Below are 56,322 nucleotides of genomic sequence, written 5' to 3' on the forward strand. Positions count from 1 at the left end.
AAGGCCACGAACGACGCCGGGGTGCGCTCCGCCAGCGTCCGTACACGCGACTGCGCGGGATGGATGCGCTCGGTGAGCGCGTCGAAGTCGAGGTGGTCGCCGAGAGCGATCACGATCTCGCCGTCCATCACGCACCGCTCCGGCAGCCGGTCCCGCACGGCCTCCACCAGCTCGGGAAAGTAGCGGGTCAGCGGCTTGCCGGTACGGCTGTCCAGCTCGATCTCGTCCCCGTCACGGAAGACGATCGCACGGAAACCGTCCCACTTCGCCTCGTAGTGCATGCCCGGCGGGATCTTCGCCACGGGCTTGGCGAGCATCGGCAGGACGGGACGCTTCACCGGGAGGTCCATGGTTCGATTCTGCGGTCCGCGCGGGGGGTGTGCGCGGTGTCTGCGGTCTGCCGGGGTGGCGGGCTGCCCGTCCGCGGACTGTGCGGTCCGCCGGTCGGTGACGGGCAGCGTATGCGGCGTGCGGGGCACGGCCCCGGCGCCTACCGTGGCTGCCATGGGTGATGCGGTGGAGCTCGAGGTCGGGCAGCGGACGGTGCGCCTGTCCAGCCCCGGCAAGATCTTCTTCCCGGAGCGGGGCTTCACCAAGCTGGACCTGGCGCAGTACTACATCGCCGTCGCCGACGGCATCCTGCGCGCGCTGCGCGACCGCCCCACCACCCTGGAGCGCTATCCGGACGGCGTGACCGGCGAGTCCTTCTTCCAGAAGCGCGCCCCCAAGAACCTCCCCGACTGGATTCCCACCAGCCGTATCGCCTTCCCCAGCGGACGGTACGCCGACGAGATCTGCCCGACCGAGCCCGCCACCGTCGTCTGGGCGGCCCAGCTCGGCACCATCACCTTCCACCCCTGGCCGGTGCGGCGCGACGACACCGACCGTCCCGACGAACTCCGCCTCGACCTCGACCCGCAGCCCGGCACCGGCTACGCCGACGCCGTGCGCGCCGCGCACGAACTGCGCGCCGTCCTCGACGACCACGGTCTGCGCGGCTGGCCCAAGACGTCCGGCGGCCGGGGCCTGCACGTGTTCGTGCCGATCGAGCCGCGCTGGACGTTCACCGAGGCGCGGCGCGCCGCCATCGCCTGCGGCCGCGAGCTCGAGCGGCGCATGCCCGACCTGGTGACGACGGCCTGGTGGAAGGAGGAACGCGGCGAGAAGGTGTTCCTGGACTACAACCAGATGGCACGCGACCGGACCATCGCGTCCGCCTACTCGGTCCGCCCCCGCCCGAACGCGGCCGTCTCCGCACCCCTGCGCTGGGACGAGGTCGACGACGCCGTGCCGCAGGACTTCGACCTGGCCACGATGCCTGGGCGGTTCGCCGAAGTCGGGGATCTGCACGCGGACATGGACGACCACGCGTACCGCCTCGACGGGCTGCTGGAACTCGCCGACCGCATGGAGCACGAACAGGGCCTCGGCGACATGCCGTACCCGCCGGACCACCCCAAGGTGCCGGGCGAACCGAAGCGGGTGCAGCCGAGCCGGGCCAGGCGCGAGGACACGTCCTCGTAGCCGCGCCCGCCTGCCGTGCGGCCGGGCGGCGGGTGTCAGTGGGCGGTGCAAGACTCATGGAGGCAGGGCAACGGGACTGCTCATGAGGAGGGCGTCATGCTCACCACCCGTTACGTCACGGGCTCACCGAACTGGCTCGATGTCGGCACACGCGACATCGAGGGTGCCAAGGCTTTCTACGGCGGCCTCTTCGGCTGGGAGTTCCGGTCGGCAGGGCCGGAAGCCGGCGGGTACGGGATGTTCCAGCTGAACGGAGAGACCGTCGCGGGCGGCATGGCCATCCCCGAGGACCAGGGCTCACCGTCCTGGAACCTGTATTTCCAGAGCCCCGATGCCGACGCCACCGCGAAGGCCGTGGAGCAGAGCGGCGGGGCCGTACTGATGGAGCCGATGGACGTCTTCGACCAGGGCCGCGTGGCGATGTTCGCCGACCCGTCCGGTGCCGCCTTCGGCTGCTGGCAGCCGGGTGCCAACAAGGGCCTGGATGTGGCCGGCGACGAGGGCAGTCTGTGCTGGATCGAGCTCTGCACCCCGGACGTCGCCGCGGCCACCGAGTTCTACGGTTCGGTCTTCGGCTGGGGGACCTTCGACGTGCCGTTCCCGGGCGGCACATACACGACGGTCCACCCCGCCGACACGGGCGAACAGGGGATGTTCGGGGGCGTACTGCCGCTGCAGCCCGACCCGATCGAGCCCGGAGCAGGGGCGTACTGGCTGCCGTACTTCGAGGTGGCCGACGCCGACGCGAGCGCCGCCAAGGCCCGTGAGTTGGGCGGCACGGTGAGGGTCGGGCCGAGGGACATGGAGAGCGTGGGCCGTCTCGCGCAACTCACGGATCCGTACGGCGCGCGCTTCGCCGTGATCAAGAGCACGCATCCGCACGGCTGAGCCAGGCCGTCATCCGGCCGCGCTTGAGGCCGTGCGGCGGCGGCAGCCGGAGCCGCCGCCGCAGAGGCGGTCCGGCGCGCCGCCGTGCGCGACACCCGGGGACAGGGTCAGGATCCGTTCGGCGACCTCCACGACTCCTCGACCCAGAACGCGTTCCAGAACGCGTTGATAAATCATTGATCGCTTGTTTCGCCGTGTCCGGCACGATCGCCCGCATGCAGACCGACACCAGCCGACAGGACCTCGCCTGGCAGGAGCAGGCGCTCTGCGCGCAGACCGGAGGCGACTTCTTCTTTCCCGAACCCGGGAGTTCCGTACGCGAGGCGAAACGCATCTGCCGTCTGTGCGAGACCCGTGCCGAGTGTCTCGAGTACGCGCTCGACAACGACGAACGGTTCGGCGTCTGGGGCGGCCTGTCCGAGAAGGAGCGGCAGCTTCTGCGCCGAATCAGGGGCGGCGGCTGAACGCCGCTGCGGCGGCGTCCTGCGTCAGCCCGCCGCGCGTGCCGCCATCCGCGCCTTGCGGGCCGCCAGCTTCTCGTCGAACTTCAGGGCCTCCTCGTCCAGTCCGTTCATGAACAGACCGAGCTCCTCCTGGGCGCGCATGCCCTCGGGGCCGAGGCCGTCGATCTCCAGGACCTTCAGGAAGCGCAGCACGGGCTGCAGTACGTCGTCGTGGTGGATGCGGAGGTTGTAGACCTCGCCGATCGCCATCTGTGCGGCGGCGCGCTCGAAGCCGGGCATGCCGTGGCCCGGCATACGGAAGCCGACCACGACGTCGCGTACCGCCTGCATGGTGAGGTCGGGGGCGAGTTCGAAGGCGGCCTTCAACAGGTTGCGGTAGAAGACCATGTGCAGGTTCTCGTCGGTGGCGATGCGCGCCAGCATGCGGTCGCAGACCGGGTCGCCGGATTGGTGGCCGGTGTTGCGGTGCGAGATACGCGTGGCCAGCTCCTGGAACGCGACGTACGCGACGGAGTGGAGCATCGAGTGACGGTTGTCGGACTCGAAACCCTCGCTCATGTGCGCCATGCGGAACTGCTCCAGCTTGTCCGGGTCGACGGCGCGCGAGGCGAGCAGGTAGTCGCGCATCACGATGCCGTGCCGGCCCTCCTCGGCGGTCCAGCGGTGCACCCAGGTGCCCCAGGCGCCGTCGCGGCCGAAGAGCGACGCGATCTCGTGGTGGTAGCTGGGGAGGTTGTCCTCCGTCAGGAGGTTGACGACCAGCGCGATACGGCCGATCTCGGTGACCTTCGACTGCTCCTTGCCCCAGGCCTCGCCGTCCTCGAAGAAACCGGGGAAGTTGCGGGCGTCCGACCAGGGCACGTACTCGTGCGGCATCCAGTCCTTGGCCACCTGCAGGTGGCGGTTGAGTTCCTTCTCGACCACTTCCTCCAGGGCGTACAGCAACCGGGCGTCGGTCCAGGTGTCCGGGCTGCCGAGGTGAGGGGCGGTGATCGTCACGGGGGCTCCAGGGGGACGGGGGTACTGGCGGGGACGGTACCTACGGCGTCGTAGGCTACGAAACCGTAGGTTACGAACCCGTAGGTTAAGCGCTCCGTAAAGAGCGTCGGCCAGTGGGGGTACCCACATGGTCCGAGTGGGCGCCCCAAGTGCCGCCCGAGCAGCGAGTACAGGCCGCCGATTTCCGTAACCCCTCAGCGGTACAGCTCTCGAAGCCGTACCGAGAGACACGTCACACACCCTTCGAGCTTCTCGAACTCGCTGATGTCGACCGGGACCGGTTCGTATCCCAGATCCGCGAACAGCTCGGCGGTCTTCGGCGCGCTCGCCGCCATCAGCAGCTTCCCGCCGCCGAGCAGCACCACATGTGCACCCGATTCCTCCGGAACCGGAAGGAAGCACGGAAAAAGTGATGGGTTGTCCACGAGCGGCTCGTGTCCGATGACCGTGCCGTCGGGCAGCGCCGTCACGGCCGACTTGAGATGGAGCACATTGCTCACGGGTACGGCCACCACGCGCGCTCCCAGCGGCTCGAAGACCGCCCGCAACTGCTGCACACCGGCCGCGTTGGTGCGCCCGCCGCGTCCCACGTACACCGTGTCGCCGATCTTGAGGATGTCACCGCCGTCCAGCGTGCCCGGCTCCCACACCCAGTTGACCGAGCAGCCGAGCCGCGCCACCGTCTCCTCCACGCCGGCCGTCTCCGCGCGGCGCGACTCGGCGCCCGGGCGGCTGATCAGCGCGACGTTGCGGAAGACGACCACCGTGTCCTCGACGAAGACCGAGTCCGGACAGTCGTCGGCGGGCTCCACCTCGAAAGTCTCCCAGCCGTGCGCCCGCAGGGCCTCGGTGTACGCCTCCCACTGCGCCATCGCGAGCGCGGCGTCGACCGGTTCGCGCTCGATATGGGTGACGATCCCTTCGGCGAGGCGCGGGCTCGGTCGGCGGACGAGGGCCTTCTGGCTGGGCACGTGCGGTTCTCCGTATCCGATGGGCGCGCCGGGGTCGGCCGGGCTCGGGCGGGGCCCGACGCGGGGGCTGTCCGGGCACATCATGCAGCGGCTTCCCGGGCGACGACAGTCCTAATCCACCGCCGGAGCGGCGACGCCTGACCGGCCGCACCTGCCGTTCTGAACCGAACGTGCTTCCGAAGGTCAGGTGCTCCTGACAGCCCGACCTCGACCCCCGATACTCAATTCCGCGCAATCGCCGACGAGTTGGGGAGACATCATGAGACGCACGCGCAGAGGTTTTCGCAAGGCATTGGTCGCGACGGGATGCGTGGCCGCGCTGGCCGTCGGTCCGTCCACCGCGCTCGCGACCCCCGGCAGCGGGGTCTCCGGCACGATCCTGGCCATCGGGACCTCGGCGGGCACACTGAAGATCAAGCCCCCCAAGGGGCCCGCGGACGTGGTCGTCCGCACCGTCACGATCGAGCCGGGCGGATCCACCGGCTGGCACTACCATCCCGGCCAGGTCATAGCCGTCGTCAAGTCCGGCACCCTCACCCGCACCATGGACGACTGCTCCGTCGAGTCGAACCCCGCCGGGACCGCCTTCGTCGAGCCGTCCGGCCCGGACCATGTGCACATAGGCCGCAATCTCGGTACGGAGCCGGTCGTCCTCTACCTGACCTACCTGCTCCCCGAGGGCAGCCCGCTGTCGGTCGACGCGGACGCGCCGGAGTGCGCGCAGGGGAAGGCAGGGTGACCTGCGGGCGAGATCTCACCTGACGACGCACCGCAGGCCCCCCACCCGCACATCACCCGTTCTGGTCGGGACAACCAGCCTGTTCCGGATACCCCGCGGCCTCCTCCGCCGTGATCTCCCGCAGTTCACCGTCCAGCAGCAGCCGGCGTGTGATGCCGATCGACTCCAGGAACGGCAGGTCGTGACTGGCCACGATCAGCGTTCCCTCGTACGACTCCAGGGCCGTCGTCAGCTGTCGGACGCTCGCCATGTCCAGGTTGTTCGTGGGCTCGTCGAGCATGAGCAGCTGAGGTGCGGGCTCGGCCAGCATCAGCGCGGCGAGTGCCGCCCGGAATCGCTCTCCGCCCGAGAGGGTCGCCGCCCGCTGGTCGGCCCGCGCCCCCTTGAACAGGAAGCGGGCCAGACGCGCCCTGATCCGGTTGTAGGTGGCCTCGGGTGCGAAGCGGGCCACGTTCTCGGCGACGGTGAGGTCCTCGTCGAGCACGTCGAGCCGCTGGGGCAGAAAGCGCAGCGGCACGTGCGCCCTGGCCTCGCCCGCCACCGGTGCCAGCTCTCCGGCGATCGTGCGCAGCAGGGTCGTCTTGCCCGCGCCGTTGCGGCCGATGAGCGCGATCCGCTCGGGGCCGCGCAACTCGAACTCGCCGCTCACACGCGCGCCGTACCTCAGCTCCAGCTCGCGCAGCGTCAGCACGGCGCGGCCGGACGGGACCGCGGTGTACGGCAGGTCGATGCGGATCTCGTCGTCGTCCCGTACCGCCTCCACCGCCTCGTCGAGGCGCTCCTTCGCCTCGGCGAGCCGCTCCTCGTGCATGATGCGGTGCTTCCCGGCCGACTCCTGGGCGGCCCTCTTGCGCGCACCCATGACGATCTTGGGTTCGCGTTTCTGCTCCCACATCTTCTGGCCGTACCGTTTGCGGCGGGCCAACTTGACCTGCGCATCGGCGAGTTCACGCTTCTGGCGGCGCAGATCGGTCTCGGCGACCCGCACCATCCGCTCGGCCGCCTCCTGCTCGACGGAGAGCGCCTTCTCGTACGCGGAGAAGCTCCCTCCGTACCAGGAGATCTCGCCCGCGTGCAGGTCGGCGATCTGGTCGACCAGTTCGAGGAGTTCACGGTCGTGGCTGACCACGACCATGACACCGGACCAGGCCGCCACCGTGGCGTAGAGGCGTCGGCGCGCCCACAGGTCGAGATTGTTGGTGGGCTCGTCAAGGAGCAGCACGTCGGGGCGGCGCAGCAACAGGGCGGCCAGACGCAGCAGCACCGACTCGCCGCCGGACACCTCGCCGATGGTGCGGTCGAGGCCGATGTGGCCGAGGCCGAGGCCGTCGAGGGCCGCGACGGCGCGTTCCTCGACGTCCCAGTCGTCGCCGACCGCCGTGAAGTACTCCTCCCTGACGTCGCCCGCCTCGATGGCGTGCAGCGCGGCGCGCGTACCGGCGATGCCCAGGACCTCGTCGACGCGCAGTCCGGTGTCGAGCGTGACGTTCTGCGGCAGGTAGCCGACCTCACCGGCCACGCGGACGGTGCCGTCCGTCGGGGTGAGCTCGCCCGCGATCAGCTTCAGCAGGGTCGACTTCCCGGACCCGTTGAGCCCGATGAGGCCGGTCCTGCCGGGACCGAAGGCGGCCTGCAGACCGTCGAAGACGGCGGTCCCGTCGGGCCAGCCGAAGGTCAGGGACGTGCAGGTGATGGATGTGGGAGATGTGGACAAGAAGGCCTCCGCGGTTGCTGGAGCGGTGGCCGGGAAGGGCGATCGTCGTGGACTGGCCGCATACGGAGGCCGGTCGCGAACGCGGTCCCGGTCACTGGCAAGTGGTCAGGGGCAACGCGTTCGGGACACCGCGGGATGGGGCGACGACGGCGGATGATCAACCCGGAGGCGAACGCCGTCAGGCAGAGGCCGTCAGACGGAAGCCGAAGGCTCGAGGCCGGAGGTCGCGGGAAGGAAGGCCCGCGCCGGAGGACGGCTCGTACGCCGAGGTCGCACGCTGTGCACACGGCAGCAAGGGGCTGTGTGACACGGTGTCCCAGGACCTCAGACGAGCAACGTCCTTCTCCAATCGACGGCAACAGAACCGTTGTGAACGCTACGAGAGCGCCCCATCGGCGTCAAATGTATTTTCGGCGCGCAGTCCGGCGCGGGCGAGCGCTCAGCGGGTGCTTGGCTTCCGGGTGACGGCCCCGGGCGGCTGCTTCAGCAGGCACCGCCCAGCAGCTCGGCGAGGTCGTGGTCCAGGCCGAGATGGAGGTGCTCCTCGCCCGCAGGCACGATCGCGAAGGTGCGCGCAAGGAAGCGGCGCAGCTCTCCCGTGCGGACATGGACGATCGCGGTGCCCTCGCAGGCGTGGAACTCGAGGACCGTGCGGTCGTAGCCGTACGGCCGCAGCTGCACGTCGCCCTGGCCGGCTGGCCGGTCGATGCCGGTGCTGAGCAGGTCCCGTGCGAACGTCCAGCAGACCTCGACGCCGGCCAGGGTCGCCGGTGCCGGGAAGGTGATCCGCACGGCGAAGGGATCACGCCGGTCGTAGTGCAGCGTCGCGGGGATGGTCGGCATCCGCGGCACGGCCGCGACGAGGCGGGCCTCTACGGATTGTTCGATGACGGTGGACAACGCCTGCTCCCTGGTGACGGCTGATCGAAGGCTGGGCTGATGGCGCCGGCCCTTGTATAGACGGCAGAACGAGCGAATGCGTGCATGCCCCGGCCGAGTGACCTCTGTCACCCGCTTCAATCCCGTCGCTCCGTCGCGGTGACAGACGTCATGGAGGCCCGTCCGGTTCGGTTCGCCCGGCTCGTCTCCAGGGCGGCGACCTCCGGCCGTCCGTGGGCGGTGCTCCACGCGCGCGTACCCCTCGGGATGAAGGTTGACCTGGACGGCCCCCCGGCCGGCGTCCGGGCCGGGGCCATCTGCGGTGCGGCGGTGCGGAAGTCATGCTTGCCTGATTCAGGGGCCGTTGTCACAGAGTGAGGAGCACGACCATGCCACGCGGCTCTAGCCCCAAACGGGAACGCCAGTATGAGCACATCAAGGAGAGCCAGCTCGAGTGCGGTGAGAGCAAGGACCGCGCCGAGGAGATCGCCGCGAGGACGGTGAACAAGGAGCGGGCCCGGCAGGGCGAGTCGAAGACCGCGAGCCGCACCTCGACCGAGGACATCTCGTCGGGCCGCCGCGGCGGCCTCCGTTCCGGTCGGGGATCGCAGGGGCCGACGTATGACCAGCTCTACCAGGAGGCCAGGAGCCGGAACATCGAAGGCCGTTCGAAGATGAACAAGGACCAGCTGTCCCGCGCGCTGGGCCGTTGACCGCGCCCACGAAGGGCCGGGACGGTGCACCGGCCCGGCCCGGCCCTTCGCGCGTCAGCCGGGGAGCTGCTGCCGGTGGGCGGCCAGCTCGGGCGCCGTCTTCGTCGCGATGAACTCCGTGATCCGATAGGCGCACACGCCCGCCACGGCGAACGGATCGGCCGCCGTGATCTTCTCGATCTCTGCCCGGTCGTCGCCGACGGCGAGGATGACGCCGCCGTCCCGGGGGTGCTTGCGGCCCGAAGCGAGGAAAGTACCGGACGCGTAGTGCTTCTCCAGCCACTCGACATGCGCCGGCAAGGCGGCGTCGACGGCCTCGAGAGGTGCGGTGTAGGTCAGTTCCAGTACGAACATGATCGCGATCGTACCCGCGGCCCCGTACCCTCGACGGCACCATGAGAACTGTGAGCATTCCCGGGGACTGGCCCACCACCGAGGCGCAAGCCCGTGCGATCCAGGAGGAGTTGCGGACCCGGGTGGTGCTCGACGAGCCCGGGCCGGCGCCGGGGACCGGGCATGTCACGGGGGTCGACGTCGCGTACGACGACGAGCGGGACCTGGTCGCCGCCGCGGCCGTGGTCCTCGACGCGGCGACCCTGGAGGTCGTCGATGAGGCGACCGCCGTCGGCCGGATCTCCTTCCCGTACGTCCCCGGGCTGCTCGCCTTCCGTGAGATACCCACCGTGCTGGCCGCCCTCCACAGGCTCGGCGCCGACCCCGGAACGGTCGTCTGTGACGGCTACGGCCGCGCCCATCCGCGTCGCTTCGGGCTCGCGAGCCACCTCGGCGTCCTCACGGGACTGCCGTCGATCGGCGTCGCCAAGAAGCCCTTCACCTTCTCGTACGAGGAACCGGGCACACCGCGCGGTTCCTTTTCGCCCCTGGTCGACGGGGACGAGGAGGTGGGCAGAGCGGTGCGCACCCAGGACGGCGTCAAGCCGGTCTTCGTCTCCGTCGGGCACCGCGTCAGCCTGGACACCGCATGCGCTCACACGCTCCGGCTGACCCCGCGCTACCGCCTTCCGGAGTCCACACGGCGCGCGGACGCGCTGTGCCGCCGGGCACTGGGTGAGGCGGCCGCCCGGGACGAGCCGACTGAGTAGTCGAGCCGACTGAGTATCCGTACGGATGTCCGTTGTGTATCTGTGCGGATCTCGGGGGCCGCCGCGGTCGGCAGGCTGTGCCGCATTAGTTCGCACCGCGCCCCGAAGGCCGCCGCCGCACCGCTCCACCCGCTCGAGCGCACCGTGACTGCCGCTCTGGTCATGGCGGTCATCGCCGCACTCGCCTGGATCGGCGGGATGATCTACACCGTCATATCGTGGTGACTCACCTCTCGGCCGCCACCCGGAAGGTGATCCCCGCCGCGCGCAGCCGGTCCATGAGGGCGTCGCCCATCGCGACCGCGGTCGTCACCTGGCCCGCCGTCTCGGGCAGATCGTCGAGCGCGAGCGACAGCGCCGACTCGGCGAACATCTTCGCCGTCTCGCCGTAGCCGGGATCGCCGCCCGCGACCTCGGTGAACACCCGGCGGCCTCCGCCCTCGCCCACGAACCGCACCGAGAACCAGCTCCGCTCGCGCCGCTGCTCGTCCGGGCCCTCACCCGGCCTGAGACGGTTCGACAGCCAGCGTCGGGCGTGCGGAAGCTGGGCCGACGCGTACAGGGCGCCTGCGGCCGCGACGCCGCCCACGGCGAACGGCAGCCGCTTGACGGCCGCGTAGTGCCGGTACCGGAAGTCCGGTCCGTACCGCTCGAGGGACCGAGCCGACCGCTGCACGATCTGCGGATCGATCGTCGGCAGGAGCAGCGCCCAGGCGGCGACCTCCTTGGCGTACCGCGGAGAGCCTGCCGGCGCGTAGGCGCGGCGGCCCAGCAGACGCGGCTCGTGCCGTCGTCGGTCGCGCGCGGCCGCCAGCATCTGCGGACCGCGCGAGAACTGGTTCAGCGCGGATGCGAACGTGCCGCCCGAGAACATCGCATTGGACCGCACGAAGCCGTCGATGCGCAGCGGTACGCCCTCGGGCAGCTGCAGCACCGTGAAGTACGCGCCCAGGTCGTGCGGTACCGAGTCGAATCCGCAGGCGTGCACGAGGCGGGCACCTGTCTCACGCGCGCGTGCGTCGTGCCTGACGTAGGTGAGATCGACGAACTCGGGCTCGCCCGCCAGGTCGGCGTAGTCGGTGCCGGCCTCGGCGCAGGCGGCGACGAGGTCCTGCCCGTAGCTGAGATACGGACCGACCGTCGTGGCCACCACGCGCGCGTGCGCCGCCATCTCGCGCAGCGACGCCGGGTCGGACACATCGGCCCGCAGGAGGGCGGGTTCCGGGTGCCCCGGTGCGAGGGCGGCGAGCTGTTCGCGCAGCTCCTCCAGCTTGGTCGTGCTGCGGCCCGCGATCGCCCAGCGCAGCCCTTCGGGTGCATGGCCGGCCAGATACTCCGCCGTCAGCCGCCCCACGAATCCGGTCGCGCCGAAGAGTACGACGTCATACGCCCGATCGGTCCTGTTCTGCCTGCTCATGGCACCCCTCAGCCGTGCGTTGCGGGCCGCTGTCGGGGGCCGAGGCTAGCGTGGGCTCCACGGGGTTGAAGCGGCGCCCCACGCCCCTGGACCCCACAATTGGCTAAGCGCTTGCTCGCCCAGGTCTTGTGGGGCATGGAACGCGTTCTTAACATCGTTGGTGTTACAGCAATGGTGTCACGCTACTGGGGGCGCAATGGCAGATGAACAGACCAGGCCGGCGGCCCGCGGTCCGCTCGCCGGCGTGCGCGTCGTGGAGCTGGCGGGCATCGGTCCCGGGCCGTTCGCCGCCATGCTCCTCGCCGACCTCGGCGCCGATGTCGTACGCGTCGACCGCCCCGGCGGAGCCGCACTGGGCATCGCCCCCGCGTACGACGTCACCAACCGCAACAAGCGCTCGGTGCTGATCGACCTCAAGGCGGAGGACGGACCGGCCCGCGTCCTGGAGCTGGCCGAACGTGCCGACATCCTCATCGAGGGGTTCCGGCCGGGCGTCGCCGAGCGCCTCGGTATCGGCCCGGAGGCCTGCCGGGCCCGCAATCCGCGACTCGTCTACGGGCGGATGACGGGCTGGGGCCAGGACGGGCCGCTCGCCCACCGTGCCGGGCACGACATCGCGTACATCGCGCTCACCGGCACACTCGGCATGATCGGCAAGCCGGGCGAGCCGCCCACCGTCCCCGTGAACCTCGTCGGCGACTTCGCGGGCGGCTCCCTCTACCTCGTCGTCGGCGTCCTGGCGGCGCTCCAGTACGCACGGGCGACCGGCACCGGACAGGTCGTGGACGCGGCGATCGTCGACGGTGCGTCGCATCTCTCCGCGATGATCCACGGCATGCTCGCGGCGGGCGGCTGGCAGGACCGCCGGGGCGCGAACCTGCTGGACGGAGGCTGCCCGTTCTACGGCTGCTACGAGACCGCGGACGGCGGGTACATGGCGGTCGGCGCGCTGGAGCAGCAGTTCTACGACGAGTTCGCCGAGCTCCTCGGCATCCGCGATGAGGCTCCGGCCCGCTGGGACATGGCACGCTGGGGCGAACTGCGCGAGGCCGTCGCCGCCCGCTTCAAGACCCGTACGCGCGAGGAGTGGACCGCGGTCTTCGCGGACTCCGACGCATGCGTTGCGCCCGTCCTCTCGCTGAGAGAGGCACCGGCCCATCCCCATCTCGCCGCGCGCGGCACCTTCACCGACCACAGCGGCATCACCCAGCCCGCGCCCGCGCCCCGTTTCTCCGCCACGCCCACCACCGTGCGCAGCGGGCCCGCACAGCCCGGCGCCCACACCGCCGACGTGGCCCGCGACTGGGACCTCCCGAACCTGACCCCGAACAGCTCCACCCCGGCGCCGGGCGCCCCGAACCCGGCACAGCACACCACGAAGGACGGCGACTGACCGATGACCACCGAAGCGTATGTGTACGACGCCATCCGGACCCCGCGCGGGCGCGGCAAGGCGAACGGCGGCCTGCACGGCACCAAGCCCATCGACCTCGTGGTCGGTCTGATCCATGAGATCCGCGCCCGCTTCCCCGATCTCGACCCCGCCGCGATCGACGACATCGTGCTCGGCGTCGTCAGCCCGGTCGGCGACCAGGGCTCCGACATCGCGCGTACCGCCGCCATCGCCGCGGGCCTGCCCGACACGGTCGCCGGGGTGCAGGAGAACCGCTTCTGTGCCTCGGGTCTGGAGGCGGTCAACCTGGCGGCGGCCAAGGTGCGTTCGGGCTGGGAGGACCTGGTCCTCGCGGGCGGCGTCGAGTCGATGTCGCGCGTGCCCATGGCCTCGGACGGGGGCGCCTGGTTCAACGACCCGATGACCAACCTCGCCGTCAACTTCGTGCCGCAGGGCATCGGCGCCGACCTGATCGCCACGATCGAGGGCTTCTCGCGGCGCGACGTCGACGAGTACGCGGCGCTGTCTCAGGAGCGTGCCGCGGCCGCCTGGAAGGACGGCCGCTTCGACAGGTCCGTCGTACCCGTCCGCGACCGCAGCGGCCTCGTCGTACTCGACCACGACGAGCATCTGCGCCCCGGCACGACCGCCGACTCGCTCGCCGGGCTCAAGCCGTCGTTCGCCGACATCGGGGACCTGGGCGGCTTCGACGCCGTGGCGCTGCAGAAGTACCACTGGGTCGAGAAGATCGACCACGTGCACCACGCGGGCAACTCGTCCGGCATCGTCGACGGCGCCTCGCTGGTCGCCATCGGCTCGAAGGAGGTCGGCGAGCGCTATGGTCTGCGGCCGCGCGCCCGTATCGTCTCGGCCGCCGTCTCCGGCTCCGAGCCCACGATCATGCTGACCGGACCCGCGCCCGCGACCCGCAAGGCGCTCGCCAAGGCCGGGCTGACCGTCGACGACATCGACCTCGTCGAGATCAACGAGGCCTTCGCGGCCGTCGTGCTGCGTTTCGTGAAGGACATGGGCCTGTCCCTGGACAAGGTCAACGTCAACGGCGGCGCCATCGCCCTCGGCCATCCGCTCGGAGCCACCGGCGCGATGATCCTCGGCACCCTCGTCGACGAACTCGAACGCCAGGACAAGCGGTACGGCCTCGCCACGCTCTGCGTCGGCGGCGGCATGGGCATCGCCACCGTCGTCGAGCGCCTCTGAGCGTCCCGTCCCCTCCAGCCCCCAGTCTTTCCGACTCTTACGGAGCACCGCAGATGAGCACCGAGCCCACCACCATCCGCTGGGAACAGGACGAGTCCGGCGTCGTCACCCTCGTCCTCGACGACCCCAGCCAGTCCGCGAACACCATGAACAAGGCCTTCCGGGGCTCCATCGCCGCGATCGCCGACCGCGCCGAGGCCGAGAAGGACTCCATCCGCGGCATCATCTACACCTCGGCCAAGAAGACGTTCTTCGCGGGCGGCGACCTCAAGGAGATGATCGAGACCGGTCCCGAGCAGGCCCAGCATGTCTTCGACATGAGCACCGGCATCAAGGACTCCCTGCGCCGCATCGAGACCCTGGGCAAGCCGGTCGTCGCGGCGATCAACGGCGCGGCGCTCGGCGGCGGTTACGAGATCGCGCTCGCCAGCCACCACCGGATCGCGCTGGACGCACCCGGATCCAAGATCGGCCTGCCCGAGGTCACCCTGGGCCTGCTCCCGGGCGGCGGCGGCGTGACCCGCACCGTACGGCTGATGGGCATCGCGGACGCGCTGCTGAAGGTGCTGCTCCAGGGCACCCAGTACGCGCCGCAGCGCGCCCTCGAGAACGGTCTCGTCCACGAAGTGGTCTCATCGCACGAGGAGATGATGGCCAGGGCCCGCGCGTTCATCGACGCCAACCCCGAGGCCCGGCAGCCCTGGGACGTGCCGGGCTACCGGATCCCGGGCGGCACCCCGTCGAACCCGAAGTTCGCCGCCAACCTCCCCGCGTTCCCCGCCAACCTGAGGAAGCAGCTGAACGGCGCGCCCTACCCGGCGCCGCGCAACATCCTGGCGGCGGCGGTCGAGGGCTCTCAGGTCGACTTCGAGACCGCTCTCACCATCGAGGCCCGGTACTTCACCGAGCTCGTCATCGGGCAGACCGCGAAGAACATGATCCAGGCGTTCTTCTTCGACCTCCAGGCCGTGAACGCGGGCAGGAACCGGCCGACGGGCATCGAGCCGCGCCAGGTCCGCCGGGTCGCGGTGCTGGGCGCCGGGATGATGGGCGCGGGCATCGCGTACTCGTGTGCTCGCGCCGGTATCGACGTTGTCCTCAAGGACGTCTCGGTGGACGCCGCCGAGCGCGGCAAGGGCTACTCCGAGAAGCTCTGCGCCAAGGCCGTCGCCAAGGGGCGTACCAGCCAGGAGAAGGCCGACGCCCTGCTCGCCCGCATCACTCCGACCGCCGACCCCGCCGACCTGGCGGGCTGCGACGCGGTGATCGAGGCCGTCTTCGAGGACCCGGCGCTCAAGCACAAGGTGTTCCAGGAGATCCAGAACGTCGTCGACCCGGACGCGCTGCTGTGCTCCAACACCTCGACCCTGCCCATCACGCTGCTCGCCGAGGGCGTCGAGCGGCCCCAGGACTTCATCGGACTGCACTTCTTCTCGCCCGTCGACAAGATGCCGCTCGTCGAGATCATCAAGGGCGAGCGCACCGGCGACGAGACCATCGCGCGCGCCTTCGACCTGGTCCGGCAGATCCGGAAGACCCCGATCGTCGTCAACGACTCGCGCGGCTTCTTCACCTCGCGTGTCATCGGGCACTTCATCAACGAGGGCGTCGCGATGGTCGGCGAGGGCATCGAGCCCGCGTCGGTCGAGCAGGCGGCGGCCCAGGCCGGGTACCCGGCGAAGGTCCTGTCGCTGATGGACGAGCTCACCCTGACTCTGCCGCGGAAGATCCGCCGCGAGACGCAGCTCGCTGTCGAGGAGGCGGGCGGCACCTGGACCCCGCACCCCGCCGAGGCGGTCATCGACCGCATGGTCGACGAGTTCGGCCGCACCGGCAGGAGCGGCGGTGCGGGCTTCTACGAGTACGCGGACGGCAAGCGGGCCGGGCTGTGGCCCGGACTGCGCGAGCACTTCACCACGCCCGGATACGAGATCCCGTTCGAGGACATGCAGGAACGCATGCTGTTCTCGGAGGCGCTGGACACCGTCCGCCTCCTCGAGGAGGGCGTGCTGACGTCCGTCGCCGACGCCAACATCGGCTCCATCTTCGGCATCGGCTTCCCCGGCTGGACCGGCGGCGTCCTGCAGTACATCAACGGCTACGAGGGCGGTCTGCCGGGCTTCGTGGCACGCGCGCGTGAACTCGCCGAGCGCTACGGAGAACGGTTCCAGCCGCCCGCGCTGCTCGTCGAGAAGGCCGAGAGGGGAGAGAAGTTCAGCGACTGAGCGGCCGGAGGGCTGCGCAGCTGGGCCGGCCAGGGCCAGTGGAGCGGACGGGTGTGCTGGGTGGGCGGGTCGTGCCGGCGCCGCCCCCTGGCCAGGCGCCCCGCGGCCAACGGCCCGTGCTGCCCCGGCGCCCGCCGACCACCGAGTGGGCTCGGACGAGGCGGGCCGGGCGGGCCGAGTGGGCCAGGCCCGGACCAGGCAGGTCGCGTCGGCGGCATCGACCGCGTCGGGTACCAAGCGGATGGGCAGGCCCCGAGCCGACCCCTGGCGAGCCGAGCGGCTCCGGGGGAGCCGACCGCGAGCGGCTCCGGGCGAGCCGCGAACGGACCGGGTGAGCCCAGCCCGGACCGGGCGCGCCGACCGGCCGGGCTGACCTGGCCGGTCCGGCTGCCCCAGCCGGCCGACGCCGTCCGACCCCGCAGCGCCTGTATCACTCACCGGTACGACGTCCTTGCCGTTCCGGCCCGGGGACCAGACGCTGATCGGCGACCCGGTCCCGTTCCCCGGCCCGAGGAGCCCAGGATGCCGCTGCGACCCGCCCAGGCCCTGATGGCGATCCTGCGCAGCGAGGGCGTGGAGCGGGTCTTCGGCAACCCCGGCACCACAGAGCTCCCGCTGCTCGGCGCCCTCGTGGAGGACGGGCTCGACTACGTCCTCGGCGTCCACGAGGGCGCCGTCGTATCCATGGCCGACGGATACACCCGCGCCACCGGCCGCCCCGCCTTCGTCAGCCTGCACATCGCGGCGGGCCTCGCCAACGGGCTCATCGGGCTGCTCAACGCCCGCAGGTCGCGTACCCCGCTCGTCGTCATGGCGGGCCAGCAGGACCGCCGTCACCTCCAGCAGGACCCCATGCTCTCCGGTGATCTCGTCGCCATCGCCGCACCGGCCGTCAAGGCCACCACCGATGTGCAGCACGCCCGCGATCTGCCGCTCGCGTTGCGCCGCGCCTTCGCCCTGGCCGTCAGGCCGCCCGCGGGCCCCGTCTTCCTCTCCGTGCCCATGGACCTGCTCATGGAGGACACCGAGGTGGCGCTTCCCGCCCGTACCGTGCCGCCGCTCGCGGGGCCCGCCACCGGCCTCGACCGCGCAGCCGCGCTGCTCGCCGCGGCGGACCGCCCGGTGATCGTGGCCGGGGACGGCGTCGCGCGCGAAAGTGCTCTCGACGCGCTGATCCGGACCGCCGAGGCGTGCGGGGCCACCGTCCACCACCAGCCGATGGCCGACGCCCTCGACTTCCCGACGACGCACCCCCTGTACGCGGGGATGCTGCCGCCCCGGCACGACGCCATACGTGCCGCCCTGACCCCGTACGACACCGTCCTGATCGCCGGTGCGCACGCCTTCACCCCGCACCACTACGCGCCCGGCCCGCCGCTCCCGGACGGCATCACCGTCGTCCAGCTCGATTCCGACCCGAACGAGATCGGCCGCAACTTCCCCGCCGACGCCGGGCTCGTGGGCGGGCTCGCGCCGTCCCTCGACCGACTGGCAGAGCTGTTGCGACGGCAGATCCCGGCCCATGTCGCGAAGGACCGCACCCAGGAGGCGGGCGAGCGGCACGCCGCCGAGCGGGAACGCGTCGCCGCGGAAGCGCTCTCCGCGTACTCCGACGCCCCGCTCGCCCCGTGGGCCGCGGCACACGCCGTGGCTGACGGGCTGCCGGCGGGTGCCGTGGTCGTCGAGGAGGCCATCACGGTGGGACTGCTGCTGCGGCGTCTCGTACGGCTCGAGCGGCCGGGCAGCTACACGCACACCGTCGGCGGGGGGCTGGGCTGGGGCGTCGGGGCCGCCGTCGGGCGCGCGCTGGCCGAGCCCGGGCGGCCCGTCGTCGCCGTACTCGGTGACGGCTGCGCGATGTTCGGTCTGCAAGGACTGTGGAGCGCGGCCCGCCACGAGGTCCCCGTGCTGTTCGTGGTGATGAGCAACGGCGCCTACCGCACGCTCCAGGACACCTATGCGGCGCTCGGCCTGCCCGGCGCCTGCCCGGGCACCGAACTGGGGCACCTCGACTTCACCCGGGCCGCACGCTTCTTCGGGATCGACGCGGTACGGGCCACCAGCGCCGCGCACCTGCGAGCAGTCGTGGCCGAGGCGGACAGGTTGAAACGTCCGATGCTCGTCGATGTTCCTCTGCGGTGAGATCCCTTGCGGTGAGATCCCTTGCGGTGAGATCTCTGAGACGGGCCGGCCGATAGGTGCTGATGATCTGTCAACTCAAGGCTGCCGAGGCCTTGTCAACCCCGGTCCGCGGCCCGACCATCGTTCCCCATGAGCCAGCAGCCGCCGAAGTCTGTGCTCGCCCGCGGGGTCGCGCTGCTGCGCGCCTGCGGTGACGCGGGGGACGAGCTCGCGCTCACCGAGCTCGCCGAACGCACAGGCTTGCCCAAACCGACCGCCCATCGGATGCTCGGCGAACTCGTCCGGCTCGGGCTGGTGGAGCGCGTACCGGACGGCCGCTACCGGCTCGGGCTCTCCCTTTTCGTCCTCGGCCAGTCAGCGCCCGGCGCGCGCGCACTGCGCGACGCGGCACTGCCGTACCTGTCCGACCTGTACGAGGCGACGCACGAAAACGTCCATCTCGCGGTTCCCGACGGCAGCGACACACTCTTCCTGGAGAAGCTCACCGGGCGCCACGCCACCCCGATCGTCTCGCGCACGGGCGGCCGGCTGCCGGCGCACTGCACGGCCACCGGGAAGGTGTTCCTCGCCCATGAACCGCTCCCGCCGCCCGGCACGCTGGCGCGGCTGACCCCGCGCACCATGGTTCTGCCGGGGCAGCTGGCACAGGACCTCGCCCGGACGAGAGCGCGCGGGTACGGCGTCAACCGCGAGGAGGCGGAGGTCGGCATCTCCGCCGTCGCCGCGCCCGTGTACGCGGGCGGGCCCGGCTCCCGGCCCGTGGCGGCGATCTCGGTCACCGGGGGGACTCGGCGGCTCGACGTGGACCGCGTGTGCGCGGCGGTGTGCGCGGCGGCGCGTGCGCTGACGAGAGCGCTCGCCGCGTGATGCCGCCCAGAACGCCCTCCGGGTGACGCACTGCGGGTGAGGCCCGGTGCCGGGTCGATCATGGTCCGGGGCGCCGGCCTGAGGACCTGGACTGCCGAGGCGACGAGCCGGCCTGTCCCCCCGACTGGATCGCCACTGCCAGACCGTGTTCCGTCAGGCCCGGTCCGCTCAGCTCGTCCGTGATGCGGCCGTGGGCGAAGACCAGGACCCGGTCGCACACTTCCGTGAGTTCGGCGAGGTCCGTCGATGCGACGAGCACCGCCGCGCCGCCCGCCGCCAACTCGCGCACGATGCGGTGCATCTCGGCCCGTACGCCGACGTCGACACCCCGTGTCGGATCGTCCAGGACCACGATCTCCGGGTCCGTGGCCAGCCACTTCGCGAAGACGACCTTCTGCTGGTTGCCGCCCGACAGCCGACCCACCACGTCGTGGGGGCCGCCGCGCAGCCGCAGCCGTCGCGTCAGCTCTGTCGTACGGCGCACCAGTTCCGTACGCGAGGGCATCAGCCCGCCGCGGCCGAGCGCCAGCCAGCTGACAGCCGTGGTGTTCTCCCACACGGTGCGCTCGGTCATCAGCCCGTACCGCTTGCGGTCGCTGGGTACGAACGCCACGCCTGAGCGCACCGCCTCGCGCAGCGACCGGGGCCGGCCCCGGCCCGCGATGTCCACCAGGCCCGCACTGACCGCCGCCCTGCCGCACACCACCTTCAGCGCGTCCAGATGACCGGCGCCCTGCAGCCCCGCGACTCCCACCACCTCGCCTGCCCGGACGGTGAGCGTCACATCGGTGAGGCGGCCCGGCAGGCACACCCCGTCCAGGACGACGGGCGGCCGCCGCGCCGGATCCCGTCGGGCCGTGCCGCCCTCGGCCCGCTGGGGAGCCGGCGGCGCCCCGCCGAGCATCGCCGTCACCAGCGCCTCGACGCTCACCTCTTCGCGCGCCACGCCCGCCAGCGCCACGCGCCCGTCCCGCAGTACGGTCACGTGCTGCGCGAAGCGCATCACCTCCTCCAGGAAGTGGGTGACATACAGGACGGCGATGCCCCGCCGGGTGAGCGTCCGCAGGACGCTCTCCAGCCGTTCCACCGCGGCAGCGGGCAGCGCGGACGTCGGCTCGTCGAGGATCAGAACACGGGGGCGCAGCAGCAGCGCGCGGGCGATCTCCGTCAACTGCTGGTCGGCGAGCGGGAGTTCGCTCACATGCGTGCCGGGGGCGACGTCCAGTCCGAGTTCGGCCAGGACCGGCCGCGCCGCGCGGTCCATGGCGTCCCGGTCCAGCAGCCCGAAGCGGCGCGGCGGGCGGTGCGGGAAGAGGTTCTCCCGTACGGAGAGATCCGGGAAGAGGCTCAGTTCCTGGGAGACGACGGCGATGCCGCCCGTCTTCGCCGCCAGAACCGGCGTCACCGTCCCGGCATCGGCGGAGACCACCCCGGAGAGGATCTTGACCAGGGTCGACTTGCCCGCCCCGTTCTCGCCCACGAGCGCGTGCACCTCGCCGGCGCGGAGCACGATGCCGGCCCTGTCGAGGGCGGTCACACCGCCGTACGACTTGACCAGGCCGCGGGCGGTCAGCATGCCGGCCGCGGCGGTCGCGGCGTCTGCGTCGGGGGTGCCTTCCGTACCGGACCCCGTCGTCTCATCGGTCATCTCAGCGTGCGTCCTTCAGCGGCTTGAGCTGGGCGTCTTGGTCGCCGAGCAGCTTTTCGATCACCGGCTTGTACCAGTCGTACGCCGCCTTCGCCGACTTCTGGCGGGTGATGATCTCGTCGATGTTGGACGAGTCGACGACGCCACCGGGCGAGAGGAACCAGCCGTCGGGCAGCTTGCCGTCGTTGTCGCGTACCGAGTCGATGAGGATCGCCGTCGACAGATAGCCCTTGAGGAAGTGCTGCGGATCGATGGTGACGAAGTTGGAGCCGTCCTTCACCGCCTCCAGGGTCTTCGGGTCGACGTCGAAGCCGGCCGTGAGCCACTTGCCCTTGCGCTGCTTCTTGAGCTTGGCGAGGTTGTAGCTGTCGGCGTCACCGACGCCCAGGAAGGCGAGTGCGTCCGGATGCGCGCTGACCTGCGCCGACCACGAGTTGTAGTTCTGGCCGGGATCGCTGTAGGTCTGGAAGGGGCCCAGCACCTCGACCTTCGGTGCCTCCTTCTTGAACGTGTCCGCGATGCCCTTGGCCCGGTTGTCGAGCACCGGCGTACCGGGGTTGGGCACGCCGATGACGATCTCGCCCTCGGGGTCGTCACCCAGCCGCTTCAGTGCCTCCTTGGCCATGAGCTCGCCCAGTGCGTAGTTGTCGTTGCCGACGTAGAACGTGACCTTGGAGCCGTCGGTGGGGGAGGTGTCCAGGGCCACGATCGGGATGCCCCTGTCGACGGCTCGGGCCGCGGGACGGGTGAAGATCGGCGGATCGAGGTTCTCCAGGACGATGCCGTCCTTGGCGGTGGTGGTGAGGTTCTGGAACAGCTGGACCTCGGCCGGGCCGTCGGTGTTGGGCGGCCCGACCGCCTTGAAGTCGACGTTTTTGGCGTGCTCGGCGGCGCTCTCGGCTCCCAGCACCATCTCATGGGCGAAGTTGAGGCTGATGTTGGCCACCGCGATGCCCATGTCGAGTTCGCCGCCCTTGCCTCCTGAGTCGCCGCCTCCGCACCCGGCGGTCAGCAGGGCGAGCGCACCCAGCGCGGCGGACACCATACGGATTCGGCGGTGCATCGGGCCTCCATTCGGCGGTCACGTCGTCGTGGCGACGACGGCGTCTCGGGCTTGCCGGTGTCCCGGAGGTGACACCGGCGTTTCAGCGGCGTCGGTGTCCGGTGCGGCGCAGGGCGCTGTCCGACGCGACCGCGAGGAGGATCACCCCGCCGGTGGCGAACGACGTCCAGTTGATGGGCACTTCGAAGAACACGAGGCCGGAGGCGACGACGCTGAGGATCATCGCCCCGGCGACCGCGCCGACCACAGAACCGCGCCCGCCGGCCAGCGGGGTGCCGCCGATGATGCAGGCGGCGATGGCCTGCAGCTCGTAGCCCTGGCCGAGCGTCGGATCCCCGGCCCCGTAGAAGGCGAGGGCGAGCGCCGCCGCGCAGGCCGTGGTCAGACCCGACAGGGCGAGCGCCTGGATCCGCGTACGGGCGACCGGCAGGCCGCTGAACGCGGCGGCGTCGGGGTTGGACCCGATGGCCCGCACGCGGGCCCCGAACCGGGTGCGGGTCAGCACCACGGTGAGGACGGCGATGACGGCGGCCAGCACCCACAGGGCGAACGGCACGCCCGCGAGATCACCGCCCGCCAGCGTGAAGTAGGAGTCCTCCAGCGGCAGATCGGTGATCTGCTTGCCGTCGGCCAGCGCGAGCCCGATCCCGCGGTAGAGCATCAGCGTGCCCAGCGTGACGATGAACGACGGCAGGGCGAGGAGCGTCGTGACGACACCGTTGAAGACGCCGAGCACGATCCCCGTGAGCAGCACGACGGGCAGCGCCAGCCAGGGCTCCGTGCCCTCGCGGATCAGCAGCGCACCCACGACCAGGCACATGGCGTAGCTGCCGCCGACCGACAGATCGACCTCGCGCATGGCCAGCGCGAAGACCATGCCGCACGCCATCAGCGAGATGTAGACCGAGTTCTGCGCCGTGGAGAGCAAATTGTCGCTGTCGAAGAAGTCCGGATACGGAATGCCGATCGCGGCGAGCAGCAGAGCGAGTACCAGCAGTACGCCGAACTCGTCGCGCAGCAGCCGGCGCGGCCGGAACCGCCGCACGAGGTCGGCCGGTTCGCGGGCACTCGAGGCGTCCAGGGCGCGGTCGGTGTCGGTCATGGCACGCGGCTCCAGTGGGGCTCGACGGATGCCCCGCAGCGTCGGGCCGCCGGTCAGCCGCGGCAAGGCGGCCGTTCCGGCGAGTGGAACACCTCTTTTGCCAATGCCCCGGCCACTCCTCACACTCGCCCCATGGAGACCCGTACCGCTTTGGTGACCGGGGCCGCCCAGGGGCTGGGCCAGGAGTTCGCGAGGGCGCTCGCGGCGCGCGGTTACCGGGTGGCGGGCCTCGACGTGCAGAAGCAGCCGGAGACCGCCGGGCACATCGCCGACTATCTGGAATTGGTCGCCGACGTCACGGACGACGCGCAGGTCGAGGCCGCGCTGGCGCGGGTCGTCGACCGGTTCGGGACGCTCCACATCCTCGTCAACAACGCCGGTGTCTACCCGCACTGCGCCTTCGAGGACACCACGCTCGAGCAGTGGCGGCGGGTCATGCGCATCAACCTGGAAGGCCCGTTCCTGATGACGCGCGCCGCCCTGCCGTATCTCAAGGCGGCGGGCTGGGGCCGGATCGTCAACATCGCATCGGCCGCCGTCTTCACGGCGCCGCCGACCATGGTCGCCTACACCGCGTCCAAGTCCGGGCTCATCGGCTTCACCCGGGCCCTGGCCGCGGCGCTCGGCCCGTACGGCATCACCGTCAACGCCATTGCGCCGGGCATGACCCGCACCGACACCGCCGAGCGCACCGTCGGCGCGGACGGCGGCTTCGAACAGGTCCGGGCGAGGCAGATCGTCCAGCGGACCGAGGAACCGCGCGACCTCGTGTCCACGCTGCTCTACGTGGTCGACGAGGGAAGCGGGTTCCTCACCGGGCAGACGCTCAATGTCGGCGGAGGGTCCGCGTACATCTAGGCGGCCGCCAGTCGTAGTGCTCCGCGACCTGCCGGCTCGTCAGGGTTCCAGGTCAGCGCCCTTAAAACGCGTCCCTCAGCTCGTCCCGGAGCGACCGCTGGAAAGCGGTCACCAGCGCCTGCACCACGATCGGCTGCATATCGGCCGAGAGCGATTTCATCGCCGCGACATGGTTCGGGTCCGACCGCCGCTCGCGCCCCGCGTCCCACACCTCGTCGCGGAACAACTGCGCCAGCTCGTGAGCCACGGAACGGGCATGCTCCAGCAGCACCGTCCGGGCGGCGAGGATCGTCTCGTGCGCGATCGGTACGTCCAGCAACTGGACGCCCAGTCGCAGCAGGCTCGGGTCGACGCGGTAGGCGCCCTGCGCACCCTCGGAGATCACGCCCATCGCCGCCAGCCGGTCCATGTCCTCGTCGGCGAGTCTCCGCCCGGCCCTGCGCTCCAGCTCGGCGCGGGTGGCATGATCCGCGGGGCCGGGTGCCCAGGTGGCCACGACGGCCCGGTGGATGGCGAGCTCCTGGGCACTCAGACCGGCGGGCAGCTGCTCGAGGTAGCGCTCGATCGCCGCCAGTGTCATGCCCTGCCGCTGCAGCTCCTCGATGAGCCCCAGCCGGGACAGGTGCTCCGGTCCGTAGTGCCCCACGCGACGCGGGCCGAGCACCGGGGGCGGCAGCAGGCCCTTCGAGCCGTAGAAGCGGATCGTGCGGACGGTGACGCCCGCGCGAGCGGCCAGCTCGTCGACCGTCAGTGCCTGCTCGGCGGTGTCCGTCTGCATCGGATCCCCTCGCTTCCCGGGCGGCGCGGATATGGCGGCGCAGATGGTGCAGCACCCCGGTGCAACAGTATTGCTGTCTCACCACTCCTGTGAAAGTGCTGCCGCACCCGTGATCGCCCGCAGCCCCCGGACACCCGTCGAAGCTGGTCAGCAGCACGATCGCGTCGCCTTGTACACCCCCTGACCAGCATGTGAGAAGTCCCGCTCTGTGGCCTGGGTCACCGCGGGGACGCCGATCCGTGGGAGAAAGTGATGAATCGGCCCGTGTTGCCCTACAGGGAAACGCGCGGTCCGCAGCACATCCACACCGGACACCATCCGGAGCACGACCAGATCCACACCGGACGACACCCGGCGCTCGAAGACGACACCGGACCACATCCGGGGCACGAGAAGGCGGAACCACTTGTGAGCAAGGACGCCGTAGACACGGCCGCGGCCGTATCCCCCGCGGACGCCGCCCGGACCCCCGCCGACGCGGGCGACGCCGGATACAGCAAGGACCTCAAGGCGCGCCACGTCAACATGATCGCCATCGGCGGCGCGATCGGGACCGGACTCTTCCTCGGTGCCGGCGGCCGCCTGCACTCCGCGGGTCCCGCACTGGCCATCGCCTACCTCGTGTGCGGCATCTTCGCCTTCTTCGTCGTCCGCGCTCTCGGCGAGCTCGTCCTCTACCGGCCCTCGTCCGGATCCTTCGTCTCGTACGCGCGTGAGTTCCTCGGTGAGAAGGGCGCCTACGTCGCCGGCTGGATGTACTTCCTCAACTGGTCGACGACCGGCATCGCCGACATCACCGCGATCGCGCTCTACACGCACTACTGGAGCTTCTTCACCGACATCCCGCAATGGGTGCTGGCGCTGATCGCGCTCGCTGTCGTCCTCGTGGTGAACCTGATCTCGGTGAAGATCTTCGGCGAGATGGAGTTCTGGTTCGCGATCATCAAGGTCGCGGCGCTGGTCGCCTTCATGTTCATCGGCATCTTCCTGCTCGTCACGCAAGCCGACGTGGGCGGCCAGACCCCGGGCCTGAGCGTCATCACCGACAACGGCGGCTTCATGCCGCACGGTCTGATGCCCGTCGTGATCGTCATGCAGGGTGTCGTCTTCGCGTACGCCTCGCTGGAGCTGGTCGGCGTCGCCGCGGGCGAGACCGCCGAGCCGCACAAGGTCGTGCCGCGCGCGGTGAACTCGATCATGTGGCGCGTGGGTCTCTTCTACGTCGGCTCGGTCGTCCTGCTGGCGCTGCTGCTGCCCGGCGCGGTGTACTCCGCGGACCAGAGCCCGTTCGTGACGGTGCTGTCCAAGATCGGCGTTCCGGCGGCCGGTGACGTGATGAACCTGGTCGTGCTGACCGCCGCCATGTCCAGCCTCAACTCCGGTCTCTACTCCACGGGCCGCATCCTGCGCTCCATGGCGATGGCCGGATCCGCGCCCCGGTTCACGGCGAAGATGAACCGCAATCAGGTCCCGTACGGCGGCATCATGCTCACCGCCGCGATGTGCGTGCTCGGCGTCGGCCTGAACTTCATGCTGCCGAGCCAGGCCTTCGAGATCGTCCTCAACGTCGCGTCGCTCGGCATCATCAGCACCTGGGTGATCATCATGATCTGCCACCTGGCGTTCGTCCGCCGCGCCAAGCAGGGCCTGCTCACCCGCCCGACGTTCCGCCTTCCCGGCAGCCCGGTCACCGAGATCGTCACCATCGTCTTCCTGCTGGCCGTGCTCGGCCTGATGTGGAAGGACCCCGAGATCGGCCGCAAGACGCTCTACCTCATCCCGATCGTCGCGCTCGCGCTCGTCGGGGGCTGGTACGGGGCGCGGCGGCGCATCTCCCGGACGGTCGACCAGGAGATGGGCGAGATCGCCAAGTAGCCGCTGTCCCGGGGGTGATGGCCTCCCATGGGAGGTGCGTTTCGGCCAACTCTGGCGCAGACGCGCGTTGTTTCGCACGGATGAGCGGGTAGGTCGTGGTTATGTATCTCGTTCCCATGGACATAGGCCCGCTCAATCCGAAGGTCGAGGAACTCGCGGTCGCGCTCCCGCTGTTCGCCGCGGTGTTCTTCCTCATCGCGCGCGTGCTGCCGCGGATCAACCGCGTCATCGCCGCGCGTGAGGACGCGATCGAGGGTGCCGCCGAGCGTGCGGAGGCGGTGCGCCTCCGAGCGGAGAGCGAGCGCGCCAGGACGGAGCAGGTACTGGCCGAAGCGCGCCATGAGGCGGCACGCATCCGGCAGCGGGCCGCCGAGGAAGGTGCTGCGCTGATCGCCGCCGCCCGCCAGGACGGGCTGCGCGAACGCGACGCGATCGTCAAGACCGGGCACGCCAGGATCGAGGCCCAGCGCGCCGCCGCCGAGGCGGAACTCCGCATCAGCGTCTCCGAGCTGGCCTCCGACCTGGCGAGCCGCATCGTGGGTGAGACCCTCCCTGCCCGGACGGCGGCGGACCCGCGCAGCTGAACCCGCCTGTCCGGATGCAGGGCGTCCGGCGGCCCCCGGCGTGAGGCCGAGGGTTTCCGGCTTCGGCCACAGCGCGCTCTCGACGCGGTGATCGCATACTGGATGCGTAGGAGCAGGCCGGACACGGAGCCTGTGCCGGAAGCCGCGCCGCGGGGACCTCCCCGCGCCCCGGCCCCCGGCCCGCCTCCCCGGCCGCCTCGCCAGCCCCTGCACCGCGGGGCCCGGCAGAGGGGCGCATCGCATGGCCGAAGAACTTCGGGCCGTGAACCGGGGGAGAGGGGACCGGCTGCGCGGGGGCCACGGGGCCGGTCCGGTGGATACCCCCGAGCCGTCCCCACCCGCTGATATCCCGCCGCCCCCGCCAGGCGGCCTTCTCTGGGACGTCACCGGGGAGATCCGCACGCTGCTCACTCTGCCGCCCGCGCTCACCCTGCAGGTGGCGCACCCCGCCGTCGCCGCGGGCGTCGACGATCACTCGGTGTTCCGCACCGATCCGTGGGGACGCGGCGAGCGGTCGCTGCGCTCCCTGCAGTTGTGGGTCTACGGAGGACCGGCCGCCACCGAGGAAGGACGGCGGCTGCGGCGGCTGCACCGCACGATCCGGGGAACGGACGCACACGGCCGCTCGTATCACGCCCTCATGCCCGAGGCCTACGCATGGGTGCACGCCACCGGGTTCCCGGTCATGCGGCACGCCCGGCAGTACCTCCACCGGCGCCCGTACACCGACGCCGAGGAGCGGCAGCTGTACGCCGAGTGGCTCCAGGTCGGCCGGGTCCTGGGCATCCCCGAGCGGGACATGCCAGGGACCGTCGAGGAGTTCTGGCCGTACTACCGCGCGATGCTCGCCGAGAAACTGGAGCTGACGGCGGTCGCGGAAGAACTGGTCTCCGTGGACCCTCCCATTCCGCCTCCGGACCTCGGCCCGTTCGCGCTACGCCTCGCCCTGCGCGTGCTGTGGCCCGTACTTCTGCCGCAGTTCGTCCGCTTCCGGCGCTTCGTCACCATCGGGCTGATGCCGCCGGGTGCCCGTGAGGCGATCGGCCTGCCGTGGACGCCGGTTCAGGAGCGCCGCCTGCGCCGCCTCGGCCGCGTGGTCCGTACGGTCGTCCCGCTGCTGCCGGAGCGTCTGCGCTACTTCCCGCCGGCCCGACGGGCACGGGCCGCCCACCGGGCTGCTTCTGCCGCCACTCGAACAAGGCGCTGATCAACCAAGGACGGCGAGAGAGCCCGGCGGCCGTACGCCGCCGGGCTCCACAGCAACCCACACCGTCGCGGGCCGGTACTTCAGCCGCAGTAGTAGGGGGCGCCTCGTCCGACCCCGTTCAGGCCCACTCTCCCGGTGGTGTCGACGGCCGCACATGTCACACGATTGCCATTCCGCCGACATGAGCCAATCAGCCTCAAGGACCTTTCACCGACCCTACTGCCCACTTTTGCAAGGGAGTTGACCCGGGTAGCTTCCGCCCCATGCCGATAACTGAGAGACGCGACCTCAGTAGCCCGTTGAACCCCCGCAGCCCGATGAAGCCTCGCAACCGCGTCCTTGCCCTGGCCGTGACCGCCGCCGCCGTCACCGGGACCCTCGCGACGGCACCGGCGCAGGCGGCGAGCGCCCCGCCGCGTACCGGATTCGAGCAGTCCGACGGCGCACGCTGGACCGGCCAGGACGAGGAGCAGGACTTCCTCGCCGCGGTCGACAAGGCGACAGACAGGGTCTCCGTGGCCCGGATCGGCACCACCGAGCAGGGCCGCCCGCTCCAGCTCGTCCGGATCGGCGAACACCCCACCGCCAACACCGTGCTGCTGGTCTGCAGCCAGCACGGCAACGAGCCGTCGGGGCGCGAGGCCTGCCTGACGACTGTCCGCGACCTCGCCTACGCCAAGGACGCGCGCACCCAGCGCTTCCTGTCGCGCACCACCCTCCTCGTCGTGCCCACCGCCAACCCCGACGGCCGGGCCGCCGACACGCGCGGCAACTCCGACGGCATCGACATCAACCGCGACCACATCGCCCTCAAGACCGCGGAGGCACGGGCCATGGCCGCCGTGATCCGCGACCGCAAACCCGACGTCATCTACGACCTGCACGAGTACGGAGCGACCCCGCAGTACTACGACAAGGACCTGTTCGACCTGTGGCCGCGCAACCTCAACACGTACGACGCGGTGCACGACGAGGCGCAGACCCTGTCGCAGTCCTATGTCCGGCCCGCTGCCGGCGCCGCCGGGTACTCGACCGGGACGTACGGCATCTGGACCGACCCCGTCACCGGCGACCCGGTCAAACAGACGGCCGGTGACGGACAGGAACGCATCCTGCGCAACACCTCGGGCATCAAGCACGCGGTCGGACTGCTCATCGAGAGCCGGGTCGACCCGCTGACCGACGCGGAGAAGGCCGACGACGCGCTGAACAACAGGCGCCGCGTCACCTCCCAACTCGCCGCGCTGGGCGGCCTGTTCACGTTCACCGGAGAACGGCTCGGCCGGATCGAGGCCGCCACGGACGCGGCCCGGGCCGCCGGATACCGCGACGGCGGCCCGATCTACCTCGGCGGTGCGGACAACGACCCCGCGGAGCCGGCGGAGATCATCCAGGACCCGCCCTGCGGCTACCGGCTCACGGCCGAGCAGTACGCGGAGGTCGTGGACGAACTCGCCCTCCACGGAGTGCAGTTGCGAAAGGAGCCGGACGAGGGCGCGTACGTCCCGCTCCGGCAGTCCCTGCGAGCACTCGTCCCCTTGCTGCTCGACGAGCGGGCGCCGTACCACCTGACGGCGGGGGAGCCGGACACGGCCTGCTGAGCGGTGTGTGGCTGGCGGCGTCAAAGGCAGTGGTCAAGCCTTTGACGCCGGCGCCGCACCACGATCTCCTCCCCGTTCCTGAACCAACCGTTAGCGGAATGGGTGATGCCGTGCTCACATCAGGTTCCAGGTGGGGATACTCACGACATGTGTGCCGAGTACGCGACCTTCGGTCTGGCCCCGGCTGTCCGTGCCGGCGGGGTCCTTGCCAATGGTGACTACCAGTTGCACCGGGATTTCGTCGACTTCATCGTCGACGGGAGCCCGCTGCTCTTCCAGCTCTCCGACCTCGACGCGGTGTCGCCGCTCGCCTCCGACATCCCGCCCGCCATCTTCACCGCCCAGGTACGTGCCCTGCTGCTGGAGGCGGAAGCCCCGCTGCCGGACGGGCGGTACGTCATCTACGGCTGCCCCGAGTGCGAGGGAATCGAGTGCGGCGCGGTCACCGCGGCGATCGACAAAGCCGACGACGGCAGCGACGACTTCGTCTGGCGGGACTTCGCCTGGCAGACCGACGAGCACGCGGATCTCGAACTCAACGGCTACCACGGCATAGGGCCGTTCCGCTTCCGCGGCGCCGAGTACCGCAGCGCTCTGCAGAGCCTGCTCGACCGGCACGAACCGGCGTCACGCCGCGTTTTGCTGATCGGCGCCCGGGTGGCCGTCCTCGCCAAGCTCGCCGCGGCCCTGCGCACCATCGGCATCGGCGCGGAGATCACGACGGACGCGGCGGACGTCCCCGCCGACGAACTGCGCACCTATGGGGCGGTCGCCTTCGGCCGAGCCGTGAGTGAAGAGCAACGCGCCGCCGTACGGGACGCGTTCGAGCGTGCCGGTGTGGACGTCGCCCACGTCGACGGGCTGGCGCCGATCATCCCGCTGCTCGTCGCCCAGATCGAGCACGCCCTGGACCGCGGTCCGCAGGAACAGCGGCGGCTCACCCGCCTTGTCGCCGCCGACGGCGAGGCCGGGGTCGAGGTCAGCTCCACCTGCCGCGTCAGGCTCACCGCGTATCGCCTGGACCGGCTGTACCGCACCCACACCCACGAGGTGTTCGACGGCATCCTCGACGCCGGCGGGCACCGAATTGCACTGGACGCGAAGGCGACCAAGGGGGAATCCTTCATCGTGGCGCGCACGACGGACAGCGTGCTGGTCGTGCCGATGGCGCGATGACCACCGACGATGATCCACCGACCGGCCCGGGCGAGCCGCACGTCGCCCTGACGACGATGACTTCTGCGAAGAGCTGGAGGGACGCCTCCGTGGGGCGATGAGCGCCCGGAGGGGCGGACCGTCGATCCGTACGCGTACGCCCGGCGAACTGCGCCGCGTGCGCCGCCCGCGCACCCACTCCTGCTGGGACCACCTCTATGTGGCACCCCTATGGCCGCTCCACGGCGCGAACCTCGGCACCCTCGCCCGTACCTGCGACGCGACCGGGGCGTGCCTGACCGTGCCGCGCTTCCCGTGGGTGCCGGAGGCGCTGGCCCGCGGGAACACCCTCCGCAAGCCCCCGTGCGTGCACTGGACGGGCGATCCGGTGGGCTGGCTGGAGCGGCAGCGCGAGCGCGGGACGCGGATCGTCGGCGTGGAACTGGCCGACGAGGCGATCCGGCTCGCCGACCTTCCGCCCGCCCGGGAGCGGACGGTGATCCTGCTCGGGCACGAGCAGCAGGGCATACCGCCCGAGGCGCTGGATCTGCTGGACGTGTGCGTGGAGATCCCGATGGTCGGGACGGGTGCGAGCCTGAACGTGGCCGTTGCGGGATCACTGGTGCTGTACAAGCTGGCGGGGCTGCTGTGACAGTCTGCGGCAGCGATACGGGGTCGCCGCCCCCGCCTGATGCCTGTTTCCCCTGAGTCCCTCGTTAGGATCTACGGCCTGATGACTGCCACTCTCGTCGCCAAGAACCTCGCCGCCGGCCACGGCGACCGCTCCCTGTTCTCCGGGCTCGACCTCGTCGTCGCTCCGGGGGACGTGATCGGGCTCGTCGGTGCCAACGGCGCGGGGAAGTCCACGCTGCTGCGCCTGCTCGCCGGGCTCGTCACCCCCGAGGAGGGTGAGCTGCGCCTGTCGCCGCCCACCGCGACCGTGGGGCATCTGCCGCAGGAGCCCGAACGACGCCCCGGCGAGACCGTACGGGAGTTCCTCGCCCGCCGCACCGGCGTCGCCGAGGCGCAGCGGATCATGGACGCGGCCACGCAGGCGCTCGTCGACGGCGCGCCGGGGGCCGACGACGCCTACGCGAACAGCCTGGAGCGGTGGCTCGGCCTCGGCGGTGCCGATCTGGACGAGCGGGCCGAGGAGGTCGCCGACTCGCTCGGGCTGCGCATCGGGCTCGACCAGCCCATGACGTCGCTGTCGGGCGGGCAGGCCGCACGTGCCGGGCTGGCCTCGCTGCTGCTGTCCCGCTACGACGTGTTCCTGCTGGACGAGCCGACCAACGACCTGGACCTGGACGGACTGGAACGGCTGGAGCGGTTCGTCACCGGCCTGCGCGCCGGGACCGTCGTCGTCAGCCACGACCGCGAGTTCCTCGCCCGCACCGTGACCAAGGTCCTCGAACTCGACCTCGCCCAGCGGCAGATCAATCTCTACGGCGGCGGATACGAGGCGTATCTGGAGGAGCGCGACACCGCGCGCCGGCACGCCCGCGAGGACTACGAGGAGTACGCCGACAAGAAGGCCGCCCTCCAGGACCGCGCGCAGATGCAGCGGTCGTGGATGGACAAGGGCGTGAAGAACGCCCGGCGCAAGGCGGGCAATGACAACGACAAGATCGGCCGGAAGTTCCGCAGCGAGGCCAGCGAGAAGCAGGCCGCCAAGGCCCGGCAGACCCAGCGCATGATCGAGCGCCTGGAGGTCGTCGATGAGCCCCGCAAGGAGTGGGAGCTGCGGATGGAGATCGCCGCGGCACCGCGCTCGGGCGCGGTCGTCGCCTCCCTGCGCGACGCGGAAGTGCGGCGCGACGGCTTCGTACTGGGGCCGGTGACCCTGCAGATCGACTGGGCCGACCGGGTCGCCGTCACCGGCGCCAACGGCGCGGGCAAGTCCACGCTCCTTGCCGCCCTGCTGGGCCGCGCGCCGCTCGACGCGGGCCACGCGGCGCTCGGATCGGGCGTCGTCGTCGGCGAGGTCGACCAGGCCCGGGCGTTGTTCCATGGTCCCGAGTCGCTGCTGGAGGCGTTCTGCGCGGCCGTCCCCGACACCGAGCCGGTCGAGGTCCGCACCCTGCTGGCCAAGTTCGGGCTCAAGTCCGACCATGTGCTGCGCCCGGCGGCGACCCTCTCCCCGGGCGAACGTACCCGTGCGGCCCTGGCACTCCTCCAGGGCCGGGGCGTGAACCTCCTCGTCCTCGACGAGCCGACCAACCACCTCGACCTGCCCGCCATCGAACAACTCGAGTCAGCCCTCGACTCGTACGAGGGCACCCTGCTCCTCGTCACCCACGACCGCCGCATGCTGGACGCGGTACACACGACGCGCCGCTTGGAGGTAGCGGACGGCAAGGTGACGGAGCGCTGAGCGGGCGGCGCGGCGCCTCACGTTGTGGGGGCGCCGCGCCGCACCGCTGTTTTCTCAGCCCCGACCCCGCCCGGGGTCGACCAACCCCGCGCGCCGAAGCGCATCAGCCATCGCACTGTTGGCCGGCGGCGGAGCAGCCTGCCGAGACCCAGCACCCCCGCCACGCCCCTGCCGCTGCTGCCCCCGCTGCTGAGGCGGCCGACCGCCACGCTGAGGGCGCCCACCGTCGGCGGCCGACGCAGGCGCGGCCTCGTCGTCCAGCCGCAGCGTCAGCGAGATCCGCTTACGCGGAATGTCGACGTCCAGCACCTTCACCTTGACGATGTCGCCCGGCTTCACCACATCCCGCGGGTCCTTGACGAACGTCTTCGACATCGCGGAGACGTGCACAAGACCGTCCTGGTGGACACCGACGTCCACGAACGCGCCGAACGCGGCGACATTCGTGACCACGCCCTCCAGCACCATCCCGGACGACAGGTCGGAGATCTTCTCGACGCCCTCCTTGAACGTGGCCGTCTTGAACGCCGGACGCGGATCCCGCCCCGGCTTCTCCAGCTCGCGCAGGATGTCCGTCACGGTCGGCAGACCGAAGGTCTCGTCCACGAAGTGGTCGGCGCGCAGCGAACGCAGCACCCCCGTGTTGCCGATCAGTGACGCCACATCGCCGCCCGAGGTCTTCACCATGCGGCGCACCACCGGATACGCCTCGGGGTGCACGCTGGAGGCGTCCAGCGGGTCGTCGCCGCCGCGGATCCGCAGGAAGCCCGCACACTGCTCGTACGCCTTCGGACCAAGCCGCGCCACGTCCTTGAGCGCCTGCCGCGAGCGGAACGGGCCGTTCGAGTCCCGGTGGGCCACGATGTTCTCGGCGAGGCCGCTGCTGATGCCGGAGACCCGGGCGAGCAGCGGCGCGGAGGCCGTGTTGACGTCCACGCCCACGCCGTTCACACAGTCCTCGACGACCGCGTCGAGCGAGCGCGACAGCTTCACCTCGGAGAGGTCGTGCTGGTACTGGCCGACACCGATCGACTTCGGGTCGATCTTGACCAGCTCGGCGAGCGGGTCCTGCAGACGGCGGGCGATGGAGACGGCGCCGCGCAGCGACACGTCCATGCCCGGCAGCTCCTGCGAGGCGAAGGCCGAGGCCGAGTACACCGAGGCGCCGGCCTCGGACACCATGACCTTGGTCAGCTTCAACTCGGGGTGCTTGGTGATCAGTTCACCGGCCAGCTTGTCCGTCTCGCGGGACGCCGTGCCGTTGCCGATGGCGATCAGCTCGACCGCGTGCTCCTTGGCGAGCCGGGCGAGCTTGGCGATGGCCTCGTCCCACTTGTTCTGCGGGACGTGCGGGTAGATCACGTCCGTCGCGACGACCTTGCCGGTCGCGTCGACCACCGCCACCTTCACGCCCGTACGGAAACCGGGGTCGAGACCCAGCGTCGCGCGCGTGCCCGCCGGGGCGGCCAGCAGCAGGTCGCGCAGGTTCGCGGCGAAGACCTGCACCGCCTCGTCCTCCGCTGCCGTACGCAGCCGCAGCCTCAGGTCGATGCCGAGGTGCACCAGGATGCGCGTGCGCCAGGCCCAGCGGACCGTGTCCACCAGCCACTTGTCGGCGGGACGGCCACGCTCGGCCACCCCGAAGCGGCCGGCGACGATCGCCTCGTACGAGGAGGGGCCGGGCTCGTCCGCGGGCTCCTCGGGCTCCAGGACGAGGTCGAGGACCTCCTCCTTCTCGCCGCGCAGCATGGCGAGGATGCGGTGCGAGGGCAGCTCGGTGAAGGGCTCGGCGAAGTCGAAGTAGTCGGCGAACTTGGCGCCCGCCTCCTCCTTGCCGTCCCGCACCTTGGCGGCCAGCCGCCCGCGCGTCCACATGCGCTCGCGCAGCTCGCCGATGAGGTCGGCGTCCTCCGAGAAGCGCTCGGTGAGGATGGCGCGGGCGCCGTCCAGCGCCGCCTGCGGGTCGGCGACGCCCTTGTCGGCGTCCACGAAGGCCGCGGCGGCGGCCAGCGGCTCGACCGACGGGTCGCAGAGCAGTCCCTCGGCGAGCGGCTCGAGACCCGCCTCGCGCGCGATCTGCGCCTTCGTGCGCCGCTTCGGCTTGAACGGCAGGTAGATGTCCTCGAGCCGGGCCTTGGTCTCGGCGCCGCGGATCTGCGCCTCCAGCTCGTTGGTGAGCTTGCCCTGCTCGCGCACCGAGTCGAGGATCGCCGTCCGCCGCTCCTCCAGCTCACGCAGATAGCGCAGCCGCTCCTCGAGCGTGCGCAGCTGCGCGTCGTCGAGCATCTCGGTCGCTTCCTTGCGGTAGCGGGCGATGAAGGGCACCGTCGAACCGCCGTCGAGCAGCTCCACGGCAGCCTTGACCTGCCGCTCCCGTACGCCGAGCTCCTCGGCGATCCTGCCTTCGATGGACCCTACGAGGGGTGTCGTCACGATCCCGTACCGCCTTCTCCACTGAGGTTGCGCCGCAATTGTGGCAGGCCCCACCGACAACCGGGCACGTGGGCGCGCGGGCGACTACCGGCCGGTGGCCGGTCCAGCCCCGTCCCGTTGTGGGCAGTCGTTCCTCCCCCATTGCCTTAAGGGCCTGGGAGGTACCCCCAGGGCGGAACGGGTGGGCACAACCGACGACGGCGGGTGCATCGAGTCTTCGGGCAGTAACGGGGTCAGCCCTTGCCGAGCATCCCGGCCGGAAAGGCCCCCGCAGCCACGGCCACGTGGAAAAAGCCCGTCGCGAGCTCCGTGAGCCGTTCGACGCCCGCCGCGCCGAGGTGTTCGTACGGCGCGCGGTCGAGCCGGTCCGTCTCCGTCTCGAGATCGCGCCGCAGCGCCGTCCCGGCGTCCGTCAGCTCCCCGTCGCCGTCGAGGAGACCACGCGCGCGCAGCCGTTCCGTCGCCGCGTCCCAGTCCTGCCGGGACCATCCGCGCGTGCCCAGGACCCACTTCGGAGCCATGCCCTTGCCGGTGGCGGTGTGCGTCACCAGGGCTTCCAGCGGATCGAGTTCCGCGTCCAACAGCACAGCGAGGTGCCCGTCACCGCGGTGCTCGCGCAGGAGCGTCGCGGCGTGCCAGTACGCGAGGTGCGGCTCCTCTGGTACTGGCAGGTCGGCGTGCGCGGCGTACAGCGGGCGCGCCGTCCGGCTGCAAGCCTCGGTGGCGCGCAGGGCGAGGCCGGCCGCCTCGGCCATCTCCTGTGAGGCGAGCGCCTCCTTGCCGAGCAGCCGGAGCAGCGTCGCGTCGACGGCACGCGCGCGTGCCGCGAGGACCGTCTCCGGAGAGGCGATCCGCCACACCGCGGGGACGTGCCGCGCGACGAGCTCGTGGTTGAAGTTGTAGAACGTGGCCGTCACCGTGCCCGCCCCGACCGCGCCCATGGCCGCCGCCCGGACGCCGAAGTACGCGGCGTTGCGGTCCTCGATGCCGATCCCCGCCATCTCCGTTCCGAGGTCCGGCGAGAAGTAGTGGGCGGAGTGCAGCGGATTGATCGCGTTGTGGCATCGGCGCGCGGCGCGCTCCGGCAGGGATGAGTTCATGCGCCGCAGATTACTGACTGGTTGGTATGCCGGGAAGGTGAACCCGGTGATACGGAGGGCGATGGCAGAATAGGTGGGGGATTCGTCATTGCGGCCATCGCCGCCGGGTCCAAGAATCGGGTCATGGCCCAGCAGCGAGCCGCCCAGCACCGAACCGTCCTCGTCGCCCTCTTCGACGACGTCCAGAGCCTCGACGTCACAGGGCCCGTGGAGGTGTTCGCGGGCGCCGCCGTCTCCTCGGGGGACCCGGACACGTACCGGATCCGCACCGCATCCCTCGACGGCGGGCCCGTCCGCACCTCCAGCGGGCTCACCCTCGTCCCGGACGGCGCCCTCGGCGACGAAGGGGCCCCGCACACCCTCGTCGTCCCCGGAGGCCAGGGCACCAGACGCCCCGATCCACGGCTGGTCGACTGGCTGCGCGAGAGGGCCCCGAGGGCCGAGCGCCTGGTCTCCGTGTGCAGCGGGGCCCTGCTGCTGGCCGCGGCCGGGCTGCTGGACGGCCGCCGGGCCACCACCCACTGGAACGTGTGCGACCGGCTCGCCCGCGACCACCCGGCCGTCGAGGTCGACTCGGACCCGATCTTCGTACGCGACGGGAACGTGGCGACGTCCGCCGGGGTCACCTCCGGTATCGACCTGGCCCTCGCGCTCGTCGAGGAGGACCTGGGCCGCGAGACGGCGCTCTCGGTCGCGCGGCACCTCGTCGTCTTCCTTCGCCGGCCCGGCAACCAGGCCCAGTTCAGCGCCCAGCTCGCCGCGCAGACCGCGCAGCGCGAACCGTTGCGCGACGTCCAGCAGTGGATTACCGAACACCCCGGCGGCGACCTGTCCGTCGAGTCGCTCGCCGCGCGCGCCAGGCTCTCCCCGCGCCACTTCGCCCGCGCCTTCCAGGCCGAGACCGGCATGACACCCGGCCGGTACGTGGAACGCGTCCGCATCGAACACGCGCGCAGACTCCTGGAGGACACCTCCGACGGGATCGAGGAGATCTCCCGCGCCTGCGGCTACGGCACACCCGAGGCGATGCGTCGGGCCTTCCTCAAGGCACTCGGCTCTCCACCCGCCGAGTACCGCCGCCGCTTCCACGCCCCCGTTGCTCGCTGAGCCCGCACATCCCGTAGGTCCCGTACATCACCGAAAGGCAGGCCCATGCAGATCGCCATCGTCCTCTTCGACCGCTTCACCGCCCTCGACGCGGTCGGCCCGTACGAGACACTCGGCCGCCTCCCCGACGCCGAGCTGGTGTTCGTCGCCGAGCAGACGGGACCCGTCCGCACCGACACGGGAGCACTCGCGATCACCGCGGACAAGACCCTCGCCGAGGTCACAAGCCCCGACATCGTCGTGGTCCCCGGCGGCCCCGGCCAGACCCCGCAGATGGACAACGAGACGCTGCTGGAGTGGCTGCGGACCGTCGACGCGACCAGCACGTGGACAACGTCCGTGTGTACCGGCTCGCTGCTGCTGGCGGCCGCGGGCCTGCTCGAGGGCCGTCGCGCCACCTCCCACTGGCTGGCCCTCGACTTCATGAAGCAGTTCGGCGTCGAGCCGACCGGCGAGCGCGTGGTGGTCGACGGCAAGTACGTGACCGCGGCCGGTGTCTCATCCGGCATCGACATGGGGCTCACCCTCGTCGGCATGATCGCGGGCGACGAGCACGCCCAGGCCGTGCAGCTGCTGACCGAGTACGACCCTCAGCCGCCGTACGACGCCGGAGCACCGCACAAGGCCCCGGCGCACCTCGTGGAGGAATTCCGCAGCAACAGCCGCTTCACGCTGACGTAGTCCAGGTGAACCGCGGCCGCCTGCCCTCCAGGAACGCGGCCACCCCCTCCGCCATGTCACCGCTGCCGCGCGCCTGTTCCGCCCAGTGCGCGGCCCGGTCCACGCGTCCGTCGGCGAACTCCTTGGCCGCCCCCTGCGTCAGCTGCGAGCGCGAGGCCAGTACGCGCGTGAACTCCGCGACGCGCTTGCCGAGTTCACCGGCGGGCAGCACCTCGTCGACCAGCCCGGTGCGCAGCGCACGGCCGGAGTCGATCAACTCGCCCGAGAACAGGAGGTACTTCGCGGTGGCCGGTCCCACCAGCGACACCAGCCGCTGCGTGGACGATGCCGGATAGACGATCCCCAGCTTCGCCGGCGTCACCCCGAACAGCGCCTCCTCGTCGGCGAAGCGCAGATCGCAGGCGGCCGCGAGCTGGCACCCGCCGCCCACGCAGTGACCTCGCACCGCCGCGAGTGTCGGCTTGGGAAACGCCGCCAGAGCCTCCTCGGCCGCCACGGCCAGAGCCTGCGCCCCGCCGGAGCCGTCCGCCGAGGGTTCCCGCAGCGACGAGATGTCCGCGCCCGCGCAGAACGTCTCGCCCTCGCCCGTCAGCACCAGGGTCCGTACGGCCGGATCTTCCGCCAGGGTCTTCAGCAGCGGCGGCAGTGACCGCCACATGTCGGCGGTCATGGCGTTCCGTTTCGCCGGGTGGTGGATGACGACGGTGGCGACGCCGTCGGCGACGGTGTGCAGCAGCTGCGGCTCCATGAGCGGGATGCTATCCACCGGCCCTGAACGTGTGATCAAGAAGGGGTCGGCAGCGAGGTGGCCGGAGTGGACAAGCCGGGCAATTCGCAGCCTCATCGCATACAACCCGAAGAGGCTCGGAAGGCGTTACGACAAGGGCAGGAGCAGTCAAACAACTGACGCTGTCATACGCCAACGATCAGAAGCCGTCGATATTTGCCGACTTTGCGTCAGTGGTCCGGCATGGACCAGTACATTCCCAACACTCTTTGCGTGGCGACAATCGAGCGTAAAGGTGGCGACCGGACCATGGACGACATCGGGTGGGGGTCCGGCTCCCACCCACCGGCCGGCGGGGGCGCCGAGCGAGGTCCCGCCGTAGCTCCCCCCGACCCCGTGCAGGGGTACCCCCAGCCGTATGAGGGTGTCTGGCGGTTCACCGCCACCGCCGTGGACGCGTCGGTGCCCCAGGCGCGGCACGCGGTCCGCGATCTGCTCGCCCGACAGGGCGTGCCCGCCCCGGACGAGCTGGTCCAGGGGCTGCTGGTGATCGTCTCCGAGCTCGTCACGAACGCGGTACGGCACGCCGCCCTGCTCTCGCCCATGCTCTCGGTGGAGGTGGCCGTCGGATCCGAATGGGTCCGCGTCTCCGTCGAGGACAACCATCCCTACCGCCCGACGGCCCTCGAGGCCGACTACGGCCAGACCGGTGGCCGCGGTCTGCTGCTCGTGCGCGAGATCACCCGGGAGGCGGGCGGGGTGTGCAACGTCGAGCACACCGCCGGCGGGGGCAAGGTCATCTGGGCGGCCCTGCCCCTGAAGCCGGGCCTCGTGTAGGCGTCGGTCGCTCTACGGCACCGGCCCGGGGCTCGGGAGCTCCGGGCCGCGAGCCCCAGGAACCCCGCCGGCAGCGTCACCAGCCGGCCGCAGCCCCCGTGAGCTCCCTGATCGCGGGCCGCGCCGCATCCAGCACCGTCATGAACCACGCCGAGAACGGATCCCTCGCGTGCCGTTCCATCAGCTCGCCGGTGGTCACGAACGCGGTCTGGCCGACCTCCGTCGGGTCCGGCCGCACCGGGGCCTGCACCATCCCGACGAAGAGATGGTTGTACTCCTGCTCCACCAGGCCCGACTGCGGGTCCGGGTGGTTGTAGCGGACCGTGCCGGCCTCGGCGAGCAGCGAGGGCGAGACACCCAGCTCCTCGTACGTCCGGCGGGCCGCGGCGGCGAACGGCGCCTCGCCCGGGTAGGGGTGTCCGCAGCATGTGTTCGACCACACACCGGGGGAGTGGTACTTGCCGAGGGCCCGCTGCTGCAGCAGCAGCCGCCCCTGCTCGTCGAAGAGGAAGACGGAGAAGGCCCGGTGCAGCTGCCCCGGTGGCTGGTGGGCGGCCAGCTTCTCCGCCGTGCCGATCGTGTTGCCGTCCTCGTCGACCAGTTCCAGCAAGATCGCTTCTGTGGTGCGGTTCGATGAACTGTGCCCCGCGGTGGCAGGTGTGATCGGCATGCGCATCCTTCGTATCGGTCTTCGAACCTCAAGTCTGCCGTACGCGTCCGGCAGTCCCGGGACCCGGCGCCCCCGCATGTCCCGCTCCCCCGCTGGGCGGCGGGACATGCATCACGCACGTGTGATCAGCGGATATCCGCCGAATGAAGTACCACGGAACCTGCAGGGCCGTGGTCGTCGCCGTGCTCGCGGTGCAGCACCCGGCGCGGCCTCAGTGGCAGAGCTTCGCCTCGTGCTCCGCGTGCCCGCCGGGCTCCAGCTGGAACGTGCAGTGCTCGACGTCGAAGTGATCACCGAGGCATGCCTGCAGTTCGTGCAGCACCTTCTCGTTGCCGATGGTGTTGAGTACGTCGGAGCTCACGACCACGTGCGCGGAGAGCACCGGCAGGCCCGAGGTGATCGTCCAGGCGTGCAGGTCGTGCACGTCCTCGACACTCGGCAGAGCCAGGATGTGCGCCCGTACGTCGGCCATGTCGACGTTCTTCGGGGCCGCCTCCAGCAGGACGTTCAGCGTCTCGCGCAGCAGTTTCACCGTCCGCGGCACGATCATGAGGGCGATGACGAGCGACGCGATCGGGTCGGCGGCCTGCCAGCCGGTGGTGAGGACGACGGCGGCGGACACGATCACCGCCAGAGAGCCCAGCGCGTCCGCCATCACCTCCAGGAAGGCGCCTCGCACATTGAGGCTCTCCTTCTGGCCGCGCATCAGCAGGACCAGCGAGACCGTGTTCGCCGCCAGGCCGACGAGACCGAAGACGATCATGAGCCCGCCCCGGGTGTCGGCGGGAGTGAAGAACCGCCCGATCGCCTCGAACAGCACATAGCCGCCCACACCGAGCAGCAGCACGCAGTTGGCGAGCGCGGCGAGGATCTCGGCGCGCGCGAACCCGAAGGTGCGGTTGGCGGTCGCGGGGCGGTTCGCGAAATGGATCGCGAGCAGCGCCATGCCGAGCCCGAGGGCGTCCGTGGCCATGTGCGCCGCGTCCGCGATCAGGGCGAGCGAGTCCGCCGCGATGCCTCCCACGATCTCGACCGCCATCACGCTGAGCGTGATCGCCAGCGCGATACGCAGCCGCCCGCGGTACGCGCCCGTCGCGGTGCCCGTCGCAGGTGCGCCGTGCGTATGCCCGTGGTGGTGCCCAGCTCCCATGGAAGCCCGCCCTCCGTATCGCCGTGCCACCCGTCGCGGCGTATCCGCCGCACTGACCGTCGCGGCCCAGTGAACTACGGGTGGGGGGTATCGGGCAACACGGCACTGAACACGGTTGTCATCTGCTCTGACCTGCGGAAACGATGCGCAGGTCAGAGCGGTGACAAGATCACTTACGGGCTCGGTTACGGGCTGCCTCGGGGTGTCGCAGACACCAGCCCCGCCACGCCGACTCGACCATCTCGCGAACCCCGTACCGGGCCGTCCAGCCCAGCTCCTTCGTCGCCCGGTCGGCGGAGGCGACCGCGCGCGGAGCGTCGCCGGGCCGGCGCGCCTCCACGACCGGCGGCCGGTGGTCCCCGGTCACCTCGGCGATCGTCGTGATCAGTTCCCGTACGGAGACGCCCTCGCCGCGGCCGATGTTCACCGTCAGATCCCCCGACGCGTCGCCGGCCGAGAGCCGGCGAGCGGCCGCAAGGTGTGCCTCGGCGAGGTCGTCGACGTGGATGTAGTCGCGGATGCAGGTGCCGTCCGGCGTCGGGTAGTCGTCGCCGAAGATCCGCGGGGCCTCGTCGCGGGTGAGCCGGTCGAAGACCATGGGGACGATGTTGAACACGCCCGTGTCCGCGAGCTCCGGCGCCGCGGCGCCCGCCACGTTGAAGTAGCGCAGGCACACCGTCGCGATGCCGTGTGCCCGGCCCGCCGCCCGCACCAGCCACTCCCCGGTGAGCTTCGTCTCGCCGTAGGGGTTGAGCGGGGCGCAGGGCGTGTCCTCGGTGATCAGACTCACATCCGGGTTGCCGTAGACGGCCGCGGACGAGGAGAAGAGGAACCGTGTGATCCCGGCCTCGGCCACCGCCTCGAGCAGCACCGCCAGGCCGCCGACGTTCTCCCGGTAGTAGCGCGTCGGCCGGTCGACCGACTCACCCACCTGCTTGAGGGCCGCCAGGTGCACCACACCCGTCACCGCGTGCTCCGTGAGCACCCGCTTCAGCAGCGCGGCGTCGTGCGCCGAGCCCTGGACGAGGGGGACCTGAGGCGGGAGCCGGTCGGGGACGCCGGCCGAGATGTCGTCGAGCACGACCACACGTTCCCCGGCGTCCGCCATGGCCCGCGCCACGTGTGCCCCTATATATCCAGCTCCACCTGTGATCAGCCATGTCATGGATGCCAACCCTAAGCCGGACCGGCGGCGAGGGCATGCCCGCTCCGGGCCCGTTGCCGCTTGTCCGGGCCTTCGGGGCTTGTGCGGGCATACGCGGTGACGGGGTATCCGCGGTTACGGTATGCGGGCATCCGGGACCACGGTTTGTGGGCCGGGGTGCTCATCCACGATGATGATCGTCAGGGCTGCGGCCACGCAGATCGCGCTTATCGGGCCGTAAACGGGCGGTGAACGCCCGCTTCTGTTCATCCGATAACCTCAGCCGATGCGCCGCCCGGCCGCCTGGCCAGGGGCGCCCCACCATGCGCATGCCCGGCGCCGCGGTGCACCGGCAACCAAGGAGTGAGTTCGTCTGTCGACCGCCATCCTCATCGGCCAGCCGGCCCCCGGATCGTCCCTCGAGGGCGATCTGCGGTCGCTGGGCTTCGACGTGCGGATCGCCACGGATGCCGCCGACGTCGGGTCGCTGCTCGCGGTGGTTCCCGGCGATGAGCGGGTCGCACTCGTCGACGCCCGGTTCGTGGGACATGTCCACGCCCTGCGGCTCGGCCTCACCGACCCCCGCTTCGACGCCTCCGCCGTTCCCGGTGCCGTAGCGGCCCGCCCGCCCGCCCGCCCGGCGCTGGCCCTCGCCGTACGCAGAACCGCTGACGACACCGCACGCGGCGCCGTCGCCGTCGGCAGGATCGCCGACACCGTGGCCGAGGCTCTCGAGGACACCGACGTCGCCGTGCACCGGCCCGAGCTCGGCTCCCTCGTCGCCGCCGTCCCCGCCGACCCCCAGGCCGGCAACGAAGCCCGGCAGGCCGTCGCCGCCGTCGACGAAGAGGCCATACGCCTGCGGAGCGCCGTGAAGTCCCGGGACGGCTTCTTCACGACGTTCTGCATCAGCCCGTACTCGCGCTACATCGCCCGCTGGTGCGCCCGCCGCGGCCTGACCCCCAATCAGGTCACGACCGCGTCCCTGCTCACCGCGCTGATCGCGGCCGCCTGTGCCGCCACCGGCACGCGCGGCGGCTTCGTCGCGGCCGGCGCTCTGCTCCTCTTCTCCTTCGTACTGGACTGCACCGACGGGCAGCTCGCCCGTTACTCCCTGCAGTACTCGACGCTCGGCGCCTGGCTCGACGCCACCTTCGACCGGGCCAAGGAGTACGCCTACTACGCGGGCCTCGCTCTCGGCGCGGCCCGCGGCGGCGACGACGTATGGGCGCTCGCCCTCGGCGCGATGGTGCTGCAGACCTGCCGCCACGTCGTGGACTTCTCCTTCAACGAGGCGAACCACGACGCGACCGCCAACACGAGCCCCACCGCGGCCCTTTCCGACAAGCTCGACAGCGTCGGCTGGACGGTGTGGCTGCGCCGGATGATCGTGCTGCCGATCGGCGAGCGCTGGGCGATGATCGCCGTGCTCACGGCGGCGACCACACCTCGCATCACCTTCTACGCACTGCTCATCGGGTGCGCGATAGCTGCGACCTACACCACAGCGGGCCGCGTACTGAGGTCGCTGACCCGCAAGGCCCGCAGGACCGACCGGGCCGCGCGGGCGCTGTTCGACCTCGCCGACTCCGGTCCCATTGCGCAGGTGTTCGCCCGGTCGCTCAAGAGCGCCGCGCGGCTTCTGCCCGCGCCCGTCTACGCGTTCGTCGGCGGCGTGGCCGTCGTCACTGTGAGCGCTCTCACGGACTTCGGCGGACCGTGGCCCGTCGTCGCCGCGCTCGTGTACTGCGTCACATCCGGGATCGCGGTCTCCCGGCCCCTCAAAGGCGCCCTGGACTGGCTTGTTCCGCCCTTCTTCCGGGCCGCGGAGTACGGCACGTTCCTGGTACTGGCCGCCAACTCCGGTGTGAACGGGGCCTTGCCAGCGGCTTTCGGACTGGTGGCCGCAGTCGCCTACCATCACTACGACACGGTGTACCGCATCCGCGGCAACACCGGCGCGCCCCCGCACTGGCTCGTGCGGGCGATCGGCGGACACGAAGGCAGAGTCTTGGTGGTCACCGTGGTCGCGGCTCTGCTCAACAACACAGATTTCACCGTCGCGCTCACGGTCCTCGCCGTGGCCGTGGCACTCGTGGTGCTCGTCGAGAGCATCCGCTTCTGGGTGTCCTCCGGAGCACCCGCCGTACACGATGAAGGAGAACCCGCATGATCGGCCTCGTGCTGGCGGCCGGCGCCGGACGGCGTCTGCGCCCCTACACCGACACCCTGCCCAAGGCGCTGGTGCCGGTGGGTCCCGAAGGCAACGAGGACAGCCTCACCGTCCTGGACCTGACCCTCGGCAACTTCGCCGAGATCGGTCTGACGGAGGTCGCGATCATCGTGGGCTACCGCAAGGAGGCCGTGTACGAGCGCCGCGAGGCGCTGGAGGCCAAGTACGGGCTCAAGATCACCCTCATCGACAACGACAAGGCCGAGGAGTGGAACAACGCCTACTCCCTGTGGTGCGGCCGTGACGCGATCAAGCACAGCGTGATCCTCGCCAACGGCGACACCGTGCACCCGGTCTCCGTCGAGAAGACGCTGCTCGCAGCCCGTGGCGGCGACAAGAAGATCATCCTCGCCCTCGACACGGTGAAGTCCCTCGCCGACGAGGAGATGAAGGTCGTCGTGGACCCCGAGAAGGGCATGACGAAGATCACCAAGCTCATGGACCCGGCCGAGGCCACCGGTGAGTACATCGGCGTCACCCTCATCGAGGGCGAGGCGGCCGACGAGCTCGCCGACGCGCTGAAGACCGTTTTCGAGACGGACCCGCAGCAGTTCTACGAGCACGGCTACCAGGAGCTCGTCAACCGCGGCTTCCGGATCGACGTTGCGCCCATCGGCGACGTCAAGTGGGTCGAGATCGACAACCACGACGACCTCGCCAAGGGACGTGAGATCGCGTGCCAGTACTGACGCGACTCATTCCGTCGCCGGTCGTCGTGGACATCCGTCCCGGCGCCCTCGACGATCTGGCGGGGATCCTCTCCGACCAGCGCATCGCGCCGTCCGGCCGGATGGCCTTCGCCATCAGCGGGGGATCCGGCCAGGCGCTGCGCGAGCGCTTCGCACCGGCGCTGCCCCACGCGGACTGGTTCGACGACGCCGACGGCACCATCGACGGTGCCGTCCGCCTCGCCGACTCGATCAAGAAGGGCGGCCACTACGACGCGGTGATCGGCCTCGGCGGCGGCAAGGTCATCGACTGCGCGAAGTACGCCGCAGCGCGCGTGGGCCTGCCGCTGGTCGCGGTGGCGACGAACCTCGCCAACGACGGTCTGTGCTCGCCCGTGGCCACGCTCGACAACGACGCGGGCCGCGGCTCGTACGGCGTGCCCAACCCGATCGGGATCGTCATCGACCTCGATGTGATCCGCGAGGCACCGGTGCGCTACGTGCGAGCCGGCATCGGCGACGTGATCTGCAAGATCTCCGCCGTGGCCGACTGGGAGCTGTCGCACCGGGAGACCGGTGAGCAGGTCGACGGCCTCGCCGCCGCGATGGCCCGCCAGGCCGCCGAGGCCGTGCTGCGCCATCCCAGTGGCATCGGGGACGACGAGTTCCTGACGACGCTGTCGGAGTCCCTGGTCCTGTGCGGCATCTCCATGTCCGTGGCCGGTGACAGCCGCCCCGCGTCCGGAGCCTGCCACGAGATCAGCCACGCGTTCGACCTGCAGTTCCCCAAGCGCAACGCCCTCCACGGAGAGCAGTGCGGCATGGGAGGCGCGTTCGCCACGTACCTGCGCGGCGACCGCGACATGGCCGGACAGATGGCCGACGTGCTGTACCGCCACGGACTGCCCGTTCTCCCCGAGGAGATCGGCTTCACGGCGGACGAGTTCGTCCAGGTCGTGCAGTTCGCCCCGAAAACCCGCCCCGGTCGTTACACGATTCTGGAACACCTCGACCTGACCCCCGAACAGATCAAGGACGCATACGCCGACTATGCCAAGGCCATCGGTAGCTGAACTCCGCCCGGTCGTTCACCCCCCGGGTGTGAAGGACAGGCGGAGCGGCGAGCACTGGGCCGGCCGGCTCTACATGCGCGAGCTCTCCCTGCGCGTGGACCGGTACCTGGTGAACACACGGGTCACGCCCAACCAGCTGACCTATCTCATGACCGTCTTCGGCGTCCTCGCCGCCCCGGCCCTGCTGGTGCCGGGGATCGCGGGTGCCGTGCTCGGCGTGCTGATGGTGCAGCTCTACCTGCTGCTCGACTGCGTCGACGGCGAGATCGCCCGCTGGAAGAAGCAGTTCTCGCTCGGCGGGGTGTACCTGGACCGGGTCGGCGCCTACCTGTGCGACGCCGCGGTGCTGGTCGGGTTCGGTCTGCGCGCCGCCGATCTGTGGGGCTCCGGGCGGATCGACTGGCTGTGGGCCTTCCTCGGCACCCTCGCCGCCCTCGGCGCCATCCTGATCAAGGCGGAGACCGACCTCGTCGGCGTCGCCCGGCACCAGGGCGGCCTGCCGCCGGTGAAGGAGGCGGCGTCCGAGCCGCGCTCGTCCGGTATGGCGCTGGCCCGCAAGGCCGCCGCGGCGCTGAAGTTCCACCGCCTGATCCTCGGGGTCGAGGCGTCCCTGCTGATCCTGGTCCTGGCGATCGTGGACACGGTCAGGGGCGACCTGTTCTTCTCGCGGCTCGGCGTCGCCGTGCTGGCCGGCATCGCGCTGCTCCAGACCCTGCTCCACCTGGTGTCCGTCCTCGCCTCCAGCAGGCTGAAGTGAGTACGGGCATGAGGGTCGGTGCGGTCATCATCACCATGGGCAACCGCCCCGACGAGCTCCGCGCCCTCCTCGACTCGGTCGCCAAGCAGCACGGCGACTCGGTCGAGGTGGTCGTGGTCGGCAACGGCTCTCCGGTGCCGGACGTTCCCGAGGGTGTACGCACCGTCGAGCTGCCGGAGAACCTCGGCATCCCGGGCGGCCGCAACGTCGGCATCGAGGCGTTCGGCCCGTCCGGCTCCGAGGTGGACGTCCTGCTGTTCCTGGACGACGACGGACTGCTCGCCCACCACGACACGGCGGAGCTGTGCCGCGAGGCCTTCGCGGCCGACCCGAAGCTGGGCATCATCAGTTTCCGCATCGCCGACCCCGAGACCGGTGAGACCCAGCGCCGCCACGTTCCGCGGCTGCGCGCGTCCGACCCGATGCGCTCCTCGCGCGTCACCACCTTCCTCGGCGGTGCCAACGCGGTGCGTACCCGCGTGTTCGCCGAGGTCGGCGGCCTGCCCGACGAGTTCTTCTACGCCCACGAGGAGACCGATCTCGCCTGGCGTGCCCTGAACGCCGGGTGGATGATCGACTACCGCTCCGACATGGTGCTGTACCACCCGACGACCGCCCCCTCCCGGCACGCGGTCTACCACCGGATGGTGGCCCGCAACCGCGTCTGGCTCGCCCGCCGCAATCTGCCCGCCCTGCTGGTCCCGGTGTACCTGGGCGTCTGGCTGCTGCTGACCCTGTTGCGGCGCCCGTCGCGCCCCGCCCTGAAGGCGTGGTTCGGCGGCTTCCGAGAGGGCTGGACCACCGCGTGCGGCCCCCGGCGGCCGATGAGGTGGCGTACCGTGTGGCGGCTGACCCGACTGGGCCGCCCTCCTGTCATCTGACAAGCTCGGTCTGAGGGCATTCGGGCCGTGACCGGTCCCCGGCACCTGCCCATGCCCGACCAGGCTGCGCATCTCGAGGACGAAAGTTTCCATTTGTGAGTGAGACAACGCATGACGGCGGAGTCGCGGTGAGCGCCCCTCCGTCGCCCGATGACGGGCTCTCTCCGGCCGAGCTGGCCGCCAAGTACGGCCTCGCCGTCAGCGGCGCCCGGCCCGGCCTCTTCGAGTACGTCCGTCAGCTCTGGGGACGGCGCCACTTCATCCTTGCCTTCTCGCAGGCGAAGCTGACCGCCCAGTACAGCCAGGCCAAGCTCGGCCAGCTGTGGCAGGTGGTGACCCCGCTGCTGAACGCGCTCGTCTACTACCTGATCTTCGGCCTGATCCTGAACGCCAGCCGGGGCATGTCACACGACGTGTACATCCCGTTCCTGGTCACGGGCGTGTTCGTCTTCACCTTCACGCAGAACTCGGTCATGGTCGGCGTACGCGCGATCTCCGGCAACCTCGGCCTGGTGCGCGCGCTGCACTTCCCGCGCGCCTCGCTGCCCATCTCGTTCGCGCTGCAGCAGCTCCAGCAGCTGCTGTTCTCGATGATCGTGCTGTTCATCGTGGCGGCCGGATTCGGCAGTTACCCGGACCTGTCCTGGGTGCTGATCATCCCGATCCTCGTGCTGCAGTACCTGTTCAACACCGGTCTCGCGCTGATCATGGCCCGGATGGGCAGCAAGATCCCCGACCTCGCCCAGCTGATGCCCTTCATCATGCGTACCTGGATGTACGCGTCGGGTGTCATGTTCTCCATCCCGATCATGCTCGAGAGCAAGCCGTCCTGGATCGCGGACGTCCTCCAGTGGAACCCGGCGGCGGTCTACATGGACCTGATGCGCTTCGCGCTCATAGACGGCTACGGGTCCGAGAACCTGCCGGCGCACGTCTGGGCCGTCGCCGCGGGCTGGGCCGTGCTCGTCGCGGTCGGGGGCTTCGTGTACTTCTGGAAGGCGGAGGAGCGGTACGGCCGTGGCTGAGCAGAACACCGGGGCGTACATCCCCACTGTCATCGCGGACGAGCTGCACATCGTCTACCGCGTCAACGGCGCCAAGACCGGCAAGGGCAGTGCCACCGCCGCCCTCAGCCGCATCGTCAAGCGCGGCGAGGAACGCGGCGTGCGCAAGGTGCACGCGGTGCGCGGCGTCAGCTTCACCGCCTACCGCGGCGAGGCCATCGGCCTCATCGGCTCGAACGGCTCCGGCAAGTCCACCCTGCTGCGTGCCATCGCGGGCCTGCTGCCCGCGGAGAAGGGCAAGGTCTACACGGACGGCCAGCCCTCGCTGCTCGGTGTGAACGCGGCCCTGATGAACGACCTGACGGGCGAGCGGAACGTCATCCTCGGCGGGCTCGCGATGGGCATGTCCCGCGAGCAGATCAGGGAGCGCTACCAGGAGATCGTCGACTTCTCGGGCATCAACGAGAAGGGCGACTTCATCACGCTGCCCATGCGCACGTACTCCTCGGGTATGGCGGCCCGCCTCCGGTTCTCCATCGCGGCGGCCAAGGACCACGACGTACTCATGATCGACGAGGCGCTGGCCACCGGCGACCGCAAGTTCCAGAAGCGCTCCGAGGCACGCATCCGCGAGCTGCGCAAGCACGCCGGCACGGTGTTTCTGGTCAGTCACAACAACAAGTCGATCCGGGACACCTGCGACCGCGTGCTGTGGCTGGAGCGCGGCGAGCTGCGCATGGACGGTCCGACGGAAGAGGTACTCAAGGAGTACGAGAAGTTCACGGGCAAATAGCGAGGACCGCTGCCCGGGACCGCCGGTCGGTCCGTATGTCCGGCCAGGACTTTCGGCCGGGACCTCCGGCCACGACCAACGCCGTGACCAGCTGAGATGACCGGCCGCCAGGGCCCCGCCGCAGATGCCGGAGGGGCCCTGATGCGCGTCTCGGTCTCAATTCCCTTGCCGCCAGGGAATCTTGACGGCAATCGGTGTGTTGTTGTGATGCGCAGGACACCCCGCCGAGGCGTGGCGCGTTGTACAACGTAAGCTGTACCGGTTGCTGATTCGCGGCACACAGCGCGACACGCACAGCGTCCGGCTCGGAGGGGGTGTCTCCCGGGCCGGCCTGGGGGACTCCTCGGCAGGCCGCTGGGCGGCGTGTCCGAAATAGGATGTATTCGGTCGGCAGTGTAGAACGGGAGATGTGACGGCAATGTCTACGGAAGGTCCCCGGCTTCGCGATGCCTCCGCCGTCCACGCGCCGGGCAGCCGGCGGTGACGGGAACCGAAGGGGCGCGTATGGAGGCCGTCTCCCGGGCGAAGTCCGCTGGTGAGGCCCCGGTCCGCGCCACGCTCGACAAGGCCGCGGACGAGAACTTTCCCGTGGCACCGTTCTTCCTGCCCCGCGCTTGGCGCGACGACCTGATGGCCGTCTACGGCTTCGCGCGCCTCGTGGACGACATCGGCGACGGAGACCTCGCACCCGGCGGCGCCGACGCCCGTGTGCTCGGTGTCCCGGCGGACGCAGCGGACGACAGGCTTGCCGTACTCGACGCTTTCGAGGCCGACCTCCACAGGGTGTTCGATTCGACCCCTCGCCACCCCCTGCTGCAGCGCCTCCAGCCCACCGTCCGCCGGCACGGCATCTCCCCCGAGCCCTTCCTCGGTCTGATCGCCGCCAACCGCCAGGACCAGCTCGTCACGCGCTACGAGACGTACGACGACCTCCTCGCCTACTGCGAGCTGTCGGCCAACCCCGTGGGGCGGCTCGTCCTCGCCATCACCGGCACCGCGACCCCGGAACGGATCCGCCGCTCCGACGCGGTGTGCACGGCCCTGCAGATCGTCGAACACCTTCAGGACGTTACCGAGGACCTCGGCCGGGACCGCATCTACCTGCCAGCCGAGGACATGAAGCGATTCCACGTCCAGGAAGAGGACCTACGCGCACCGACCGCAGGCGCATCGGTGCGCGCACTGGTTGCATACGAAGCGGAACGCGCCCGGGGCCTGCTGAATGAAGGGACCCCTCTGGTGGGTAGCGTCCACGGCAGGCTGAAACTGCTGCTCGCCGGGTTCGTGGCCGGAGGAAGGGCGGTGATCCACGCGATCGCCGCCGCCGAATACGACGTACTTCCTGGACCGCCGAAACCCGCCAGGCTCCGGTTGCTGCGCGAGGTGGGAGCGACTCTGCGAGGAGAGGGGTGATCCGGACCGTGGAGGAAGACCAGCACGTGTCCGCACCAGTGCTCGCCGCCTACAGCTACTGCGAGACCGTCACCGGCCGGCAGGCCCGCAACTTCGCCTACGGCATCCGGCTGCTGCCCACGCCCAAGCGGCGCGCGATGTCGGCGCTCTACGCGTTCTCACGGCGCGTCGACGACATCGGCGACGGCGACCTCGCACCGGACGTGAAGACGGCCCGCCTCGACGAGACCCGCGCCGTGCTGGCCAGGATCCGCGACGGCGAGGTCGCCGAGGACGACACCGACCCGGTGGCCGTGGCCCTTGCGCATGCCGCGCAGCGGTTCCCGATCCCGCTCGGCGGCCTCGACGAACTGATCGACGGCGTCGTCATGGACGTACGCGGCGAGACCTATGAGACCTGGGAGGACCTGAAGGTCTACTGCCGTTGTGTGGCCGGCGCCATCGGGCGGCTCTCCCTCGGTGTGTTCGGCACCGAGCCGGGGGCGCGGGGCGCCGACCGCGCCTCCGAGTACGCCGACACGCTCGGCCTCGCGCTGCAACTCACCAACATTCTCCGGGACATCCGTGAGGACGCGGAGGGCGGCCGCACCTATCTGCCCAGCGACGACCTCGCCAAGTTCGGCTGCTCGGCCGGGTTCAGCGGTCCCAGACCGCCGGCCGGCTCCGACTTCCCAGGCCTGGTGCACTTCGAGGTGCGCCGGGCCCGGGCGCTCTTCGCCGAGGGCTACCGGCTGCTGCCCATGCTCGACCGGCGCAGCGGCGCCTGCGTCGCCGCCATGGCCGGCATCTACCGGCGCCTGCTCGACCGTATCGAGCGCGACCCCGAGGCCGTGCTGCGCGGACGCGTCTCCCTGCCCGGCCGCGAGAAGGCCTATGTCGCCGTGCGCGGACTCTCCGGTCTCGATGCCCGGCAGGTCTCCCGGGGGACCGTCAGGAGGCGCGCCCGGTGAACCTCCACGGCCGCCGTGGGACGACTCGCGGCAAACGGTGCGCAACCCTCCGCCTCGGCGCGGCGTCCCTGACTGCAGCGGCCCGCCGTGCGATCGTCGACCACTTCGCGGACGTCGACGTCGACGGCAGGGCCGGTGGGGAGGGCGCGCGATGAGCGACGACGTGCAGCGGGACGAGCTGGATGCGCCATCCGCAGGCGGCCCTGAGGCCGCCGCCGTGGTGGTCGGCGGAGGACTCGCCGGCATCACCGCTGCTCTGGCGCTCGCCGACGCCGGAGTGCGGGTGACCCTGCTCGAGGGGCGGCCGCGCCTCGGCGGGCTCGCCTTCTCCTTCCAGCGGGGCGATCTGACCGTCGACAACGGCCAGCACGTGTATCTGCGCTGCTGCACCGCCTACCGCTGGTTCCTGGACCGCATCGACGGCACGTCGCTCGCGCCCCTGCAGGACCGGCTCGACGTACCCGTGCTCGACGCGGGCCGCAGCGTTGGGACCAACGGCTCCGGCAGCGGCCTCAGGCTCGGCAGGCTCCGCCGCACCGCCCTGCCCGTACCGTTGCATCTCGCGTCGAGCCTCGCCACCTATCCGCATCTGTCGCTCGCCGAACGCGCCAAGGTGGGACGGGCCGCGCTGGCCCTCAAGAAGCTCGACCCCGCCGATCCCGCACTGGACGCACAGGACTTCGGCAGCTGGCTGGCCCGGCACGGACAGTCGCCGCGCGCCGTCGAGGCGCTGTGGGACCTGGTCGGTGTCGCCACCCTGAACGCCGTCGCGGGCGACGCCTCGCTGGGCCTGGCCGCGATGGTCTTCAAGACCGGGCTGCTGTCCGACCCGGGCGCCGCCGACATCGGCTGGGCGCGGGTGCCCCTCGGCGAAATCCACGACACCCTCGCTCGCAAGGCGCTCGACACCGCCGGCGTCCGCACCGAACTCCGTACCCGCGTCACCTCCATCTCCCGTACGGAAAACGGACGTTGGGAGGTCAATGTTCCCGGGGAGCGGTTCGAGGCCGACGTCGTCGTGCTCGCCGTACCGCAGCGCGAGACGCACGACCTGCTCCCGGACGGCGCCCTCGACGAGCCCGAGCGGCTGCTCTCCATCGGCACCGCGCCGATCCTCAACGTCCATGTGGTCTACGACCGCAAGGTCCTCAGGCAGCCCTTCTTCGCCGCGCTCGGCTCCCCGGTGCAGTGGGTCTTCGACCGCACCGAGGCCTCCGGTCTGACGAGTGGTCAGTATCTGGCGCTGTCCCAGTCGGCCGCCCACGACGAGATCGACGACCCCGTGGCCACCCTGCGCGAGCGCTATCTGCCCGAGCTCGAGCGGCTCCTGCCCGCCGCGCGCGGCGCCGAGGTGCGCGACTTCTTCGTCACCCGCGAGCGCACCGCGACGTTCGCCCCGACCCCCGGCGTCGGCAGGCTGCGCCCGGGCGCCAGCACCAAGACCCCCGGCCTCTATCTGGCCGGAGCGTGGACCGCCACCGGGTGGCCCGCGACGATGGAGAGCGCGGTCCGCAGCGGCGTCGGTGCGGCGGGTGCCGCGCTGAGAGCTCTCGGCCGGCCGCGCGACCACCTCTTCGAGCTCGTCGAGGAGGCAGAAGACCGCGTACTCCCGGGGGACGCGGCATCCGGCGGCGGCTCGGCCGCGGGCCGGCCCCCCGGACGAACACCCGAGGGATCCGGCGCATCACTGCGAGGTGGCATCCGGTGAAGTCCGCACTGCACGGGGCGAGTCCCCGCACCCCCGGTACCGCAACAAGAGGAGAGACTGTGCCCACTGTGCCCCCGGCCGAATCGGCTGCCGACGCGGTGGACGTGACCGCGCTGCTCGAGCGCGGCCGGACCCTGGCCACACCGGTGCTGAGGGCCGCCGTGGAGCGTCTCGCATCGCCCATGGACACCGTCGCCGCCTACCACTTCGGCTGGATCGACGCCGAGGGCAACCCGTCCGACGGCGACGGCGGCAAGGCCGTACGCCCGGCGCTCGCAGTGCTGTCCGCGCAGGCCGCCGGCGCCGCCCCCGAGGTCGGCATCCCGGGCGCGGTCGCCGTCGAGCTGGTGCACAACTTCTCGCTCCTGCACGACGACCTGATGGACGGCGACGAACAGCGCCGCCACCGCGACACGGTGTGGAAGGTGCACGGCCCGGCGCAGGCCATCCTCGTCGGCGACGCCCTCTTCGCCCTCGGCAACGAGATCCTCCTCGAGCTCGGCACCGTCGAGGCGGGCCGCGCCACGCGCCGCCTCACCGCCGCGACCCGCGCCCTCATCGACGGGCAGGCGCAGGACATCTCCTACGAGCACCGTGAGCGCGTCACCGTCGAGGAGTGCCTGGAGATGGAGGGCAACAAGACGGGCGCCCTCCTCGCCTGCGCGTGCTCCATCGGCGCGGTGCTCGGCGGCGCCGACGACCGCACCGCCGACATCCTGGAGAAGTACGGCTACCACCTCGGCCTCGCGTTCCAGGCCGTCGACGACCTGCTGGGCATCTGGGGCGACCCGGAGGCCACCGGCAAGCAGACCTGGAGCGATCTGCGCCAGCGCAAGAAGTCCCTGCCGGTCGTGGCCGCGCTCGCGGCGGGCGGCCCGGCGTCGGAGCGTCTCGGCGAGCTGCTCGCCGCCGACGCCAAGAGCGCCGACTTCGACAGCTTCTCCGAGGAGGAGTTCGCCACGCGTGCCGCCCTCATCGAGGAGGCGGGCGGCCGCCAGTGGACCACCGAGGAGGCCAGGCGGCAGCACGCCATCGCCATCGAGGCGCTGGCCGCCGTCGACATGCCCGACCAGGTGCGGGCGCAGCTCGTCGCGCTCGCCGACTTCGTCGTCGTACGGAAGAGATGATCACTATCGGCCCATAGGTGTGCTTCCGGGGTGGCCCCCGGATCTCCAGCGCAGTCGCCGGCCGGTGCTCACCAGGCACCGGCCGACGGCCGACCCAGCAGAACGACCACTGCACGAAGGGGAAGCCATGACAGCGACGACCGATGGAAGCACCGGAGCGGTTCCGCCCCGCGCTGCCTCGGCCAGCGGAACAACCGAATCGACGCCCGCGGCGGCCGGGACGCACGAAGCCGCCACCCGCGCCCTGATGCGCGCCACAGATTTCCTTCTCGCCCGCCAGGACGCCCAGGGCTGGTGGAAGGGCGACCTCGAGACCAACGTCACGATGGACGCCGAAGACCTGCTGCTGAGGCAGTTCCTGGGCA

General features: G+C 70.9%; 54 protein-coding genes (2 of these 54 running past the window's edge). 36 read left to right on the forward strand and 18 right to left on the reverse strand.

The genetic code is table 11. From position 1 onward, the window contains the following. Positions 1-350 carry the beginning of an ATP-dependent DNA ligase gene (locus tag ACWD4J_RS20340; RefSeq protein WP_451396772.1) on the reverse strand. The gene continues 721 nt to the left of window position 1, outside the view, so 350 of the gene's 1,071 nt are visible here — the first part of the coding sequence; its start codon is at positions 348-350; its stop codon lies beyond the left edge, outside the window. Positions 351-504: 154 nt separating this feature from the next. On the opposite strand from ACWD4J_RS20340, the gene ligD reads away from it, so the two are divergent. Further along, a complete protein-coding gene (gene ligD, locus ACWD4J_RS20345) occupies positions 505-1,524 on the forward strand; it encodes a non-homologous end-joining DNA ligase (RefSeq protein WP_451396773.1) in 1,020 nt (339 codons plus the stop codon). A gap of 96 nt (positions 1,525-1,620) precedes the next feature. Further along, on the forward strand, positions 1,621-2,412 hold the full coding sequence (locus ACWD4J_RS20350; protein ID WP_451396774.1) for a VOC family protein: 792 nt from the start codon (positions 1,621-1,623) through the stop codon (positions 2,410-2,412). A 9-nt stretch (positions 2,413-2,421) separates the two neighbouring features. Here the strand turns inward: ACWD4J_RS20350 and ACWD4J_RS20355 are convergent, their stop codons facing one another. After that, the gene (locus ACWD4J_RS20355; RefSeq protein WP_451396775.1) at positions 2,422-2,544 is read right to left on the reverse strand and encodes a hypothetical protein; all 123 of its coding nucleotides are present in this window, start codon (positions 2,542-2,544) and stop codon (positions 2,422-2,424) included. A gap of 83 nt (positions 2,545-2,627) precedes the next feature. Here ACWD4J_RS20355 and ACWD4J_RS20360 point away from each other — a divergent pair, with 83 nt between their 5' ends. Beyond that, positions 2,628-2,876, forward strand: coding sequence for a WhiB family transcriptional regulator (locus ACWD4J_RS20360; RefSeq protein ID WP_451396776.1), 249 nt, complete (start codon positions 2,628-2,630; stop codon positions 2,874-2,876). Between the two features lie 24 nt (positions 2,877-2,900). Here the strand turns inward: ACWD4J_RS20360 and ACWD4J_RS20365 are convergent, their stop codons facing one another. Both ACWD4J_RS20365 and ddaH read right to left on the reverse strand, forming a co-directional pair. Beyond that, positions 2,901-3,875, reverse strand: a complete 975-nt coding sequence (locus ACWD4J_RS20365; RefSeq protein ID WP_451396777.1) for an acyl-ACP desaturase — start codon at positions 3,873-3,875, stop codon at positions 2,901-2,903. A gap of 194 nt (positions 3,876-4,069) precedes the next feature. Continuing rightward, on the reverse strand, positions 4,070-4,846 hold the full coding sequence (gene ddaH / locus ACWD4J_RS20370) for a dimethylargininase (protein ID WP_451396778.1): 777 nt from the start codon (positions 4,844-4,846) through the stop codon (positions 4,070-4,072). Between the two features lie 259 nt (positions 4,847-5,105). On the opposite strand from ddaH, the gene ACWD4J_RS20375 reads away from it, so the two are divergent. Further along, a complete protein-coding gene (locus ACWD4J_RS20375; protein ID WP_451396779.1) occupies positions 5,106-5,585 on the forward strand; it encodes a cupin domain-containing protein in 480 nt (159 codons plus the stop codon). Positions 5,586-5,637: 52 nt separating this feature from the next. Here the strand turns inward: ACWD4J_RS20375 and ACWD4J_RS20380 are convergent, their stop codons facing one another. Together ACWD4J_RS20380 and ACWD4J_RS20385 are read right to left on the reverse strand one after the other, a co-directional pair. Continuing rightward, positions 5,638-7,299 (reverse strand): ABC-F family ATP-binding cassette domain-containing protein, encoded by a 1,662-nt coding sequence (locus ACWD4J_RS20380; RefSeq protein ID WP_451396780.1) that lies wholly within the window; start codon positions 7,297-7,299, stop codon positions 5,638-5,640. 483 nt (positions 7,300-7,782) lie between these two features. Next, the gene (locus ACWD4J_RS20385; protein ID WP_451396781.1) at positions 7,783-8,199 is read right to left on the reverse strand and encodes an SsgA family sporulation/cell division regulator; all 417 of its coding nucleotides are present in this window, start codon (positions 8,197-8,199) and stop codon (positions 7,783-7,785) included. A gap of 368 nt (positions 8,200-8,567) precedes the next feature. Here ACWD4J_RS20385 and ACWD4J_RS20390 point away from each other — a divergent pair, with 368 nt between their 5' ends. Next, positions 8,568-8,891 carry a plasmid stabilization protein gene (locus ACWD4J_RS20390; protein ID WP_451396782.1) on the forward strand — a complete coding sequence of 108 codons (324 nt, stop codon included), beginning with the start codon at positions 8,568-8,570 and terminating at the stop codon, positions 8,889-8,891. A 54-nt stretch (positions 8,892-8,945) separates the two neighbouring features. On the opposite strand, the gene ACWD4J_RS20395 is transcribed toward ACWD4J_RS20390, so the two are convergent. Further along, positions 8,946-9,245: a YciI family protein gene (locus ACWD4J_RS20395; protein ID WP_451396783.1), complete on the reverse strand. Its 300-nt coding sequence runs from the start codon at positions 9,243-9,245 to the stop codon at positions 8,946-8,948. A 41-nt stretch (positions 9,246-9,286) separates the two neighbouring features. Between ACWD4J_RS20395 and ACWD4J_RS20400 the strand changes: the two genes are divergently transcribed. Beyond that, complete coding sequence (locus ACWD4J_RS20400) at positions 9,287-9,994, forward strand: endonuclease V (RefSeq protein WP_451396784.1); 708 nt, start codon at positions 9,287-9,289, stop codon at positions 9,992-9,994. Between the two features lie 42 nt (positions 9,995-10,036). Next, positions 10,037-10,219 carry a morphogenic membrane protein MmpA gene (gene mmpA, locus ACWD4J_RS20405; RefSeq protein ID WP_451396785.1) on the forward strand — a complete coding sequence of 61 codons (183 nt, stop codon included), beginning with the start codon at positions 10,037-10,039 and terminating at the stop codon, positions 10,217-10,219. 1 nt (position 10,220) lies between these two features. Here the strand turns inward: mmpA and ACWD4J_RS20410 are convergent, their stop codons facing one another. After that, complete coding sequence (locus ACWD4J_RS20410; RefSeq protein WP_451396786.1) at positions 10,221-11,411, reverse strand: saccharopine dehydrogenase family protein; 1,191 nt, start codon at positions 11,409-11,411, stop codon at positions 10,221-10,223. Positions 11,412-11,607: 196 nt separating this feature from the next. Here ACWD4J_RS20410 and ACWD4J_RS20415 point away from each other — a divergent pair, with 196 nt between their 5' ends. The 5 genes from ACWD4J_RS20415 to ACWD4J_RS20435 all read left to right on the forward strand — a co-directional run bounded on the left by ACWD4J_RS20415 (position 11,608) and on the right by ACWD4J_RS20435 (position 19,256). Further along, positions 11,608-12,804, forward strand: a complete 1,197-nt coding sequence (locus ACWD4J_RS20415; RefSeq protein ID WP_451396787.1) for a CaiB/BaiF CoA transferase family protein — start codon at positions 11,608-11,610, stop codon at positions 12,802-12,804. A 3-nt stretch (positions 12,805-12,807) separates the two neighbouring features. After that, entirely contained in the window at positions 12,808-14,022 is a 1,215-nt protein-coding gene (locus tag ACWD4J_RS20420) for an acetyl-CoA C-acetyltransferase (protein WP_451396788.1), read from the forward strand. Positions 14,023-14,075: 53 nt separating this feature from the next. Next, on the forward strand, positions 14,076-16,247 hold the full coding sequence (locus ACWD4J_RS20425) for a 3-hydroxyacyl-CoA dehydrogenase NAD-binding domain-containing protein (RefSeq protein ID WP_451396789.1): 2,172 nt from the start codon (positions 14,076-14,078) through the stop codon (positions 16,245-16,247). Positions 16,248-16,769: 522 nt separating this feature from the next. Next, on the forward strand, positions 16,770-18,389 hold the full coding sequence (locus ACWD4J_RS20430) for a thiamine pyrophosphate-binding protein (protein WP_451396790.1): 1,620 nt from the start codon (positions 16,770-16,772) through the stop codon (positions 18,387-18,389). Positions 18,390-18,518: 129 nt separating this feature from the next. After that, on the forward strand, positions 18,519-19,256 hold the full coding sequence (locus tag ACWD4J_RS20435) for an IclR family transcriptional regulator (protein WP_451396791.1): 738 nt from the start codon (positions 18,519-18,521) through the stop codon (positions 19,254-19,256). 58 nt (positions 19,257-19,314) lie between these two features. Here the strand turns inward: ACWD4J_RS20435 and ACWD4J_RS20440 are convergent, their stop codons facing one another. From ACWD4J_RS20440 to ACWD4J_RS20450, 3 genes are all read right to left on the reverse strand, one after another. Then, positions 19,315-20,904, reverse strand: coding sequence for a sugar ABC transporter ATP-binding protein (locus ACWD4J_RS20440; protein WP_451396792.1), 1,590 nt, complete (start codon positions 20,902-20,904; stop codon positions 19,315-19,317). A 1-nt stretch (position 20,905) separates the two neighbouring features. Then, the gene (locus ACWD4J_RS20445; protein WP_451396793.1) at positions 20,906-21,967 is read right to left on the reverse strand and encodes a sugar ABC transporter substrate-binding protein; all 1,062 of its coding nucleotides are present in this window, start codon (positions 21,965-21,967) and stop codon (positions 20,906-20,908) included. A gap of 82 nt (positions 21,968-22,049) precedes the next feature. After that, positions 22,050-23,069, reverse strand: a complete 1,020-nt coding sequence (locus ACWD4J_RS20450) for an ABC transporter permease (RefSeq protein ID WP_451396794.1) — start codon at positions 23,067-23,069, stop codon at positions 22,050-22,052. 132 nt (positions 23,070-23,201) lie between these two features. On the opposite strand from ACWD4J_RS20450, the gene ACWD4J_RS20455 reads away from it, so the two are divergent. Further along, a complete protein-coding gene (locus tag ACWD4J_RS20455; protein WP_451396795.1) occupies positions 23,202-23,927 on the forward strand; it encodes an SDR family NAD(P)-dependent oxidoreductase in 726 nt (241 codons plus the stop codon). Positions 23,928-23,988: 61 nt separating this feature from the next. On the opposite strand, the gene ACWD4J_RS20460 is transcribed toward ACWD4J_RS20455, so the two are convergent. After that, on the reverse strand, positions 23,989-24,705 hold the full coding sequence (locus ACWD4J_RS20460; RefSeq protein WP_451396796.1) for a MerR family transcriptional regulator: 717 nt from the start codon (positions 24,703-24,705) through the stop codon (positions 23,989-23,991). A 408-nt stretch (positions 24,706-25,113) separates the two neighbouring features. Between ACWD4J_RS20460 and ACWD4J_RS20465 the strand changes: the two genes are divergently transcribed. From ACWD4J_RS20465 to ACWD4J_RS20495, 7 genes are all read left to right on the forward strand, one after another. Continuing rightward, positions 25,114-26,580 carry an amino acid permease gene (locus ACWD4J_RS20465; protein ID WP_451396837.1) on the forward strand — a complete coding sequence of 489 codons (1,467 nt, stop codon included), beginning with the start codon at positions 25,114-25,116 and terminating at the stop codon, positions 26,578-26,580. A gap of 101 nt (positions 26,581-26,681) precedes the next feature. Beyond that, positions 26,682-27,164: a F0F1 ATP synthase subunit B family protein gene (locus tag ACWD4J_RS20470; RefSeq protein ID WP_451396797.1), complete on the forward strand. Its 483-nt coding sequence runs from the start codon at positions 26,682-26,684 to the stop codon at positions 27,162-27,164. A 313-nt stretch (positions 27,165-27,477) separates the two neighbouring features. Further along, the gene (locus ACWD4J_RS20475; RefSeq protein ID WP_451396798.1) at positions 27,478-28,371 is read left to right on the forward strand and encodes an oxygenase MpaB family protein; all 894 of its coding nucleotides are present in this window, start codon (positions 27,478-27,480) and stop codon (positions 28,369-28,371) included. A gap of 317 nt (positions 28,372-28,688) precedes the next feature. Beyond that, entirely contained in the window at positions 28,689-29,972 is a 1,284-nt protein-coding gene (locus ACWD4J_RS20480; RefSeq protein WP_451396799.1) for a M14 family metallopeptidase, read from the forward strand. Positions 29,973-30,119: 147 nt separating this feature from the next. Then, entirely contained in the window at positions 30,120-31,148 is a 1,029-nt protein-coding gene (locus ACWD4J_RS20485; RefSeq protein ID WP_451396800.1) for an oxidoreductase, read from the forward strand. 97 nt (positions 31,149-31,245) lie between these two features. Then, positions 31,246-31,779, forward strand: coding sequence for a TrmH family RNA methyltransferase (locus tag ACWD4J_RS20490; protein ID WP_451396801.1), 534 nt, complete (start codon positions 31,246-31,248; stop codon positions 31,777-31,779). A gap of 81 nt (positions 31,780-31,860) precedes the next feature. Further along, positions 31,861-33,501, forward strand: coding sequence for an ABC-F family ATP-binding cassette domain-containing protein (locus ACWD4J_RS20495; protein ID WP_451396802.1), 1,641 nt, complete (start codon positions 31,861-31,863; stop codon positions 33,499-33,501). A 54-nt stretch (positions 33,502-33,555) separates the two neighbouring features. Here the strand turns inward: ACWD4J_RS20495 and ACWD4J_RS20500 are convergent, their stop codons facing one another. Beyond that, positions 33,556-35,934 (reverse strand): Tex family protein, encoded by a 2,379-nt coding sequence (locus ACWD4J_RS20500; protein ID WP_451396803.1) that lies wholly within the window; start codon positions 35,932-35,934, stop codon positions 33,556-33,558. 233 nt (positions 35,935-36,167) lie between these two features. Further along, entirely contained in the window at positions 36,168-37,034 is an 867-nt protein-coding gene (locus tag ACWD4J_RS20505; protein WP_451396804.1) for an SCO6745 family protein, read from the reverse strand. A 123-nt stretch (positions 37,035-37,157) separates the two neighbouring features. On the opposite strand from ACWD4J_RS20505, the gene ACWD4J_RS20510 reads away from it, so the two are divergent. Then, a complete protein-coding gene (locus ACWD4J_RS20510; RefSeq protein ID WP_451396805.1) occupies positions 37,158-38,141 on the forward strand; it encodes a GlxA family transcriptional regulator in 984 nt (327 codons plus the stop codon). Between the two features lie 45 nt (positions 38,142-38,186). Continuing rightward, on the forward strand, positions 38,187-38,822 hold the full coding sequence (locus tag ACWD4J_RS20515; RefSeq protein ID WP_451396806.1) for a DJ-1/PfpI family protein: 636 nt from the start codon (positions 38,187-38,189) through the stop codon (positions 38,820-38,822). Here the strand turns inward: ACWD4J_RS20515 and ACWD4J_RS20520 are convergent. Then, positions 38,809-39,570 carry an enoyl-CoA hydratase/isomerase family protein gene (locus ACWD4J_RS20520; RefSeq protein WP_451396807.1) on the reverse strand — a complete coding sequence of 254 codons (762 nt, stop codon included), beginning with the start codon at positions 39,568-39,570 and terminating at the stop codon, positions 38,809-38,811. The two genes, ACWD4J_RS20515 and ACWD4J_RS20520, sit on opposite strands and share 14 nt — an antisense overlap. 288 nt (positions 39,571-39,858) lie before the next feature. Here ACWD4J_RS20520 and ACWD4J_RS20525 point away from each other — a divergent pair, with 288 nt between their 5' ends. Beyond that, complete coding sequence (locus tag ACWD4J_RS20525) at positions 39,859-40,386, forward strand: ATP-binding protein (RefSeq protein ID WP_451396808.1); 528 nt, start codon at positions 39,859-39,861, stop codon at positions 40,384-40,386. A 76-nt stretch (positions 40,387-40,462) separates the two neighbouring features. On the opposite strand, the gene idi is transcribed toward ACWD4J_RS20525, so the two are convergent. From idi to galE, 3 genes are all read right to left on the reverse strand, one after another. Beyond that, positions 40,463-41,056, reverse strand: a complete 594-nt coding sequence (gene idi / locus ACWD4J_RS20530; protein ID WP_451396809.1) for an isopentenyl-diphosphate Delta-isomerase — start codon at positions 41,054-41,056, stop codon at positions 40,463-40,465. A gap of 211 nt (positions 41,057-41,267) precedes the next feature. Further along, positions 41,268-42,206, reverse strand: a complete 939-nt coding sequence (locus ACWD4J_RS20535) for a cation diffusion facilitator family transporter (RefSeq protein ID WP_451396810.1) — start codon at positions 42,204-42,206, stop codon at positions 41,268-41,270. 169 nt (positions 42,207-42,375) lie between these two features. Beyond that, a complete protein-coding gene (gene galE / locus ACWD4J_RS20540; protein WP_451396811.1) occupies positions 42,376-43,371 on the reverse strand; it encodes a UDP-glucose 4-epimerase GalE in 996 nt (331 codons plus the stop codon). Between the two features lie 352 nt (positions 43,372-43,723). Between galE and ACWD4J_RS20545 the strand changes: the two genes are divergently transcribed. The 13 genes from ACWD4J_RS20545 to shc all read left to right on the forward strand — a co-directional run. After that, positions 43,724-45,523 (forward strand): DUF5941 domain-containing protein, encoded by a 1,800-nt coding sequence (locus tag ACWD4J_RS20545; RefSeq protein ID WP_451396838.1) that lies wholly within the window; start codon positions 43,724-43,726, stop codon positions 45,521-45,523. Further along, positions 45,520-46,272, forward strand: a complete 753-nt coding sequence (locus ACWD4J_RS20550) for a phosphocholine cytidylyltransferase family protein (RefSeq protein ID WP_181660246.1) — start codon at positions 45,520-45,522, stop codon at positions 46,270-46,272. The genes ACWD4J_RS20545 and ACWD4J_RS20550 overlap by 4 nt, the downstream gene beginning before the upstream one ends. Further along, positions 46,260-47,324: an iron-containing alcohol dehydrogenase family protein gene (locus tag ACWD4J_RS20555; protein ID WP_451396812.1), complete on the forward strand. Its 1,065-nt coding sequence runs from the start codon at positions 46,260-46,262 to the stop codon at positions 47,322-47,324. Before ACWD4J_RS20550 ends, ACWD4J_RS20555 begins: the two co-directional genes overlap by 13 nt. Further along, positions 47,302-48,081, forward strand: a complete 780-nt coding sequence (locus ACWD4J_RS20560) for a CDP-alcohol phosphatidyltransferase family protein (protein WP_451396813.1) — start codon at positions 47,302-47,304, stop codon at positions 48,079-48,081. Before ACWD4J_RS20555 ends, ACWD4J_RS20560 begins: the two co-directional genes overlap by 23 nt. A gap of 8 nt (positions 48,082-48,089) precedes the next feature. Then, positions 48,090-48,962 carry a glycosyltransferase family 2 protein gene (locus tag ACWD4J_RS20565; protein WP_451396814.1) on the forward strand — a complete coding sequence of 291 codons (873 nt, stop codon included), beginning with the start codon at positions 48,090-48,092 and terminating at the stop codon, positions 48,960-48,962. 95 nt (positions 48,963-49,057) lie between these two features. Beyond that, a complete protein-coding gene (locus ACWD4J_RS20570; protein ID WP_451396815.1) occupies positions 49,058-49,987 on the forward strand; it encodes an ABC transporter permease in 930 nt (309 codons plus the stop codon). Further along, positions 49,980-50,759: an ABC transporter ATP-binding protein gene (locus tag ACWD4J_RS20575; protein ID WP_451396816.1), complete on the forward strand. Its 780-nt coding sequence runs from the start codon at positions 49,980-49,982 to the stop codon at positions 50,757-50,759. The genes ACWD4J_RS20570 and ACWD4J_RS20575 overlap by 8 nt, the downstream gene beginning before the upstream one ends. Before the next feature lie 504 nt (positions 50,760-51,263). Next, positions 51,264-52,172: a squalene synthase HpnC gene (gene hpnC / locus ACWD4J_RS20580; RefSeq protein WP_451396817.1), complete on the forward strand. Its 909-nt coding sequence runs from the start codon at positions 51,264-51,266 to the stop codon at positions 52,170-52,172. After that, positions 52,169-53,122, forward strand: coding sequence for a presqualene diphosphate synthase HpnD (gene hpnD, locus ACWD4J_RS20585; RefSeq protein WP_451396818.1), 954 nt, complete (start codon positions 52,169-52,171; stop codon positions 53,120-53,122). Before hpnC ends, hpnD begins: the two co-directional genes overlap by 4 nt. Next, positions 53,119-53,277, forward strand: a complete 159-nt coding sequence (locus ACWD4J_RS20590; protein ID WP_451396819.1) for a DUF6380 family protein — start codon at positions 53,119-53,121, stop codon at positions 53,275-53,277. Before hpnD ends, ACWD4J_RS20590 begins: the two co-directional genes overlap by 4 nt. Then, complete coding sequence (gene hpnE / locus ACWD4J_RS20595; protein ID WP_451396820.1) at positions 53,274-54,830, forward strand: hydroxysqualene dehydroxylase HpnE; 1,557 nt, start codon at positions 53,274-53,276, stop codon at positions 54,828-54,830. The genes ACWD4J_RS20590 and hpnE overlap by 4 nt, the downstream gene beginning before the upstream one ends. Next, positions 54,827-55,957, forward strand: a complete 1,131-nt coding sequence (locus tag ACWD4J_RS20600) for a polyprenyl synthetase family protein (protein ID WP_451396821.1) — start codon at positions 54,827-54,829, stop codon at positions 55,955-55,957. The genes hpnE and ACWD4J_RS20600 overlap by 4 nt, the downstream gene beginning before the upstream one ends. Positions 55,958-56,084: 127 nt before the next feature. Then, a protein-coding gene (gene shc, locus ACWD4J_RS20605) for a squalene--hopene cyclase (protein ID WP_451396822.1) crosses the window boundary here: on the forward strand, positions 56,085-56,322 show its 5' portion. It continues 1,751 nt past the right edge of the window; the window shows 238 of its 1,989 coding nt (coding positions 1-238); its start codon is at positions 56,085-56,087; its stop codon lies off the right edge, out of view.

The organism is Streptomyces sp. NPDC002577 (genome assembly GCF_053594815.1).

What these genes read in the sequence shown, in the direction of transcription:
- ACWD4J_RS20395 (WP_451396783.1), bottom strand. Translation starts at nt 9,245, where the DNA reads ATGTTCGTACTGGAACTGACCTACACCGCACCTCTCGAGGCCGTCGAC.
- ACWD4J_RS20420 (WP_451396788.1), top strand. Translation starts at nt 12,808, where the DNA reads ATGACCACCGAAGCGTATGTGTACGACGCCATCCGGACCCCGCGCGGG.
- galE (WP_451396811.1), bottom strand. Translation starts at nt 43,371, where the DNA reads ATGACATGGCTGATCACAGGTGGAGCTGGATATATAGGGGCACACGTG.
- ACWD4J_RS20425 (WP_451396789.1), top strand. Translation starts at nt 14,076, where the DNA reads ATGAGCACCGAGCCCACCACCATCCGCTGGGAACAGGACGAGTCCGGC.
- ACWD4J_RS20550 (WP_181660246.1), top strand. Translation starts at nt 45,520, where the DNA reads ATGATCGGCCTCGTGCTGGCGGCCGGCGCCGGACGGCGTCTGCGCCCC.
- ACWD4J_RS20440 (WP_451396792.1), bottom strand. Translation starts at nt 20,904, where the DNA reads ATGACCGATGAGACGACGGGGTCCGGTACGGAAGGCACCCCCGACGCA.
- hpnE (WP_451396820.1), top strand. Translation starts at nt 53,274, where the DNA reads ATGAGCGACGACGTGCAGCGGGACGAGCTGGATGCGCCATCCGCAGGC.
- ACWD4J_RS20430 (WP_451396790.1), top strand. Translation starts at nt 16,770, where the DNA reads ATGCCGCTGCGACCCGCCCAGGCCCTGATGGCGATCCTGCGCAGCGAG.
- ACWD4J_RS20360 (WP_451396776.1), top strand. Translation starts at nt 2,628, where the DNA reads ATGCAGACCGACACCAGCCGACAGGACCTCGCCTGGCAGGAGCAGGCG.
- ACWD4J_RS20480 (WP_451396799.1), top strand. Translation starts at nt 28,689, where the DNA reads ATGAAGCCTCGCAACCGCGTCCTTGCCCTGGCCGTGACCGCCGCCGCC.
- ACWD4J_RS20445 (WP_451396793.1), bottom strand. Translation starts at nt 21,967, where the DNA reads ATGCACCGCCGAATCCGTATGGTGTCCGCCGCGCTGGGTGCGCTCGCC.
- ACWD4J_RS20535 (WP_451396810.1), bottom strand. Translation starts at nt 42,206, where the DNA reads ATGGGAGCTGGGCACCACCACGGGCATACGCACGGCGCACCTGCGACG.
- ACWD4J_RS20505 (WP_451396804.1), bottom strand. Translation starts at nt 37,034, where the DNA reads ATGAACTCATCCCTGCCGGAGCGCGCCGCGCGCCGATGCCACAACGCG.
- hpnC (WP_451396817.1), top strand. Translation starts at nt 51,264, where the DNA reads ATGGAGGCCGTCTCCCGGGCGAAGTCCGCTGGTGAGGCCCCGGTCCGC.
- ACWD4J_RS20435 (WP_451396791.1), top strand. Translation starts at nt 18,519, where the DNA reads ATGAGCCAGCAGCCGCCGAAGTCTGTGCTCGCCCGCGGGGTCGCGCTG.
- ACWD4J_RS20400 (WP_451396784.1), top strand. Translation starts at nt 9,287, where the DNA reads ATGAGAACTGTGAGCATTCCCGGGGACTGGCCCACCACCGAGGCGCAA.
- ACWD4J_RS20485 (WP_451396800.1), top strand. Translation starts at nt 30,120, where the DNA reads ATGTGTGCCGAGTACGCGACCTTCGGTCTGGCCCCGGCTGTCCGTGCC.
- ACWD4J_RS20470 (WP_451396797.1), top strand. Translation starts at nt 26,682, where the DNA reads ATGTATCTCGTTCCCATGGACATAGGCCCGCTCAATCCGAAGGTCGAG.
- ACWD4J_RS20525 (WP_451396808.1), top strand. Translation starts at nt 39,859, where the DNA reads ATGGACGACATCGGGTGGGGGTCCGGCTCCCACCCACCGGCCGGCGGG.
- ACWD4J_RS20390 (WP_451396782.1), top strand. Translation starts at nt 8,568, where the DNA reads ATGCCACGCGGCTCTAGCCCCAAACGGGAACGCCAGTATGAGCACATC.
- ACWD4J_RS20490 (WP_451396801.1), top strand. Translation starts at nt 31,246, where the DNA reads ATGAGCGCCCGGAGGGGCGGACCGTCGATCCGTACGCGTACGCCCGGC.
- ACWD4J_RS20375 (WP_451396779.1), top strand. Translation starts at nt 5,106, where the DNA reads ATGAGACGCACGCGCAGAGGTTTTCGCAAGGCATTGGTCGCGACGGGA.
- idi (WP_451396809.1), bottom strand. Translation starts at nt 41,056, where the DNA reads ATGCCGATCACACCTGCCACCGCGGGGCACAGTTCATCGAACCGCACC.
- ACWD4J_RS20520 (WP_451396807.1), bottom strand. Translation starts at nt 39,570, where the DNA reads ATGGAGCCGCAGCTGCTGCACACCGTCGCCGACGGCGTCGCCACCGTC.
- ACWD4J_RS20415 (WP_451396787.1), top strand. Translation starts at nt 11,608, where the DNA reads ATGGCAGATGAACAGACCAGGCCGGCGGCCCGCGGTCCGCTCGCCGGC.
- ligD (WP_451396773.1), top strand. Translation starts at nt 505, where the DNA reads ATGGGTGATGCGGTGGAGCTCGAGGTCGGGCAGCGGACGGTGCGCCTG.
- ACWD4J_RS20455 (WP_451396795.1), top strand. Translation starts at nt 23,202, where the DNA reads ATGGAGACCCGTACCGCTTTGGTGACCGGGGCCGCCCAGGGGCTGGGC.
- ACWD4J_RS20450 (WP_451396794.1), bottom strand. Translation starts at nt 23,069, where the DNA reads ATGACCGACACCGACCGCGCCCTGGACGCCTCGAGTGCCCGCGAACCG.
- ACWD4J_RS20565 (WP_451396814.1), top strand. Translation starts at nt 48,090, where the DNA reads ATGAGGGTCGGTGCGGTCATCATCACCATGGGCAACCGCCCCGACGAG.
- ACWD4J_RS20560 (WP_451396813.1), top strand. Translation starts at nt 47,302, where the DNA reads ATGCCAAGGCCATCGGTAGCTGAACTCCGCCCGGTCGTTCACCCCCCG.
- ACWD4J_RS20495 (WP_451396802.1), top strand. Translation starts at nt 31,861, where the DNA reads ATGACTGCCACTCTCGTCGCCAAGAACCTCGCCGCCGGCCACGGCGAC.
- ACWD4J_RS20410 (WP_451396786.1), bottom strand. Translation starts at nt 11,411, where the DNA reads ATGAGCAGGCAGAACAGGACCGATCGGGCGTATGACGTCGTACTCTTC.
- ACWD4J_RS20350 (WP_451396774.1), top strand. Translation starts at nt 1,621, where the DNA reads ATGCTCACCACCCGTTACGTCACGGGCTCACCGAACTGGCTCGATGTC.
- ACWD4J_RS20460 (WP_451396796.1), bottom strand. Translation starts at nt 24,705, where the DNA reads ATGCAGACGGACACCGCCGAGCAGGCACTGACGGTCGACGAGCTGGCC.
- ACWD4J_RS20515 (WP_451396806.1), top strand. Translation starts at nt 38,187, where the DNA reads ATGCAGATCGCCATCGTCCTCTTCGACCGCTTCACCGCCCTCGACGCG.
- ACWD4J_RS20510 (WP_451396805.1), top strand. Translation starts at nt 37,158, where the DNA reads ATGGCCCAGCAGCGAGCCGCCCAGCACCGAACCGTCCTCGTCGCCCTC.